This is a genomic window from Phocaeicola abscessus CCUG 55929 (genome assembly GCF_000312445.1).
Classification (GTDB): domain Bacteria; phylum Bacteroidota; class Bacteroidia; order Bacteroidales; family Bacteroidaceae; genus Phocaeicola; species Phocaeicola abscessus.
This window is the reverse complement of the sequence record NZ_HE997184.1, coordinates 9,346-67,016: the sequence shown is the minus strand read 5'-3', so window position 1 is coordinate 67,016 and position 57,671 is coordinate 9,346. Positions and strand designations below refer to the sequence as shown.

43 protein-coding genes and 1 tRNA gene (1 of these 44 running past the window's edge) are annotated in these 57,671 nt (G+C 51.2%); 22 read left to right on the top strand and 22 right to left on the bottom strand.

The genetic code is table 11. The annotated features are described in order from the left end of the window. Together BN102_RS06750 and BN102_RS06740 are read right to left on the bottom strand one after the other, a co-directional pair. Nucleotides 1–1,193, bottom strand: partial view of a TolC family protein gene (locus BN102_RS06750; protein ID WP_036787571.1) — the 5' portion only. The gene continues 274 nt to the left of window position 1, outside the view; only the first 1,193 of its 1,467 coding nucleotides appear in the window; the start codon lies at nt 1,191–1,193; its stop codon lies off the left edge, out of view. A gap of 352 nt (nt 1,194–1,545) precedes the next feature. Further along, nucleotides 1,546–2,415, bottom strand: coding sequence for a DUF8429 coiled-coil domain-containing protein (locus BN102_RS06740; RefSeq protein WP_019208354.1), 870 nt, complete (start codon nt 2,413–2,415; stop codon nt 1,546–1,548). Between the two features lie 238 nt (nt 2,416–2,653). On the opposite strand from BN102_RS06740, the gene BN102_RS06735 reads away from it, so the two are divergent. From BN102_RS06735 to BN102_RS06725, 3 genes are all read left to right on the top strand, one after another. Next, the gene (locus BN102_RS06735) at nt 2,654–4,546 is read left to right on the top strand and encodes an amidophosphoribosyltransferase (protein WP_019208353.1); all 1,893 of its coding nucleotides are present in this window, start codon (nt 2,654–2,656) and stop codon (nt 4,544–4,546) included. Between the two features lie 250 nt (nt 4,547–4,796). Next, nucleotides 4,797–7,829 (top strand): SusC/RagA family TonB-linked outer membrane protein, encoded by a 3,033-nt coding sequence (locus BN102_RS06730; protein WP_019208352.1) that lies wholly within the window; start codon nt 4,797–4,799, stop codon nt 7,827–7,829. 15 nt (nt 7,830–7,844) lie between these two features. Then, nucleotides 7,845–9,710, top strand: coding sequence for a RagB/SusD family nutrient uptake outer membrane protein (locus BN102_RS06725; RefSeq protein WP_019208351.1), 1,866 nt, complete (start codon nt 7,845–7,847; stop codon nt 9,708–9,710). A gap of 257 nt (nt 9,711–9,967) precedes the next feature. Here BN102_RS06725 and BN102_RS06720 read toward each other — a convergent pair whose 3' ends face one another. From BN102_RS06720 to BN102_RS06710, 3 genes are read right to left on the bottom strand one after another with little or no spacing between them, the layout of a single operon-like run. Beyond that, the gene (locus BN102_RS06720) at nt 9,968–10,789 is read right to left on the bottom strand and encodes a class I SAM-dependent methyltransferase (protein ID WP_019208350.1); all 822 of its coding nucleotides are present in this window, start codon (nt 10,787–10,789) and stop codon (nt 9,968–9,970) included. A 56-nt stretch (nt 10,790–10,845) separates the two neighbouring features. Next, nucleotides 10,846–12,579, bottom strand: coding sequence for an ABC transporter ATP-binding protein (locus tag BN102_RS06715; protein WP_019208349.1), 1,734 nt, complete (start codon nt 12,577–12,579; stop codon nt 10,846–10,848). An 18-nt stretch (nt 12,580–12,597) separates the two neighbouring features. After that, entirely contained in the window at nt 12,598–14,376 is a 1,779-nt protein-coding gene (locus BN102_RS06710; protein ID WP_019208348.1) for an ABC transporter ATP-binding protein, read from the bottom strand. 455 nt (nt 14,377–14,831) lie between these two features. Between BN102_RS06710 and BN102_RS06705 the strand changes: the two genes are divergently transcribed. The 3 genes from BN102_RS06705 (at nt 14,832) to BN102_RS06695 (ending at nt 18,913) form a co-directional block, all read left to right on the top strand. Continuing rightward, nucleotides 14,832–15,272: an HU family DNA-binding protein gene (locus BN102_RS06705; protein WP_021311233.1), complete on the top strand. Its 441-nt coding sequence runs from the start codon at nt 14,832–14,834 to the stop codon at nt 15,270–15,272. A gap of 199 nt (nt 15,273–15,471) precedes the next feature. Then, the gene (locus BN102_RS06700; RefSeq protein WP_021311275.1) at nt 15,472–16,734 is read left to right on the top strand and encodes a carboxypeptidase-like regulatory domain-containing protein; all 1,263 of its coding nucleotides are present in this window, start codon (nt 15,472–15,474) and stop codon (nt 16,732–16,734) included. Nucleotides 16,735–16,783: 49 nt separating this feature from the next. Continuing rightward, the gene (locus tag BN102_RS06695) at nt 16,784–18,913 is read left to right on the top strand and encodes a DNA topoisomerase 3 (RefSeq protein ID WP_019208345.1); all 2,130 of its coding nucleotides are present in this window, start codon (nt 16,784–16,786) and stop codon (nt 18,911–18,913) included. Between the two features lie 17 nt (nt 18,914–18,930). Here the strand turns inward: BN102_RS06695 and BN102_RS06690 are convergent, their stop codons facing one another. Further along, on the bottom strand, nt 18,931–20,337 hold the full coding sequence (locus BN102_RS06690) for a methyltransferase RsmF C-terminal domain-like protein (protein WP_019208344.1): 1,407 nt from the start codon (nt 20,335–20,337) through the stop codon (nt 18,931–18,933). Nucleotides 20,338–20,713: 376 nt separating this feature from the next. Between BN102_RS06690 and BN102_RS06685 the strand changes: the two genes are divergently transcribed. The 3 genes from BN102_RS06685 to BN102_RS06675 are packed head-to-tail and all read left to right on the top strand — an operon-like array spanning nt 20,714 to nt 23,405. Further along, nucleotides 20,714–22,042 (top strand): alpha-L-fucosidase, encoded by a 1,329-nt coding sequence (locus tag BN102_RS06685; protein ID WP_036787650.1) that lies wholly within the window; start codon nt 20,714–20,716, stop codon nt 22,040–22,042. A gap of 34 nt (nt 22,043–22,076) precedes the next feature. Next, nucleotides 22,077–22,871: a thymidylate synthase gene (locus BN102_RS06680; RefSeq protein WP_019208341.1), complete on the top strand. Its 795-nt coding sequence runs from the start codon at nt 22,077–22,079 to the stop codon at nt 22,869–22,871. Between the two features lie 21 nt (nt 22,872–22,892). Further along, the gene (locus BN102_RS06675) at nt 22,893–23,405 is read left to right on the top strand and encodes a dihydrofolate reductase (RefSeq protein WP_019208340.1); all 513 of its coding nucleotides are present in this window, start codon (nt 22,893–22,895) and stop codon (nt 23,403–23,405) included. A 39-nt stretch (nt 23,406–23,444) separates the two neighbouring features. On the opposite strand, the gene BN102_RS06670 is transcribed toward BN102_RS06675, so the two are convergent. Further along, nucleotides 23,445–23,921: an Lrp/AsnC family transcriptional regulator gene (locus BN102_RS06670; RefSeq protein ID WP_019208339.1), complete on the bottom strand. Its 477-nt coding sequence runs from the start codon at nt 23,919–23,921 to the stop codon at nt 23,445–23,447. 252 nt (nt 23,922–24,173) lie between these two features. Here BN102_RS06670 and BN102_RS06665 point away from each other — a divergent pair, with 252 nt between their 5' ends. Next, nucleotides 24,174–25,463 (top strand): IgA Peptidase M64, encoded by a 1,290-nt coding sequence (locus BN102_RS06665; protein WP_019208338.1) that lies wholly within the window; start codon nt 24,174–24,176, stop codon nt 25,461–25,463. Then, entirely contained in the window at nt 25,464–26,009 is a 546-nt protein-coding gene (locus BN102_RS06660; protein ID WP_019208337.1) for a GNAT family N-acetyltransferase, read from the top strand. 50 nt (nt 26,010–26,059) lie between these two features. On the opposite strand, the gene BN102_RS06655 is transcribed toward BN102_RS06660, so the two are convergent. The 8 genes from BN102_RS06655 to BN102_RS06620 form a co-directional block, all read right to left on the bottom strand. After that, nucleotides 26,060–26,521 carry an ExbD/TolR family protein gene (locus BN102_RS06655; protein WP_019208336.1) on the bottom strand — a complete coding sequence of 154 codons (462 nt, stop codon included), beginning with the start codon at nt 26,519–26,521 and terminating at the stop codon, nt 26,060–26,062. Between the two features lie 2 nt (nt 26,522–26,523). Continuing rightward, entirely contained in the window at nt 26,524–27,117 is a 594-nt protein-coding gene (locus BN102_RS06650) for an ExbD/TolR family protein (RefSeq protein WP_019208335.1), read from the bottom strand. Nucleotides 27,118–27,157: 40 nt separating this feature from the next. Continuing rightward, nucleotides 27,158–27,625 carry a hypothetical protein gene (locus BN102_RS06645; protein WP_019208334.1) on the bottom strand — a complete coding sequence of 156 codons (468 nt, stop codon included), beginning with the start codon at nt 27,623–27,625 and terminating at the stop codon, nt 27,158–27,160. Between the two features lie 8 nt (nt 27,626–27,633). Next, the gene (locus BN102_RS06640; protein WP_021311255.1) at nt 27,634–28,419 is read right to left on the bottom strand and encodes a MotA/TolQ/ExbB proton channel family protein; all 786 of its coding nucleotides are present in this window, start codon (nt 28,417–28,419) and stop codon (nt 27,634–27,636) included. A 69-nt stretch (nt 28,420–28,488) separates the two neighbouring features. Then, nucleotides 28,489–28,576: transfer RNA gene (locus BN102_RS06635), tRNA-Ser, on the bottom strand. A 157-nt stretch (nt 28,577–28,733) separates the two neighbouring features. Further along, on the bottom strand, nt 28,734–29,522 hold the full coding sequence (locus BN102_RS06630; RefSeq protein ID WP_019208332.1) for a TatD family hydrolase: 789 nt from the start codon (nt 29,520–29,522) through the stop codon (nt 28,734–28,736). After that, a complete protein-coding gene (locus tag BN102_RS06625) occupies nt 29,522–30,499 on the bottom strand; it encodes a polyprenyl synthetase family protein (RefSeq protein WP_083867220.1) in 978 nt (325 codons plus the stop codon). Before BN102_RS06625 ends, BN102_RS06630 begins: the two co-directional genes overlap by 1 nt. A gap of 254 nt (nt 30,500–30,753) precedes the next feature. Beyond that, a complete protein-coding gene (locus tag BN102_RS06620; protein WP_021311248.1) occupies nt 30,754–31,443 on the bottom strand; it encodes an energy transducer TonB in 690 nt (229 codons plus the stop codon). Between the two features lie 178 nt (nt 31,444–31,621). On the opposite strand from BN102_RS06620, the gene cmk reads away from it, so the two are divergent. Both cmk and BN102_RS06610 read left to right on the top strand, forming a co-directional pair. Beyond that, nucleotides 31,622–32,317 (top strand): (d)CMP kinase, encoded by a 696-nt coding sequence (cmk, locus tag BN102_RS06615; RefSeq protein ID WP_019208329.1) that lies wholly within the window; start codon nt 31,622–31,624, stop codon nt 32,315–32,317. Further along, entirely contained in the window at nt 32,307–33,209 is a 903-nt protein-coding gene (locus tag BN102_RS06610; protein WP_019208328.1) for a 4-hydroxy-3-methylbut-2-enyl diphosphate reductase, read from the top strand. The genes cmk and BN102_RS06610 overlap by 11 nt, the downstream gene beginning before the upstream one ends. Before the next feature lie 212 nt (nt 33,210–33,421). Here the strand turns inward: BN102_RS06610 and meaB are convergent, their stop codons facing one another. Together meaB and BN102_RS06600 are read right to left on the bottom strand one after the other, a co-directional pair. Then, a complete protein-coding gene (gene meaB, locus BN102_RS06605) occupies nt 33,422–34,519 on the bottom strand; it encodes a methylmalonyl Co-A mutase-associated GTPase MeaB (protein WP_021311236.1) in 1,098 nt (365 codons plus the stop codon). Nucleotides 34,520–34,524: 5 nt separating this feature from the next. Then, nucleotides 34,525–35,619: a DUF1573 domain-containing protein gene (locus BN102_RS06600; protein WP_083867219.1), complete on the bottom strand. Its 1,095-nt coding sequence runs from the start codon at nt 35,617–35,619 to the stop codon at nt 34,525–34,527. Between the two features lie 238 nt (nt 35,620–35,857). Between BN102_RS06600 and BN102_RS06595 the strand changes: the two genes are divergently transcribed. The 8 genes from BN102_RS06595 to BN102_RS06560 all read left to right on the top strand — a co-directional run bounded on the left by BN102_RS06595 (nt 35,858) and on the right by BN102_RS06560 (nt 44,990). Further along, nucleotides 35,858–37,030: a Gfo/Idh/MocA family protein gene (locus BN102_RS06595; protein ID WP_035455777.1), complete on the top strand. Its 1,173-nt coding sequence runs from the start codon at nt 35,858–35,860 to the stop codon at nt 37,028–37,030. Between the two features lie 155 nt (nt 37,031–37,185). Continuing rightward, nucleotides 37,186–38,727 (top strand): SUMF1/EgtB/PvdO family nonheme iron enzyme, encoded by a 1,542-nt coding sequence (locus BN102_RS06590; RefSeq protein ID WP_036787643.1) that lies wholly within the window; start codon nt 37,186–37,188, stop codon nt 38,725–38,727. A gap of 21 nt (nt 38,728–38,748) precedes the next feature. Next, the gene (locus BN102_RS06585) at nt 38,749–40,125 is read left to right on the top strand and encodes a Gfo/Idh/MocA family protein (protein ID WP_156810953.1); all 1,377 of its coding nucleotides are present in this window, start codon (nt 38,749–38,751) and stop codon (nt 40,123–40,125) included. Nucleotides 40,126–40,146: 21 nt separating this feature from the next. Continuing rightward, nucleotides 40,147–41,076, top strand: a complete 930-nt coding sequence (locus tag BN102_RS06580; protein WP_021311246.1) for a sugar phosphate isomerase/epimerase family protein — start codon at nt 40,147–40,149, stop codon at nt 41,074–41,076. A gap of 25 nt (nt 41,077–41,101) precedes the next feature. Next, nucleotides 41,102–42,292, top strand: coding sequence for a cytochrome c biogenesis ResB family protein (locus BN102_RS06575; RefSeq protein WP_019208320.1), 1,191 nt, complete (start codon nt 41,102–41,104; stop codon nt 42,290–42,292). Continuing rightward, complete coding sequence (locus BN102_RS06570; RefSeq protein ID WP_019208319.1) at nt 42,289–43,068, top strand: cytochrome c biogenesis protein; 780 nt, start codon at nt 42,289–42,291, stop codon at nt 43,066–43,068. Before BN102_RS06575 ends, BN102_RS06570 begins: the two co-directional genes overlap by 4 nt. Nucleotides 43,069–43,753: 685 nt before the next feature. Further along, nucleotides 43,754–43,903: a hypothetical protein gene (locus BN102_RS10925; RefSeq protein WP_156810952.1), complete on the top strand. Its 150-nt coding sequence runs from the start codon at nt 43,754–43,756 to the stop codon at nt 43,901–43,903. Nucleotides 43,904–43,931: 28 nt separating this feature from the next. After that, the gene (locus BN102_RS06560) at nt 43,932–44,990 is read left to right on the top strand and encodes a hypothetical protein (protein WP_019208316.1); all 1,059 of its coding nucleotides are present in this window, start codon (nt 43,932–43,934) and stop codon (nt 44,988–44,990) included. Nucleotides 44,991–45,220: 230 nt separating this feature from the next. Here the strand turns inward: BN102_RS06560 and scpA are convergent, their stop codons facing one another. Next, a complete protein-coding gene (scpA, locus tag BN102_RS06555; protein ID WP_019208315.1) occupies nt 45,221–47,383 on the bottom strand; it encodes a methylmalonyl-CoA mutase in 2,163 nt (720 codons plus the stop codon). Nucleotides 47,384–47,410: 27 nt separating this feature from the next. Then, a complete protein-coding gene (gene mutA, locus BN102_RS06550; protein ID WP_019208314.1) occupies nt 47,411–49,261 on the bottom strand; it encodes a methylmalonyl-CoA mutase small subunit in 1,851 nt (616 codons plus the stop codon). Between the two features lie 240 nt (nt 49,262–49,501). On the opposite strand from mutA, the gene BN102_RS06545 reads away from it, so the two are divergent. After that, nucleotides 49,502–51,169 carry a putative transporter gene (locus BN102_RS06545; RefSeq protein ID WP_021312021.1) on the top strand — a complete coding sequence of 556 codons (1,668 nt, stop codon included), beginning with the start codon at nt 49,502–49,504 and terminating at the stop codon, nt 51,167–51,169. Between the two features lie 190 nt (nt 51,170–51,359). On the opposite strand, the gene BN102_RS06540 is transcribed toward BN102_RS06545, so the two are convergent. The 3 genes from BN102_RS06540 to BN102_RS06530 all read right to left on the bottom strand — a co-directional run bounded on the left by BN102_RS06540 (nt 51,360) and on the right by BN102_RS06530 (nt 57,368). After that, entirely contained in the window at nt 51,360–52,538 is a 1,179-nt protein-coding gene (locus BN102_RS06540) for a purple acid phosphatase family protein (RefSeq protein WP_036787640.1), read from the bottom strand. Between the two features lie 71 nt (nt 52,539–52,609). After that, a complete protein-coding gene (locus tag BN102_RS06535) occupies nt 52,610–54,268 on the bottom strand; it encodes a RagB/SusD family nutrient uptake outer membrane protein (protein WP_019208311.1) in 1,659 nt (552 codons plus the stop codon). 13 nt (nt 54,269–54,281) lie between these two features. Next, nucleotides 54,282–57,368 (bottom strand): SusC/RagA family TonB-linked outer membrane protein, encoded by a 3,087-nt coding sequence (locus BN102_RS06530; protein ID WP_019208310.1) that lies wholly within the window; start codon nt 57,366–57,368, stop codon nt 54,282–54,284. Nucleotides 57,369–57,671: the final 303 nt, after the last annotated feature.

Here is a 57,671-nt window from a genome sequence, read left to right as displayed (position 1 = left end):
ACGTCGGCTAATTGATAACGGGTAATGCGGGCGTCGGCTTTAGCGGCTTTCACCTTGTAATAACCTTCTCCCCAATTCCAAATGGGTATTTTTACGACGAGGCCCAGGGCCCACGTCCCCCTGAATTTCTTCTCAAAGCCATTCCACAGGGACGGATTGGTGACGAGGTAATTGGCCGACAGGGCAACGGACGGCAGGAAATCGGCGCGGGTGACGTTTACCTTTTGATCGTAGATGCGGGTAGCCAGTTCCAGGCTCTTGAGTTCGCTCCGCCGGCTCCATGCCGTGGAAACGTCGGCTGTCGCCGTGACGGGAGAGAGCGGTAATGTTTCCTCGTGTTCGTCGGTTAGTTGGATTTCTGCGTCCAAAGGGATACCGCAGAGTTGACAGAGGACCATTCTCGAAAGGCTCAGTCCGTCGGATACCTTGGTCAGCGTCATTTCCGCTTCGTTCACTTTTACTTTCACCGTCAGTCCGTCGGCTTTCGTGGCGAGGCCTTCGGCTATCATTTTATCCACGTCGCCGTCCAGGTGTTTGACTAATTCCAGATAGCTGACCGCCAAGTTTTTCTTATGGGCTAACGAGACCACTTGCCAATAGGCTTGGTCGGTGCTTAAAATCAGTTCTTCCGCCCCCGTTTCGTATTGTGTCTTCGTCAGTTGTTCGACGTATTTGGTGATTTTGTGGTAAGCTGCGATCTTGCCTCCCATAAAGATGGGTTGGGTGAGCGAAACGGCTCCGGCATAGCTGTTTCTGGTATCGGTACGGAATGCCTCTGCGAGGCCTTGTCCGATTCTGTTGAGCGAAGTCCCTATGCCGGGCAACAGGGATGATAAGGGTTGGAGCAATTGCGCAATCGCCGGATTCGTTTCGGCCATTTGCCGGAGGGTTTCTTGCAATTTGGTTTGGGTGGCAGTTCCCCATTGACCGAGTGCGTTTTTCTGCTCGTCACTCAAGATAGAAAGTTCTTTATTGGTACGCATGTAGGTGCCGTAGGCGTCGAGCTTGGGGAGGAAATGGGTAAATGCCGCTTTTTTCTGGTAATGAGCGGACGTGATCTTTTCGCCCGCGATGAGCAGATCTTTGTTGTTCTTCATGGCCAACGCCCGACAGCTGTCTAAGTTGAGCACTCTTTGTGCAAAAAGGCCGGTAGAGAGATGGAGGAATAGAACAACAGGCAGAATCTTCTTCATGTCTTGAATGCTATTTGGTGGTTTATTATGGGTTTTGATTGCAAAGATAATACTATTTTGCTTATTCCGCATGCGAACGAAATCAAAAGAAAAGGTAAAACCGACTTTTGGGAAAGAAAAAAGGATAGTCGGAACGGCTCTTCGTCCGCCTCATCGGCATGGAAACCGATTGCGAGCGTTTCGGCTCCTCCGTTTCATGCTTATAAAAAATTGTTAACGTAGGCACGTTAACAATTTTTTTATGCCTACGAAACGGAGGCTTCGTGCCTGCGAAATTTTCGACGCGTGCCTACGCATTATCTTTTCTGCCGTGTACTTCGCCCCGAGGGCGGAGCCCGGAATCCGAACGGGGCTATTGCATGGCAAACGATTGCTGGCCGATCAGGGTTCCTTCCGTAAAGATATAGACCTGGTAGGTTCCTGCCGGCAAATATTCCTCTACGTTCCAGTACACGGTGACGGTCTGTTCTTCGCCCGTGTATTCGATGTATTTTTTGATGGAATAAGCGAGGTTTTTGTTTTCGTAGGGGAACGTTCCCGAATCTTTGGTCAGTACTTCGCGGTCGGGTTTGGTCAGTTGAATATAAACGGTTCGCTCTCCCGTCTTGGCGGTGATGTTCTTGACGATGGTAAAGCTGATGGCGATGCTTTTCACCCTGCTCACTTTCGGCTCGGTTTTCCCCCTTTTATTTTTAGGGGTGACCACGATGGCGGTGGCATCCAGTTGGGAAGCCAGATTTACTTTTTCGTTCAGGTGCTTCTTCTCTTGCGCCAGCGTGCTGATCTGTCGGGTCGCTTCGTGGTATTGGCGTTTTACCTGTTTATTCTCCGTAGTGAGCGCCTCGTTGATCTTGTTCAGAGAATCGATTTGTACGATATAGCTGCGCAGGACGGCGCGTACGGTCTTCAACTCTTTCTTCAATCGCATGATCTCGTTGGCGTCGCTAGTCTTCACCTGCCGAAGTTCTTCGAGCAGTCGCTGGGTTTTCAGTTTTTCTTCTTCTAATTTCTGGCGGATGGAGTCGTTGTTTATCTGCACTTGCAATTCGTCGTATTGGGTGGCGAACGAACTGTACTCGTTCTCCATTTCTTCCTTTTCCACGTCGTAGAGTTGTTGCATCGCTGTGTTGGCTCGCTTTTGGCGGAACGCGTAATAGGATACGCCTCCGAGGATGAGCAGCAGCCATAGGATGACACCGGTCAATTTCTTACTTTTATCCATCGTTTTCTTTCGTTTGACAAGGCAAAATTACAACTTTTCCGATGGAAAAAGCGTGATAATCCTTTTGTTTTTCATAATTCAAGTTAAAGGGAGATCGATGGGCGGGAGTGCTTTTCCCTCGGGTGGCTGTAAATCTGCTCACAGCCGCTGATCTTTATTCCTTGCTAAAAAATCTGGTCGACGATGACGATTGTTTTCTCGATCTGTCGTATCTTTACGCAGAAAAATAGCAAGATCGATGGAACCTTTAAAGCATGAATGCGGCGTAGCGCTTATTCGCCTGCTGAAACCCTTGGAGCATTACCAGGAGAAGTACGGCACCTGGATGTACGGACTCAACAAGCTGTATCTGTTGATGGAAAAGCAGCACAACCGCGGGCAGGAAGGAGCCGGCCTCGCCTGCGTGAAGATGAACGCGACGCCTGGAGAAGAATTCATGTTTCGGGAACGCGCGCCGGGTTCCGACGCCATTACCGAGATTTTCAACAGGGTGAACGATGCTTTGAAGGAGCCGACCGGCGAAGCGATTCGGGATGCCGCGTACGCCGGGCGCTGCCTGCCCTTTGCCGGAGAGCTTTATCTGGGGCATCTGCGCTATTCGACCACGGGAAAGAAAGGGAATTCGTATCTGCATCCGTTATTGCGTCGCGACAGTTGGCTGGCGAAGAACATCGCTTTGTGCGGTAACTTCAATCTGACCAATGTGGACGAAATCTTCGAAAAAATAACCTCGCAAGGCATGAGCCCGCGCATCTGTTCCGATACGTACCTGATGCTGGAGCAGGTGAGCCATCGGTTGGACATGGAGTCCGAACGGCTTTTCAGGGAAAGCAAGGAGAACGGACTCGCGGGAACGGCGGTTACAAGGTATATCGAAGATCACATCGATATGGCCAACGTACTTAAGACGAGCAGCAAGGATTGGGACGGCGGTTATGTGGTCTGCGGAATCACCGGCAGCGGAGAGGCTTTTGCCGTACGCGATCCCTGGGGCATTCGCCCGGCGTTTTGGTACATGGACGACGAGCTGATGGTGGTGGCCAGCGAGAGACCCGTCATTCAAACGGCCCTCAATGTATCGTTCGAACGGGTGAACGAACTGCGGCCGGGCGAGTCGATCCTGATCAACAAGGCGGGGAAGATGCGTCTGGTGCAGATCAATCGGCCCGAAGAACGAAGAGCCTGCTCTTTCGAACGGATCTACTTCAGTCGAGGCAGCGATATCGATATTTATCGCGAACGGAAAAAATTGGGCGAGAAATTAGTCGAACCGGTGCTGAAAGCCATCGATTACGATATTCGGCATACGGTATTCTCGTTCATCCCGAATACGGCCGAAGTGGCTTTCTACGGTATGCTGGAAGGTTTCGACAACTATCTTAACCGATTGAAGATACGACAGATCGAAACGCTCTCGCGAGAGCAGCGCCTGTTCGAGCACGAAACGCTGGAACAGATTCTCTCCCTGCGTATCCGAAGCGAAAAGGTGGCCATCAAGGATATCAAATTGCGCACGTTCATTGCGGAAGGAAAAAGCCGGAACGACTTGGCCGCACACGTTTACGACATCACTTACGGAAGCCTGGTTCCCTACGTAGACAATTTGGTGATCATCGACGACAGCATCGTGCGCGGTACCACCCTGAAGCAGAGCATTATTCGTATCCTCGACCGATTGCATCCGAAAAAGATCGTGATCGTTTCTTCCTCCCCGCAAGTCCGTTACCCCGACTATTACGGCATCGATATGTCGAGCATGGATCAGTTCATCGCCTTTAAAGCCGCTATCGAACTGTTGAAGGAACGCGAGATGAAGGACGTAATTTCGCGGACTTATGAAAAAGCTAAAATGCAAGACGCTTCGAAAGACGCCGCGAGAGTGAACCATGTGAAAGAGATCTATGCGCCTTTTACGCCCGAAGAGATATCGGAAAAAATGGTGGAACTGCTCGCTGCCGATCAGATTCAGGCGAAAGTGGAGATCGTGTTTCAAACTTTGGAAGGACTTCGCGAAGCTTGTCCGAATCATTCGGGCGACTGGTATTTCAGCGGAGATTATCCCACTCCCGGAGGCGTCAGATTGGTCAACAGCGCCTTCATCGAGTATGTGGAGCGATATTATCAGTTCTGACTGCCAAACAACTTAATCGTATCCTTTTCCCTCGTTTACCGTCTTGGAATAACAGACGGCTTTTGATCGTGCCGCTTTAATCAATACGTAATTTTTATGCCTATGGAAAAGTGAAGAAAATGAAGTGTTAGCTTAGCCGACCAAAGTCTTTCGATTCGGCTGGTCAGCGTTCTCCCGCCGGGAGATGCCTTGTCCCTCTCATCCGAGAGGTTCGAAAATGTAAATCAATAACTATTAAATCTGTAAAAGTATGAAGAAAACAAAAAACAGCGTGTTTCATTTGAATCCTTCCCATTTGAAAGGAAGTTTCCTCGTGGCGAAGTTCATGTTCTTTCTGATGACGGGAGGAAGCGTACAGGCCTTTGGTAACGGGAATTATGCAGATGGGAAGAATGTACCCGTCGAGATGCTCCAACAACAGGAGAGGCGCGTTACCGGTAAAGTCGTCGATGCGTCGGGCGAACCCGTTATCGGCGCAAATGTTGTCGTTAAAGGTACTGCCACCGGCACTATTACAGATATGGACGGAAACTTTGTGCTCGACCATGTTCTCCCCAATGCGGTGATACAAATATCTTACATCGGTTATAAGTCGCAGGACATTGCATGGAAAGGGCAAACTACCCTTCGCGTGACGATGGCCGAAGATTCGGAGAGCCTGCAGGAAGTCATCGTGGTAGGTTACGGTACTTCCGTGAAGAAGGATTTAACTACGGCCGTAACCAATGTAAAGAACAAAGATTTCCTGCAAGGCGCATCCAATGATCCCATGCAGATGATTGACGGGAAGGTGGCCGGCGTGACGATCAACAGCACTGCCGCTGCCGACCCGAACTCCGATTCGAATATTCAGGTGCGGGGAGCAGGTTCGTTGAATGCGGGCAATAAACCGTTGATCGTCATCGACGGCATGCCGGGCGGCGACCTTCGCAACCTTACGCAACAGGATATCGAATCCATTACGGTATTGAAGGACGGTTCTGCCGCTGCGATTTACGGCTCGCGCGGAGCGAACGGCGTCATCCTCGTCACTACGAAATCGGGAAAACCGGGCAGAACTTCTATCACGTACGACGGTTATGCCGAACATGACTTTATCGCCAGTCGTCCGGACATCTTGGATGCCAAGACCTATATGGAAAAAGTGAATGGGGCTGTCGATCACGGTTCGGTCACCGACTGGTACGATGCCCTATTGAACAAGGATAATTTCGGACATAATCATCATGTTTCCGTTTCGGGCGGCAGTGAGACATCCGTTTTCCGCATCTCGACCAACTATCGGAAGAAAGAATCCATGGACATCGTGACAGATCGCGAAGAATACGGCATCCGTGCGAACTTTAAGCATACTACGTTGGAAGGTTTGCTGGAGTTCGGAGGAAATTTGAATTACCGCATTGCCGATACGAACGAGAATCCTGATTATCGTGCCTTCCAAATGGCTCTTCAGCAGAATCCGACGTATGCGGTCGATTCGGAAGAAATGGGATACGATCATTATAACTTCAATCCGGTAACCAGTCTGAGAAATCATTCCAAGTCGAGCCGGCACGAATATTCGATCGTCGATTTGAACATCAAACTGAACCTCTTGGATCGGTTGAATACGGAATTGAAGTTAGGGCGTCAGTATCATGGGCAAAAGCAAAAAGAATATTACAATAAGTATTCGCGCGATTGTATCGTAAATAAATACAACGGCCGGGCGATAATCAAACAAGTTGACGATGTCGATTGGACGCTGGAATGGACCGGTAACTATAACTTCAGGATCGACAGACACGATTTCAAGCTCATGGCGGGATATTCCTATCAGGAATTCGATCACGAAGAGTTCAGTGCAGAGAATCGCAACTTCCCCACAGATGTATTCGAGACGAATAACCTGGATGCCGGCGATTACATGAAAGTACAAGGACGTAACGGAATGAATTCGGATAAAAGCCAGGAAAAGACGATTGCGTTCCTCGGTCGATTGAATTACAATTTCGACGATCTCGTTCTGTTTACCGGTTCTTTGCGATATGAAGGGAATTCCAAGTTCGGAGAAGATAATAAATGGGGATTCTTTCCGGCTGCTTCCGCCGCGTTCCGTCTTTCCAGACTTTCCGCCTTCGAAGACAGCCGTACTGTAAACGATTTGAAAGTCCGCTTCTCCTACGGCGTTACCGGTCGTTCCGGTTTCAATAGATATACTTCTTTGGCCAAGTATACAGGATATGGAATGTATTGGAGCGATATTTTCGGGAAGTTCATCATGGGCTACGGTCCGGGGAATAATCCGAATGTCGATTTGAAATGGGAAAAACAGATCTCCTATAACGTAGGGCTCGATTATACGCTGTTCGGTTCCCGCTTGTCGGGAAGTGCGGACTTCTTCGTTCGCGAAGGGCGCGATTTGATCAGCGATTATGCCGTTCCTTTGCCGCCCTATTTGCATTCTTCCATCACGACGAACGTAGGCACTACGCAGTCTAAAGGTTTCGAGCTGTCTTTGAATTGGGATGCGGTCAAGACGCGCGATTTCGCTTATTCCACCAATTTGGTTTTATCCTATATGAAGACCAAACTGAAATCGTTCTCGAACGATAAGTACAAACTGTCGTATATCGAAGGCAGCGGCTTCCCCTCTCCCGGAAATCCCGGTTCGGCGCAGCGTTTGCAGGACGGTTCTGAGATCGGGATATTCTATATGGCCCGCTATGCAGGCGTGGACGAGAACGGCAACATCCTGGTCTGGGAGAAGGGAGAAGTAGGTGGGACGAAGAAACTCGGTTCGGATATCAATGAGAATGACAAGGTGTATTTAAAGCATTCCGGTGTCCCAAAGTGGGAGCTTGCATGGGGTAATACCTTTACGTATAAAGCTTTCGACCTGTCTTTGTTCTTCCGCGGGAGATTCGATTATAAAATTATGAACCAGTATGAAATGTACTACGGCTTACAGGTCATTTCGGGCGATAATAAGTTGAAGTCGGCCTATGGGAAGAACAATCACATAAAAGGAGCTAAGGTGATTTGCGATTATGACGGTTTCCTGCAGAATGGCGATTATATTCGTTTAGACAATATCACGCTGGGTTGGAACCCCAAGCTTAGCACCCGATGGATTTCGAACCTGAGGATATACGCTTCGATGAAGAATGTATTTACGATCACGGATTATACGGGGCTCGACGTGACGAATGTCAATACGAACGGTATTTGGCCGGGTATCGGCGGTATGGAGGTTTATCCTGTCGCAAGGAATTTGACGTTGGGCGTACAAATTACTTATTAACTAAAATATGAACGTATGAAAAGAATGAATATATTATCGACGGCCTTGGGGATGATGATCGTGGCACTGTCTGCCTGTACCGATCTGGACGAAACCTTGTATTCTCAATTGGCGAAGAGCAATTACTATGTAGATCAGCAATCGGTCGAAGCGGCCGTGCTGCGTGCTCATGAGCACGGGGACAACGTCACGTGGCGTGGCTCTATCATGCTGTTGGAAGAATTGACGGCCGACCAGTTCGTTTGGACTCAAAAAGGGCGTCACGGTTACGATGACGGTCAGTGGGACCGTTTGCACAGACATACATGGAACTATATTCAAGGAGATGTGAACGGCGCATGGGAAGGCGCTTTTCAGGGGCTTTCGCAGGCAAACGTCGTGTTGCGCGATTTCAATAACGTAGACTTTAAGGCTATCGGCGTCTCGGAAGCGCAGGAGAAAGGGTATAAGGCCGAGTTGCGTGTCTTGCGGGCATGGTATTACATCTTCCTGCTCAACGATTTCCGTCATGTGCCCATCGCTACCGAGCGAACCGGTGAAACGGAATTGGTTCCGCAGGCGACGGGAAAGGAAGTGTTCGATTTCATCGAATCGGAACTGAAAGCCGCCATTCCCGATTTACCGAAGGAGAAACGTTTGTCGCGATGGACACAAGGTCCTGCGGCGGGACTGCTCGTGCGACTCTATCTGAATGCGAAAACGTGGATCGGCGAAGACCGGTATGCCGATTGCAAGCGGGTATGTGAGGATATCCTCGGTGGCGTCTACGGAGCCTATCACTTGGATCCCGATTATCGCGGCCCTTTCTCTTCGGGTATCGACGGGTATGAATCTCCTGAGAATTTGTTTGAGTTTAAACATCAGTATGGGCAATTGCAGCAATATACGTGGTGGAATCATGCTTCGCATTATGCCGCTAATAAATACATCGGCGCCAGCGGTGGCGGATGGAACGGCATCTTGTTGCAACCCTCGCGCGACTTGCAGGGCAACGTTTACCACTTTGAAAGCGGATTGGGCACGCCGTACGAGAATTACGCCGAGAGCGATTATCGCCGTCAGCCCTTCCGCGTCCATGCTCCGGATGCTAAAGGTTTCCGTTACGACGGGTATTTCATAAAGGGGCTGATGCGTTCGGTCAACGGTTCGGGCGACGGGTATATCGACTATAGGAAGGACGATTTGAACAGTGCCTCGAATGTCAATGGACAGGAGGAGTGGAGCGGTTCTCCGTTGGTCTTTGTCGACCAAGTGGGGCGGTTTTCCGAAGATCCGGCTGTCAAGGCCATGAGTCAGGCTCAACGGGCGGATTTGTTGATGGAGGTGGCCGATCGTGGTTGTTTTATCACCCATGCTCCGGAGGTAACGGGGAAGGGAGAAGATCATCCCGAGGATAAAGGTTCTAACGTGTTCTTGGGGGAGGAAAACTCCGGAATCCGCCTCAATAAATTCCCTTATCTGCCCGAGGTGACAGGGCAATTCCGTTCACAATGCACTCCTGAAATTCGTTTGGCTGAAATTTATTATTCGTTGGCCGAATGTTATTATCGCGAAGGAAATATTGCGAAGGCGGCAGCATTGCTCGATGCCGTGCGCAAGCGGAATTTCCCCGAGTCGGACTGGGTGAACCAGAGTTATGCGCAGCATTCGGAAAGGCTGACGGATATCGAGTTCATTAAGGAGTGGGGACGTGAATTTATCGGCGAACGGCGTCGACGTACCGACCTCGTACGTTGGGGGATGTTCGGCAAGGCTTGGTGGGCTAAACAGGATGATGCCAACTTGACGGACGGTAAGGAAAGAACTTATTTCCCCATCCCGCAACGACAGTTGAATGCCAATCCCGAGTTAAAGCAAACCACTCCCGGATGGGAAAACTGATGAATAAGGCCTTTCAACACCCGTTGCCGGAGTGAAGGTTTGAAGTTTACCAAGTTCTGCCGAGTTATAGTTTCCTAATTTAGGTTTACTTCTCGAGTCTTATCCCTTTCAGGGGTCGACCGAAGGGCGTAGCCCGGAAGGAGACCCCTGAAAAAGGGTAGGAGTAAACTGTTTTTAGTGATATCCGGTTTCCGGTAATTGCTTATGATTTCCTTGGAGAGTTTGATCTTTTATTCCTATTCCGTGATGCGGTTGCGTCACCCGATGCGCAGTCTGACCACCCGCTGGTTGAAACGCCGGTAGAACCAGGGAATATGATAGAATATTCTGAAGAGGAACGGAAAACGACCTTTGTCGTAATCGCTCAAATAGTATTCTTTTTCGACGCGCAGCTTGGGATTCCAGATCTCCATTTCTTTCGTGTCGAGCAGCGACCACTTGAATTCCGCCTTCCCGTCGACTTTCGACAGCGAGTCGTGCCGTTTGGAACGGCCAACTGCGATGTAGACGAGCATGTCGAAAAGCACGGTCGCATTGTCGAAACGCCTGCAGATCTCGTTGAAAAAAGCCTTTATCTGCTCCGGCTCGAAATACATCAATACGCCCTCGATGATAATGAGTACGGGCTTTCCGTGCGATTTCACGGTATCGGTCCACCCGTAATCGAACATCGACGAAGCGATGTAAGAGTTGCGCCCGCTCTCGGACAAGAGTTTCCGCCTCAAGGCGATCGCTTCCTCCAAATCCAGGTCGTACCAATGGGTTATCTCCGGCCGCTGCAACCGCTCGTAGCGGGCATCGATGCCGGCTCCCAACTGGATGGCCACGGCATCGGGATGCTCGGCGAAGAACGCTTTGATTTCGCTGTCGATAAGGCTTGCCCTGACGCAGCAACCCGACTGTGAAAAAGATGCTTTCTTAAACTTGGAGAAATCGTAATCGATTTTCCGTATAATTTCCTGTGCCTTTTCGTCCCGGAGCAAAGCGTCCGAGCGCTTCGTCTCCTCCGCCCTCGCCCATAACGTAATCAGCATCGTCTCGGGCACATCGGTCAGTTTGTTTTTAATTTTATCGTTCATTATGTTATATAAGTGCTTAAATGCTCATTATAGTTTGCTTGATGGAGCAGCGTGTATTAGTTCGCCGACCTCTCCAACATCTTTCGATAGACTTCTGAGCTCTCTTGCAACTCTTTGTCCGTCCCGATCGCTTCCACCCGGCCTTCGTTGAGGAGCACGATTTTGTCGGTTCCCCTTATCGTGCGCATCCGGTGAGCGATGATGACGACCGTTTTCTCTCTGATCAGAGCGGAGAGCGCTTCTTGTATCAGGCTCTCGTTTTCCACGTCGAGCGAAGCGGTGGCTTCGTCCATCAGAATGACGGGAGCGTCTTTCAGTATGGCGCGAGCGATGGAGATGCGCTGACGCTCGCCGCCCGACAGCCGTTCGCCGTTCTCGCCGATAACGGTATCCATACCTTCCGGCATACGGGAGATGAATTCGTCGCAACGGGCAATGTGGGCGGCGCGGGCGATCTCTTCGTCGGTCGCCCCCATCTTGCCGATGCGGATGTTGTCTCGGACAGTGGCGTTGAAGAGTACCACGTCCTGAAAGACGATGGCGTAGTTCTTCAAGAGCGTTTCAGGATCTATCCGACCGATGTCCTCGCCACCGAGCAGGATACGCCCTTTCCGGACGTCCCAGAACCGTGCCGCCAGTTTGGCCAGCGTGGTCTTCCCGCTGCCCGAAGGTCCGATCAGCGCGGTGACCTCGCCCTGCTTGGCCGTGAAGCTCACGTCTCGGAGCACCTGCTTGCCGGTTTCGTAGGCAAAGTCCACATGCTCGAACACGATGTCGTAGCCATCATTATTGCATTCCTCTCTCCCTTGTTGGGCGGGCATCTCTTCCATTTCGCGCATACGACCGATGCGCACGTCGAGGATAGTGAGCGCAGCGATGTTGTTAAACACGTCCATAATAGGGTTGTAGATGCTTGCCGCCACCATCAGGAAGATCAGGTAGGTGAACATCGTTGTGCTGCCCGTGGAGAGCAGATACGCCCCGGCGAGGATTACCGTCGCTAGGCCGAGTTTCAGGATGGAGTAGGAACTGCCTATGAGCCTCGCTCCGAGTAACTCCCCGTATCGCAGGCTCTCTTCGTAGACGTCGAGTTGTTCGTCCAACTGTTCGTTGTACTTATCCTCGCCGTTGTACGCCTTTATCTCCTGTATGCATTCCAGGCCCTCCTGTATCCGTTCGGTGACACCTCTCTTCACGTAGTAAAAGTCCCGGTTCGCCTTATCCAGCAGTTGCTTCGCATAAAGCACCACCGCCGCAGCTACCGGCACCACCCAGAACAGCGCCAAGGAGAGTCTCCAATCGTAGAGGAACAGACCCGCGGCCACCAACACGATGCTGCCGACGGAGGCGAACAGTTGGGGCACGGCGTGCGAGAAAAGCATCTCTATCATATTGTTGTCTTCCATCACGGTAGACGTGAGATCCGACAGGTTTTTCTCGCCGAAGAACGACAGGGGGAGCCTGCGCAGCTTCTCCGCGAGGGCTATGCGGCGGTTGGCGCTCTCCACGTACACGTTGGTATAGGTGTTCTTGTACTGGAACATGGCAACGACATAGATAATCGCCATGAACGCCGCGGCCGTCAATGCATAAAACCAAAACCCGTTGGCGGGGATGCTCCCGGGGCGAACGACCGGCTGCAAGTAATCCGTGAGGAACAGGAAAATAAACATCACGGGCAGCATCAAGGTCAGGTTCAGCAAGAGCGAGGCGAAGATTCCGCCGACGAATGACTGCGCCCCCTTTTCCGACAGCGCGAAACGTTTCTGAAAATATTTACAGCTATTCATAGATTCATTCCTTTCTTACTACACCGTCCAAGTCACGGCCTTTCTATACTCTTCCCACATAGACTTGTACAGGCCGCCGAGGGCAAGCAGCTCCTCGTGCGTCCCCTGCTCAGCAATCCTGCCCTTGTCGACGACGAGGATGCGATCCACGTCGCGGACGCTCGTCAGGCGGTGGGCGATCATCAGCGACGTCTTGCCTCTCATCAGTTCGCGCAAGGCCCGCTGTATCAAGTGTTCGTTCTCCGGGTCGGCGAAAGCGGTGGCTTCGTCGAGCACCACGATCGGGGCATCTTTCAGAAAGGCGCGCGCCAGTGCGATGCGTTGCTGTTCGCCGCCCGACAGATAGGTTCCGCCAGCTCCGATCTTCGTGTCCAAGCCTCGGGGCAGTCGGTCGATAATCTCGCGACTCTGCGAGCGATCCACGGCCCTTTGCACCTCTTCGTCGCTCGCTTCCGGACGACCGTAACGGATATTGTCCCGAATGGACATTCCGAACAGTCGGGTATGCTGGAATCCGAAGGCGATGCGATTCATCAGTTCTTCCTTGGCGATGCTTCTCACGTCCGCCCCTCCGATTCTCACGCAGCCTTCCCCTACATCCCAAAAACGGGGAATCAGGCGAGCGATGGTCGTCTTGCCTCCGCCCGAGGCGCCCACCAACGCATAGGTCTTTCCTTCGGGAATGGAGAAACTCACGTCGGCTACGACCTGCTGCGCGGCACCGGGATAGGCGAACGAGACATGCTCGAATGCGATGCCGTTGCCGGTCATTTTCTCCGTGCGACTTACCGGCAAGGGCTCTGCGCCGTCGGTCAGATGCTCCACCCTGTCCACGGCTTGACTCGCCAGGAACAGGTCGTGTTGCATATACATCACCTTCATCACCCCCGTGGCCATCACGGGCGTAATCAGTACGTAGAGGAACAGGTCGGAGACGACGCCCGCATGATCGCCCGACCGGCCGATCATCAGTACGGCGGCGGGAACGAGGAAGAAAGCGAAGCCGTGTATCATCGCGATGTAGACCGACATCGGCCTTTGCATGCCTAAGGTATATTTCGTGACGAGATCTCGATAGGTGATGATGCTGTCGTAGAACCGCTTGAACGAAAAGACCGTCTGCTGAAATACTTTCACTACGGGTATGCCGCGGACGTATTCCACCGCTTCGCCGGCCATTCGCTCCTGTGCATCCAAATAGGTGCGCTGGAAGTTTCGCTGCTTAGGGCTTGCAGTCAGTCCCATCATCGTGAAGGCCGCTGCGAGCGGTATCATACACGCCAGCCCGAGCTGCCAATTGAAGACGAAGGCGAGCACGGCGACCGCGACGGGCGAAACGATGCTCCCGGCCAGGTCGGGCAGGAGATGAGCCACGAATGTATGCGTCTCCGATGCGTTCTCGTCGATGATCTTGCGCATGTTCCCGCTTTCGTTTCGCTCGAAGAATCCGAGCGGTAGCCGCATCAGCTTCTTCATCGCCTCCCTCCGCATGTTGGTCTCCACGCTGAAGGCGGCAAGGTGGGAGAGCATGCTCGCCCCGAAATAAATCGCGACGCCGGCCACGGCCGTACCTGCCGCCCACCACGCATAAGCATTCACCGGCGTCCCCGCAGCGATACCTCCCGTGCTCAACAGTGTCCTGACGATCAGCCAGACGAAAACGAAAGGCAGGAGGAGCAGCAAAGCGCTCGCCCCCGATAAGGTCATCGCTATCGGCAGCAGCAGCCTGCGTCTTCCCATATACGCCTGAAGCCGTCTCAGCACGGACTCCTTTTTCTTCTTTTTCGGATTGCTCATATCTTTCTTCGTTTAATCGTTCGAACCGGTTATTTTTCGGTTTTGCAAAGATATCTGCATCTCTGCCCGCGCGCAATCCCTAAAAATAGTGATTTTTAGTGGTAATTATCCCGTTTTTCAATCCTATCGCGACTCTTGTCTGATACGTCGTGAAGACAGTCTCTGGCGCAACAGAAAAAAGATGCTAATCTTTTAGTCAAAAGATTAGGAACTTTCCTGAGAAAGATTAGTATCTTTTCCCAGAAAGGTCAGTTGCTTTTCCCCAAAAGATTAATTTGTTAGTCGATAGGAGGCTATTTCTTTTCCAAAATTAAGTTGAAAGTTTTTTCCGAGAATTTGTTGTCTTTTCGGAATGAGTTTATTATCTTTGCGGTTGAGACATGAAAACAACCTTTCGTGAGTCAACTCCTCCGGCTCCGGAAGGCGCACACAAGGGGGAACTAAATTTAACGACTATGGCGAATAAACCGTTGCAGTACGTTCTGATTGAACGTAAATTGAATGTCGGCGCAAATGCCGGCAAAATCGTGCAGATTGCCCACCCGACGGGGCGACACCGTGTGAATTTCCGCAATTTTTGTGAACGCGTGGCGAAGTCCACCACCTTCAACCGACAGGAAGTGGAGGCGGTTATCAACTACGCTACCGAGATCGCCAAGGACATCGTAGCGAACGGCGACATTGTGGAGTTTGGCGATCTGGGCTCGCTGACTCCGTCGTTCAAGAGCAAGGCCGTGCCCAAGGACGAGAAGTTTCTTGTCAACGTACACATCGAAAAGCCTGTGGTGCGTCTCAACCCGTCGCGGAAGTATTTCACGCTCACCGATGTGACGTATGAACAGGTAGAGCCCAAGCCGAAGAAAGGAACGCAGCCGGAGCCCGGACCGCAACCTTGATCCAGGGGGATTTACAACCGGACGGCGGGGCGGAGGCTCCGCCGTTTTTAATTCTACGTCATCTTGATTCTACGCCATCATGGAAAGCTCACCCTCCTTCGAAAAATAATCGGGAAGGCATTGTTTTTTATCGACTCATTGATTATTTTTGTGGAGAAGAGATATTACTTAACGCGTCCAATCTTTAAATCAGTGAGTTATGAAAGCAATTAAATTCCTAATCGTTTGTTTATTTGTTAGCTGGCTGCCTTCCTTGGATACCTCTGCCCAGTCGGAGGATGAAAAGTATATTACCGTTAGCGGTGTGGTCAAAGACCGTTCGAATAAAAGAGAATTATCACATGCAAGTGTCACGGTCGTCGGTCAAGAGACGGCGACCGTAACCAATGCGGACGGCGAATTCATCCTGAAAATCCCTTCCTATCATAAGGAAATGAGCATCGACATTTCTCACATGGGATATCTCAGCTCCCGTATCAAAATCGATAACCGGGACATGCTCGGCCAAACTTTCTGGCTGACTCCCTCGAGCAACCTTATCGGAGAAATCGTCGTCGAAGGTTATGAACCGCGTTCCTTAGTAAAAAAGGCTGTGGAGAAAATAGCCCACAACTACGACCCTCAAAATAGGTTGCTTACCGGTTTCTATAGAGAGACGGCCAAGAAGAAACGCCACTTCATCAATATTTCCGAAGCTATCGTCAATATCTATAAAACGAGTTACAAGGAAGATCATTCGCGCGATAAAACCGCTATCGAAAAAGGACGTAAGTTGGTCAGCACGAAATTAAGCGATACGTTAGCCGTAAAACTTATCGGCGGACCGAATATCGCCGTCAATCTCGACATCGTAAAGAATATCGATTTGCTTTTCAGCCCCGGTGAGATGGAAAACTACGATTATCACATGGAAGATATCACCGACCTCAACGGTAGGCTGCAATATGTCGTCTGCTTTGCGCCTCGTCGTATCGTACCCTATGCTTTGTATGTGGGCAAAATCTACATCGACAAGGAGCGTCTTTCCGTTACCCGTATAGATTTCTCGCTCGACTTAAGCGATCGATTGAAAGCTGTTCAGGCCATCCTGAAGAAGAAACCGGGAGGATTGATCTTCAAGCCCCAAGAAGTAGCGATTCATGTGGATTACACCGAACACGACGGCGTCAGTTATCTCAGCTACATTCAAGACGTGATACGTTTCAAGTGCGACTGGAAAAAGAAACTGTTCCATACTAACTATACCGTCACCGCCGAGATGGTGATAACCGATCGAAAGTCGGGACAGTCGGCAGATATTCCGAGAAAGATGAGATTCAACGAACACCAGGTGCTCTCGGATAACGTCACTACGTTCTATGACGAGAATTTTTGGGGGCCCTATAATATCATCCAGCCGGACGAGTCGTTGGACAAGGCGATAGAAAGGCTCAAGAAACAACATAAACCGCAAAACGGCTGAGCGTATCGCCTGTTTTTCGTACCTTTGCTCCGTATTTAGCATTTGGATTATGATCGTATGTATTGCCGAAAAGCCGTCAGTGGCTCGCGACATTGCCGAAGTACTGGGAGCGAAAAATAGGAAAGACGGATATATCGAAGGAAACGGATATCAAGTTACGTGGACTTTCGGTCACCTCTGTACGCTTAAAGAGCCCGACGATTACACTCCTGCATGGAAAACCTGGAGTCTGTCCAATCTGCCGATGATCCCGCCGCGCTTCGGCATCAAGTTGATCGACAATGATGGCATAGCGAAGCAATTCCACATCATAGAGGGGTTGATGCAAAAGGCGGATGAGATCGTCAACTGTGGTGATGCCGGGCAGGAAGGCGAGCTCATCCAACGCTGGGTGATGCAAAAGGCGAAAGCTACCTGTCCGGTAAAACGGCTGTGGATCTCTTCGCTTACCGAAGAGGCTATTCGCGAAGGATTCAACCGACTGCAAGACCAGTCGGAATTCAAATCCTTGTACGAAGCGGGGTTAAGTCGCGCTATCGGCGATTGGTTGCTCGGGATGAACGCTACCCGCCTGTATACCTTAAAGTACGGACAGAACCGACAAATCCTTTCCGTCGGACGCGTACAGACGCCTACCCTCGCACTGATCGTCAACCGCCAACAGGAAATAGAACACTTCGTGCCGCAACAGTATTGGGTGCTCTCTACGATGTATCGCGAAATCTTATTCCATGCGCTCATCCAAAAGAACGACGAGGAAACGACACCGGCGGAAGACGATGCCGAGGAAGACGATAAAGGAACGAAAAAGCCGGTCGAGAATCGGGGAATCCCGCCCATCATCGATCTTCGCAGAGGACAGGAACTGCTCGAAAGGATTCGAGAGGCTCTTTTCAATGTCGTCGAAATCACCAAGAAACGAGGCCGGGAGGCGCCTCCCCGGCTGTTCGACCTGACTTCCCTGCAAGTGGAATGCAACAAGAAGTTCGCCTACTCGGCCGATACGACTCTCAAGCTGATTCAGTCGCTCTATGAAAAGAAGGTGACTACCTATCCGCGTGTGGACACGACCTACCTCAGTGATGATATCTATCCCAAATGTGCAGGTATCCTCGCCGGTATCAAAGGATACGACAACCTGACAGCTCCCTTGATCGGAACGAAGCTGAATAAACCGAAGAAGGTGTTCGACAGCTCGAAAGTGACGGATCATCACGCTATTATCCCTACTGATCAGGCCGCTATCAACCTCACGGATGCGGAACGGAAGGTGTACGACATGGTTGTCCGCCGCTTCATCGCCGTATTCTACCCTGACTGTCTTTTCGATACGACAACCGTTATCGGAGAAGCAGATCAGATAGCGTTCAAAACGTCGGGCAAGATCATCAAGGAAGAAGGCTGGCGTGTCGTATTCCAACAGGATGAGAAACATCCGAACTTCACCGCCGACGCTTCCGATGACTCGACCGATAAGGAAGAAGAAACGCATCCTCTTCCTCAGTTCAAGAAAGGAGAGAGCGGTCCGCATGAGCCCCTGTTGACAGAGAAATGGACGCAACCGCCTCGCCCATATACGGAGGCGACTTTGCTCCGAGCCATGGAAACGGCAGGGAAACTGGTGAATAGCGACGAACTGCGGGATGCGCTCAAGGAGAACGGCATCGGGCGTCCTTCCACCCGCGCCGCCATCATCGAGACACTGTTCAAACGGCATTATATCCGTAAGGAACGCAAAAACTTAGTCGCCACCCCGACAGGCGTAGCGCTCATCGGACTGATTCGCGAAGAGCTGTTAAAGTCGGCCGAACTAACCGGTATTTGGGAAAAGAAACTGCGCGAGATCGAAAAGAAGAGCTATGACGCAGCTACCTTCTTGAACGAATTGAAGCAGATGGTGAACGAGATCGTGCAGAACGTGCTCAGTGACAACTCGAATAGGAGAATCGCCGTCGCCGAAGAGGCGGAAAAGAAAGCTGCTTCGAGGCGCTCTGAGGTATCGCGTAGGCCGGTCGATCGACCGACAAAGTCGGCAGTCCCGACCGTTCCCGAGAAATTAGACGATAGCTGGATCGGGCAGCCTTGTCCGCTGTGTAAGCAAGGACACATCATGAAGGGAAACGCTGCTTACGGATGTTCCGAATGGAAGAACGGATGCGACTTCCGCAAGCCGTTCTAAGCGCTCCCTCGCTCTGCTTACCAGCCCAGCGACAAGCCTTCGGGCGAGCGCCCGCTGCGGATTCGCCATTCAGTCGGGTACAGATTATTGGCACGATGCCCGAGGTTCTTCACAAACCCCAGAGGCATTCCCCTATAAACCAGCAGCACATAACCGCTATGTACCGACGGATCCAACGTTACGGTTTCCTTCCTCAGATAAGCTACAGCCTGCTCGTACGAGATCTCCGCACAAGCGAAAGCCTCCGCATTCAGAGCCGTGCTCATGGCTAAGGAGTGATTCGGAACGAGGTCCTTGCCCTTTGTTTCGCCGATGAGGAGGCCCGATTGCAAGACGTGCAGATAGCGTTGCACCCAAGCAATATCATCGACCAGACTCTTATGAGTGGCGCAAATCGTGTGACCCTGCACGGCAAACGCATACGAATCCGCGTCTTCCACCCACCGAAAGGCGTCGTTCGGCACGATTCCGCCACAAGGTTTACCGCTTTTCTGTTTCTTCGGAAGCATCGTTCCTCTCTTCTCTTCTCCGGTTTTCCGAAGAATGGCCAGGAACAATCCTTCTCCCTTCGTCTGATAAGGCAGGAAACGATAGACGGGAAACGGCATCCCCGCCCTATTCCCCGTAATATGCCACTCGGAGGAGACGGGCACGCCCAGTACTTCTGCGCCGAGTTCTTTGACGATCCACACCACGTTTTCCTCATTTTCTTCCTTATTGAAAGTACACGTGCTGTAAATAAGCAATCCACCGCACTTGAGCGCCGGCCACGCGTCCGCCAGAATCTTCCGTTGACGGCGCCAGCAGCTATTCACGTTCTCTACGCTCCAGTCCGTTATAGCTGCGGCATCCTTACGGAACATTCCTTCGCCCGAACAGGGCATATCGGTCAGCATCACATCGAAAAATGCGGGTAAGGCGGAGAAATCTGCCGGATCATTGCGGGTTATTACCGCATCGGGATGCCCCCATTTGATCAGATTCTCAACAAGCACGTGCGAACGGTTTCGCATTACCTCGTTAGCTATCAGCAGACTTCCCTCAGGCAAAACACTGCGCGCCAGCGTGGACTTCCCGCCAGGGGCGGCACAAAGGTCGAGCATTTTCACCGGTTCGCGCACCAGCGTACGCAAGACGTGCGCCAAGAACATCGACGAAGCCTCCTGAACATAATAAGCTCCGGCATGAAACAGCGGATCGAACGTAAAAGCCGGTCGTATCGGCAAATAAGAACCGTCTCGACACCAAGCAACCGGTTCGTACTGGACAAGAAAGGTCTCTCCTCCCTTCTGCCGACTCAGCTTAGCCTTGTTCAGGCGGATGCTGACAGGGGGCTCCTCTTGCAAGGCGGCGACCAGTCGCTCATAGTCATCGGCTCCGAGAAGCGCCGACGTGCGCTGTTTAAAATCCAGAGGCAATTTCATTGCGTTTCGCTAATTTTCAAACAAAAGTACAACAATATTTGCATTTTCTATCGGGAAAACCTTTCGAACTGCACGTCCTCTCGGCGACTTAGTCGATCGATACGCTTTCGTCCTAAAGAGTCGAGGAAGCTCTCCGAAGCTGATATCATATCCTGTAAATAAAGATCATTTGCCGGAATTGATGTCATATTTCGGGGAACTTCCGACGAAAGACGCTGCTCTCGGGCCGACGTCCTGCAAATTCGTTCCCTCCTTCTAACGGGAAGAGACGAGAAAGAATAAATGCAATAATTTGCCGGTTCCCGAAATTAACCTTATATTTGCCGTACCGGAACAAAGACGCCCTATGGGAATATCAATCCAATCAAAGAATATCATGAGAATACAAACATTAAGAAAAGGCCTGTTGGCAGTAATGCTCCTAACAGCAACGGTAATGGCGGCGACATCCTTCGCCCAGAGTTACACGACGCGGTATGAACCCACTCGGGAAAATTTAAAGGCACGAGAAGAATTTCAGGACGAGAAATTCGGTATCTTCCTGCATTGGGGAATATACAGTATGCCCGCCCAAGGCGAGTGGTACCAAAACAACAAGAACATCAAGTGTTCGGAATACGATCTGTTTGCCTCCGGCTTTTATCCTTCTAGGTTCAATGCTGCCGAATGGGTGTCGGCCATCAAAGCTTCGGGGGCCAAATATATCACCATCACCTCGCGCCATCACGACGGATTTTCCATGTTCGGCACCAAGCAATCCGATTTCAATATCGTAGATGCTACCCCCTTCCACCGCGATATCATCAAGGAATTAGCCGTAGCTTGCCAAAAGCAAGATATCAAGCTTCATTTCTATTATTCGCACTTGGATTGGCATCGCCCCGATTATCCGTTGGGCAGAACGGGACACTATACCGGTCGACCCGCCGATCAGCAAAATTACGATAGCTACTTCCGTTTCATGAACAATCAGTTGACGGAATTGTTGACGAACTACGGGCCTATCGGCGCGATCTGGTTTGACGGTTTGTGGGATCACAACAAGGATTTCGACTGGCGCCTCGATGAACAATATGCATTGATTCACAAACTTCAGCCGGCTTGCCTGATCGGGAACAACCACCATCGCAATCCCTATTCGGGCGAAGACTTCCAGATGTTTGAAAAAGATCTCCCCGGACAGAACACGACCGGTTTCTCGGAAGGAGCAACCATCAGTCGACTGCCGTTGGAAACCTGCGAGACGATGAACGGCATGTGGGGATATAAAATCGAAGACCAAAACTACAAGACCACCGAAGAACTGATTCGGTACATCGTCAAAACCGCCGGCATGAACGCCAACTTATTGATGAATATCGGACCTCAGGCCAACGGTGAACTGCCCGCCGTAGCCGTCCAACGGCTTAAAGAAATGGGCGAATGGATGAGCCAGTACGGCGAAACCATTTACGGTACGCGCGGCGGAGATGTGCCTCCGCACCACTGGGGAGTTTCCACACGCAAAGGCGACAAACTCTATCTTCACATCACAGACCTCAAAGACCGGGTATTGTATATCCCATTGGCGGCAAAAGTGAAGAGCGCCGTGCAGTTCATCGACAAGAAAACCGTCCCGTTCAAACCGCAGGAAGGGGGTATCCTGCTCCTCTTGCCGAAAGTTCCGACGGAGGTAGACTACGTGATCGAGCTGACGCTTAAATAAATCGAACAGCCAGCTTGTTCCGAAAAAAAACGAAATGAAACAGTATTTAGATCTCCTCCATCGCATCCTGAGCGAAGGTATCCGTAAAGCTGACCGTACCGGTACCGGTACGGTCAGCATCTTCGGCAATCAAATGCGGTTCGACGTAGGCGAAGGTTTTCCGCTGCTCACGACGAAAAAACTTCACCTGAAGTCCATCATTTACGAACTGTTGTGGTTCCTGAAAGGTGATACCAACATTGCATATCTCCAAGAACACGGCGTGCGAATATGGAACGAGTGGGCCGACGAGCACGGTGACTTGGGGCCGGTTTACGGCCATCAGTGGCGCGCGTGGCCGGACTATCGAGGAGGCGCTATCGATCAAATCCGGAATGCGGTCGAAATGATTAAACATCATCCCGACTCTCGGCGGATTATCGTCAGCGCTTGGAATCCGGCGGAAGTAGACGAGATGGCGCTGCCTCCCTGCCATTGTCTGTTCCAGTTTTATGTCGCCCAGGGAAGGCTGAGCCTGCAATTATATCAGCGCAGCGCCGACACCTTCCTCGGTATACCGTTCAATATCGCTTCCTATGCGTTGTTATTGATGATGGTCGCTCAGGTGACGGGATTGAAACCGGGCGATTTCATTCACACTACGGGCGATACCCATCTCTATGCGAACCATATCGAACAAGTGAAACTCCAATTGACGCGAACTCCCCGTCCGTTGCCGACGATGCAACTCAACCCCGAGGTGAAAAATATCTTCGACTTTCGGTACGAAGACTTCAAACTGAAAAATTATGATCCCTGGCCGCACATCGCTGGAAAGGTAGCCGTATAACCCGCAAAAACAAAAAACAAGATGCCGCATATCGCCCTCATCGCAGCCATTGATAAGCATAATGCTATCGGGAAAGACAACGAGCTGCTGTATCGTCTTCCCAACGATCTGAAGCGATTTAAAACATTGACCACCGGCAATACGATCATCATGGGACGACGGACTTTCGAATCGTTGCCCCAAGGTGCCTTACCCCATCGAAGAAATATCGTCCTGAGTCGGCGATGCGACGTGGATTTTCGAGGAGCTGAACGTTATGCCTCTCTGCAGGAAGCATTGACGCATTGTCGTACGGACGAAAAGGCGTTCGTCATCGGCGGAGCTTCGGTATATCGGGCGGCACTTCCTCTGGCGGACGAACTCCTGTTGACGTTTGTCCATGACGAAGCTCCAGAAGCGGATGCCTACTTCCCGTCCGTCGAATGGGAGGAATGGGAAAAGATCAGCGAAGAGATGCATCCTGCCGACGATAGACACGCACATCCGTACAGCTTCGTCGATTACATAAGAAGAGAGAAGGCGGAGAAAAAATAACTGTTCAACTCCTTATTGTACGTATCATACGCATTTCGGTCAGTATTGGTCGTCCACCTTAGGAAGAGGCATCTGTCGCTTGATGGCCTCATTAAATGAAATGAGCGTCTCAGAGCGAGCTACGTTCAATTTCTGCAAACGGTCATGAATGATGCTTAACAAATGGTGATTGTTCTTCGCATAGATCTTGATGAAGATATCGTATTGCCCCGTCGTATAATGACATTCTACGACTTCGGGGACCTTCATCAGTTCTTTGGTCACCTCTTCGTATTGGGAAGGATCTTGCAAATAAAGTCCGATATAAGCACAAGTCTCATACCCGATGCTCTCCGGATCAAGAACATATTGCGATCCCTTTATTACACCCATCTCTTGCAACTTCTGAACATGCTGATGAATGGCAGCTCCGGAAACGTTACAAGCGCGGGCAACTTCCAAGAAAGGAATACGTGCATCGTTGGCAATCATATCCAATATCTTTCTGTCCAACTTATCCAAACGATATCGTGCCATATAATAAACAATTAATTCACTGGAACAAAGATAATATATATATCGTACATATCCATATTTGCCGAAAATATTTGTTAAGTGTTGTGGATAAAAATTACGGAAATGGCGTTGACTTCCGACGTAGCCAGGCAACACGACAAATATTACATGCAATGATTCAGTAACGCCATTTCGTTTTTTTTAAATTAAGTTGTATCTTTGCCGTATGCAACATGCTTGCCGAATTTTTTGTATTATTCAAAATCTCATTGTATGAAAAGACTTGTTTTATTCCTCGTTGTCCTGACGGTTTACAGCCGGCTTCGGGCACAAGACTTCGATACCTACTTCGAAGACCGTACGCTGCGTATCGATTACCTGTTCTCGGGAAGCGTCGATAAGCAATACATCAGCATGGACGAGTTAATCTCCTTGCCGGGATGGGCGGGTAGACGGCATCGCTTATCGGAGGTGCTGTTGGAAGGAAACGGCGAAGCGATCATGACGGATAAGGCTACCGGAGCAGTGATTTACCGGCATACTTTCTCGTGTCTGTTTTTAGAATGGTTGGGCGAAGCAGAAGCAAAACAATTGAGCAAGTCGTTCCAACACACCGTTTTACTTCCTTTCCCGAAGCGGGAGACGGAAGTGAATATTTGCATCAAGAACGCACGGCGCGAAGTAACGGCGTCGATGACCCATCGAGTGAAACCCGACGACATCTTGATCCATCGGATGGGAGAAGACCGGATCACGCCGCACAAATATTTATTACGAAACGGCGACCCGGCTGATTGCATCGACATCGCCATCATGGCCGAAGGTTATACGCGTGAAGAGATGGATACATTCGAGAAAGATGCGCGAAGAGCCGTCGACGCATTGTTCGATCACGAGCCTTTTAAGAAGATGAAAGAGAACTTTAATGTTGTCCTCGTACAAAGCATCTCCGAGGATAGTGGAGTAAGCATTCCGAGGAAGGGAGAATGGAGACGGACGGCCGTCGACTCCCACTTCGACACATTCTATTCAGACCGATATCTGACCTCCAATCGAGTGAAGAAAATAAACAACTGGCTCGCAGGTATCCCTTATGAACATATCATTATTCTGGCCAATTCGGATACGTATGGCGGCGGCGGCGTTTACAACGCTTTCACGTTGACTACTGCTCACCACAAGATGTTTGAACCCGTCGTGGTTCATGAATTCGGTCACAGTTTCGGCGGGCTGGCCGACGAGTATGCCTATGCAGATGCACCGAGTCCGCTCTATCCGAAGGATATCGAACCGTGGGAACCGAATATCACTACCTTGGTCGACTTTGCAAGCAAGTGGAAAGACATGGTTCCGGCGGGAACGCCTATTCCTACTCCGCCTCAGGCTGAAGAGCCGGAAATATATACCGTCGTCGGCGCTTATGAAGGAGCCGGGTATACGAGAAAAGGTGGCGTATATCGTCCCGTTACGGCATGCCGAATGCGAATCAACGAGGCGCCGGCTTTCTGTCCGGTCTGCCAGCGCGCTATCGAACGACTGATCGAATTCTATATCCGAAAATAAATGGATATCCGACCGATCACTACCGCTGAGGAAGAATCGTACCGGTTCGTAGAGAACTTATTGACCGAGGCGTTTCCTGCCCACGAGAGGCGGGATTTGTCTCAACAGCGGTTTCATACCGATTGCCATCCGTTGTTCAAGTGCCACGTCATCGAAGAGGCAGGTATCCCCATCGGGCTGCTGACTTTTTGGGACTTTGCGGAGTTCGGTTATATCGAGCATTTCGCCATCAAGTCGGAGTTGCGCAATCACAGATATGGCGAGAGGGCACTGAAGCTGTTGCAGTGGCGAATAAAGAAACCGATCGTCGTGGAAGTCGAACATCCCGATGATGAGACAGCCGAACGTCGTATCCGCTTTTATGAACGGGCAGGGTTTCGGCTCTGTCCGTTCGATTATTCGCAACCGCCTTATCGAGAAGGAGACGCGCCCTATCCCATGCGCCTCATGGGATATGGAGACATCGCCATGGAAACACGCTACGAGGCGATAAAGAAACGATTATATAAAGAGGTATATTACGTGGAGATTCCTCCGCAAGAATAAAAACAGAGGCTGGTCGGAATGACCAGCCTCTTGTTTCATGTTAACCCTTTTTATTGCCGTTGGACGGCGGAATAGTTGATATTTAAAGCGTACGCTTTACGAAGCGCTTGTTTCACCTCTGTGATGATACCCATCTTCGTATCCTTATCGGCTTTGATGGATACCGTCATAAACGGTTGATCGGCTTCGTTCATGTTCTCGCGTTCCTGATAGATGTAATCTTGCACTTCATTCGGTTCTGCAAACTTATCGTTCAGCTGAATGCGGCTCTCGGATCCCATCTTCTTTACGAATTCAGCCAATGGTTTGCCGATATAGATAAAGGAAACCAATGACTTCTTCTCCAATTTTTCCAGCTCGGTGGCGACGGGCGCTCTGAACTCGACCCTCAAAGTCACCTCGCGCATACTTGTTACGATCATAAAGAAGAACAACATGGTGAAGATCAGGTCAGGAAGCGAAGAAGTATTCAAGGCGGGCATCCCGCGTTTCTTTTTATTAAATTTACTCATACTTACTTTCCTCCATATTTTCTTGGTTCAGCTTCCGAAATCTTTTGCGGATAGAATAGCTTGATCGCATTCTGCTGTGCTTCACTGCATTCTTTGAACTTTTTCCCGAACTTGGTCTTTGCCAGTTCGTCGCGAAGTTCGTTGTAAGCAGCCACCAGCTCATTCTGAACGCTGATATACGTTTGATAACTTGTACCCACGTCGTTCTGTACGGAGATGACATGGTTCTCCGTTATCCGACAGTCGCCTCCCAGCAAAGGAATGTTTTTCACATGCTTTTCCGGCAGGTTCGGTTCGTCATTGGGGTTCGCAATAAATTCTTTTGCTTTTTCTTTGAGTTGCTTAATGTCGATCCATTCGTTGGTACACATCAGTTGGTTATCCTTGTTCAAACGAACTTGGAGGACATTACGTTCCTTTACAATAATATTATCATCTTGTTTCTGAGAAGGATCGGCCGGTTGCGGCAAACGCCTGGCCAAGCCGCGGTCAGTGTCCATGGATGTTGTAATAAGGAAGAAGATAAGCAACATGAAAGCAATATCGGCCGTAGAGCTCGAATTTATCTGCGGAACCTCTTTTTTATTTCTTGCCATAATTACTTTCTTTATTAAGTATTAAAACGATCGGATAATATTACTTGATTTTCTTAAAGAGACCGCTCAAATTCAAAAAGGTACCGATAACAGCTACTGCCAACAAGAAGAAGAGCGAGTAGAGCATCATATCCGTCACCTTCAACCATAGCGAATCGGTGTAAACGGAGCCGTCGGTCAATGTCATCGGATTGCTGGAAGCGACTCCGTAAGTAATTATTAAGAGAGCTACCAATAGGACATCAAACGCCAAAAAGCGCAACCCGGTTTTCGGCTCATGCCTTAAGAGAGAAACCAAATGAATGAATTTTCCTACAAAGAACATGATAAAGGCTACGGTAACCATCGCGTACATCAGATAAATCAGTGCATCCGTATTTTCCGGGGCTTTCCGATCGCCGACCATATTGTTATATCCTACAAAATAGAACAATCCCAATACAACCAGAATGACCGCAAAGAGGACATAAAGAATCCGATAAGAAAATTTATAAGATAACTTTGCCATTATTCTACTTATTTATTGTATTTCAAGTTGTACTTCATAATCATATCGAGCAAGGTGATAGAAGAATCTTCCATATCGCTCGTGAGTTCTTCGATCTTGGAAAGGATATAGTTGTAGAATACCTGAAGAATCAAAGCTGCAATCAAACCGAAGATGGTTGTAATCAAGGCGACTTTCATACCGCCGGCCACAACAGTCGGAGAGATATCGCCAGCCTGCTGGATCTGGTCGAACGCCATGACCATGCCGACCACTGTTCCCAAGAATCCCAACGACGGAGATATAGCGATGAACAAGGTGATCCACGAGCAACCTTTCTCCAGATAACCGGCCTGCACACCACCGTAAGAAGTAACCGAGCGTTCTACCACGTCAAGTCCTTGGTCTACTCTCATCAAGCCCTGATAGCAGATAGAAGCTACCGGTCCACGCGTGTCACGGCAAACGGACTTCGCACCTTCCAAATCGCCTTTTTCAAGATTTTCCTCAATGCTTCTCATCAAGTTCTTCGTGTTTACCTGAGCCAAGCTTAGGTAAACGATACGTTCGATACAGAAAGCAAGACCGATCACCAATGCGATGGCTACCAACGACATAAATCCGGCACTACCTTCGATAAACTTCGTCTTTAATTCTTTGTGGATGCCTCCACCACCTTCGGGAACGACAGCCGCTTCAGTTTGTTCTGTTTGAGCAGGTTCTGTAACCTGAACTTCATCCTGAGCCCCTACAGGTTGAACTGCACCTAACGTAAGAATTCCCATCACTGCAAGAATTGCAAATAACTTTTTCATTGTGTGTCTAATTTTTTAAGATTAAATAATTAATTATTGTTTAACATATTAATTTCACTGCTTACGGTGCGGAGAAAGCGGGATTCGAACCCGCGATACCCTTTAGGGGTATACACGCTTTCCAGGCGTGCCTCTTCAACCACTCGAGCATCTCTCCCTCGTTCTCCACGCGACAAACATGTCAGTTTTTCATTAAAACGGGTGCAAATTACAAAGAAATTTGATAATTGCAAGCGAATTGTCCAACAAATGTATTGTTTTTTTTTAATCTGTCGTCGTCTCGGGGGGAACAATATCCGATTAGCGGGCCAAAATTAATAAACTTTATAGACTTCTTCCAACCTTTTGAAAACTTTTAATGCATTTTTAGTCGTGATCCGGTCTATTTCCTCCAAATTTCGCCCGTAAACGGCAGACAGCTTCCGCGCAATATCTTTTACAAAGCTGCTTTCGTTTCGTCGGCCTCGATGAGGAACCGGCGCCAGATAGGGAGCATCGGTTTCCAAAACGATTCGATCCAAAGGAACTGTAGCGGATAACACTGGGGCAAGCGTACTGTTCTTGAAAGTCAGTATGCCGTTTACGCCCAACATGAAACCGTTGTAATCCAATAAGGCATCAGCTTCTTCCGCCGTTCCCGAAAAACTATGAAAAACGCCGTTCAGCCGATTCTTATAAGGTTGCAATACGTCGAACAATTCGGAGAAAGCCGACCTGCAATGGATCACCAAAGGCAAGTCGTATTCCATCGCCCATTGCGCTTGCATGTCTAAGGCTTCTTGTTGTTCTTTCAAGTATGTTTTGTTCCAATAGAGGTCTATTCCCACTTCTCCTACGGCGATAAAGCGCTGCTCTTTTAAGAAGTTCTTCAGGAGTGTTAGACGCCGTCTGTAATCCTTGTCGATACACTCGGGGTGGAAGCCGAGCATCGGATAGCAGAAATCGCGATACGCTTCGCAAACGTTCAAGAGCGCATGGATCGTAGTCTCGTCTTCGTTGGGAAGAAAAATTTTCTCCACGCCGGCCTCTTTCGCCCGTCGCATCACTGCTGCTCGGTCCTCGTCAAAAGCCTTGTCGTATAAGTGAGAATGCGTATCGATCATTACAAATTCCTTTTCATCAAGGTATTCACAAAATTTTCCAATTCTCTTTTATATTCCGACCGACCGCTCACTTGGTCCAACATTGTCAATCCTTCTGCATAAAGCGAATCGATCTTTTGCAAACATCTAGTTCCGATGTCGAGCTGATCGTAGATAGAAGTCATCGCTCGTATCTTTTCCTCCGGGCGATAGTCCGTCGTACGAAGCCAACACAAAATCCGTTCATATTGTTCTGCGTTTGAAAGCCGACAGGCCGAGATCAGCAGGAAGGTTTTCTTGTTCGCTATGATATCTCCTCCGATCGGCTTTCCGAAAATTTCCGGATCGCCGTAGACATCCAGATAATCGTCCTGCAATTGGAAGGCCAGACCTATTTTGATGCCGAAATCGTACAGCTTTTGTACATCTTCTGCCGAAGCGTCTCCCAGGATCGCGCCGATTTTCAATGCGCCGGCCAAAAGAGTCGAAGTCTTAAGACGGATCATTTCGAGGTACTCTTCGACGGTTACGTCATCCCGTGCTTCGAAGTCCATATCCCGTTGCTGTCCTTCGCATACTTCGAGGGCGGCTTGTCCGAAGGCATCGAGTACTTGTTTTACATAGAGTGAATCGCAATCCGCCATCAGCCGATAGGCCAGCACGGTCATCGCGTCCCCCGACAGGATGGCGGTATGCTCATTCCATGCCTTATGTACGGTCGGTCTTCCGCGCCGCATGTCGGATCGATCCATTACGTCATCGTGAAGCAGCGTAAAATTGTGATAGATTTCGATGCCGACAGCTTGCGGAAGGACGGTATCGACTTTCTCCTTATATAATAAGTAGGATAGTGTCAGCAATATCGGGCGCAATCTTTTTCCTCTCAGAGAAAGCTCGTAATTGATCGGGGCGTACAATCCTTTCGGCTCCCGATTCAGCGGCAATTCCCGGAGATATGCATCGATCTTTTTGCCTAACAGAGAAGAAGAATAAATCATCATGCGAAGATAAAACGGTTCGATAAAAAGGGGAGAATTTGAGTGCAATGGGAAACAGCTCTTAAGGTTATCGGCTCCTCCCTTGCGATAGGGGAGGTGGTCGGAGAGCCCGGAAGGGTATGAAAAGAGGGGCGCAGGCGGTAACCTGCATACCCCTCTCAGTGTTTCCTGTGCGGTTTTCCTAACTCAGGCGCTTGAGGTAATCCGCTCCTCTATACTTTTGTTTTGACATACCTCCCTATCGGGTACTCGTTCTACTGTAACCGGAATATGACGGGTACGGTATATTTCACACGCACCGGTTTACCGCGCTGTTTGCCAGGTTTCCACTTGGGCATGGACTGCACCACGCGCAACGCTTCTTTATCCAGGTAAGGGTCGACTCCGCGTGCCACTTCGGGGTCTACGATCGAGCCGTCGCGATTGACGACGAACTGGATGACTACGCGTCCCTGCACGCCGTTCTCAGCCGAGATGGTCGGATAATGAATGTTCTTGCTCAAGAATTTCAGACATTCTCCCATACCGCCCGGGAACTCCGGCATTTCCTCTACGACTTGGAAGATTTGTTCTTCTTCCGGTTCTTCTTCCACTACGGCTTGAACGGGCGTGTATTTTACTTCTACCGCTTTTTTCGTATCATCCGATGCCTGGATGGTCGACTCTTGCACATCGGCATCATTTTTCACGATTTCCAAGACTTCTTCCACCTTGGGTATTTCTGCGGGAGGGGGAGCTTGTTTGGGTTGTTCCTGTTCGGTGATAGGAATAATTTCTTCTTCAAAATCCACAGCGGTTATACCTGTATCCGTGTTGACCTTTTTGTCGCGATCACTCCATTCGAACGCGACAAACGTGACAGCCAGGATAAACACATAACCGATCAGCAGCCAGGTACTTCTTTTACCTTCGAGATCTGCTTTGGGAGATTTTTTAACTTCCATAATAATGTGTTTAAAGGTTGCGTGCACCATTGCACGCCACAAATATAGTTTTTCCCTTCAAAAAGAAAAAATAATAGCTGGATAAAATATGCTAAATCTTTTTATTTTCTTTCCCGGCAAGTGTTTATCATCAACTTTTCTTATCTTTGTTTCGTATAAACATTCCTCTTCTTTCAGTATGAAAAAGATTGTCATTGCGATAGACGGCTATTCTTCGTGCGGTAAAAGCACGATGGCCAAAGAATTGGCGCGGAGGACGGGTTATCTCTATATAGACAGTGGGGCGATGTACCGCTGTGTGGCGCTCTTTTGTTTGGAAAACGGTTTGTTCCACGGCGAGCACATCGATACGCAGGCGCTGAAGCAGGCGCTTCCCGCATTGAAGATCACCTTCGGGCTCGATCCTGAAACGAAGCAACCCGTTACCTGCCTGAACGGAACGAATGTAGAAAATAAAATCCGTACGTTGGACGTTTCGAATCGGGTGAGTCGGGTAGCGGCATTGCCGTTCGTGCGCGAATCGCTGGTCGGTCAGCAACAGGCTATGGGCAAAGGGAAAGGTATCGTGATGGACGGTCGGGATATTCAAACCGTTGTATTCCCGGAGGCAGAACTCAAGATTTTCGTCACGGCCTCGCCCGAAGTCCGCGCCCGACGACGTTACGACGAATTACGAGGGAAAGGGCAGCACGTTTCGTTCGAGAACGTACTGCAGAATGTAAGAGAACGGGACTATATCGACGAACACCGGAAAGTGAGCCCGCTGCGGAAAGCCGACGATGCCGTCGTACTCGACAACAGCGATCTGACCGTCGACCAGCAAAACGAATGGCTGATGGAACAATACAGAAGGGCGGTTGAGGATGAAGGTTGAGATAGACGAAGGGTCCGGTTTCTGCTTCGGGGTGACCCGCGCCATCCGATTGGCGGAAGAGGAGTTGGCCAAAGGGGACGCTTTGTACTGCTTGGGTGACATCGTCCACAACGACCAGGAATGCGAACGACTGAAAAAACTCGGCCTCATCACTATCGACCACGCGCAATTAGCCGAGCTCCGCCATGTAAAAGTTTTGTTTCGGGCGCACGGCGAACCTCCCGAGACTTACCAATTGGCCCAAAGGAACGACGTTCAACTGATCGATGCCACCTGCCCGGTGGTATTACGATTGCAAAAGCGGATCAAGTCGCAACACGACCGCTCGACGTCTGCCGGCAAGCAAATTGTCATCTACGGGAAAAACGGCCATGCCGAAGTGTTGGGACTGGTGGGACAGACGGAAGGAGAAGCGATCGTTCTGGAACACCCCGAAGAAGTGAAAAAGCTCGATTTCGACAGGGATATCCGACTTTATTCCCAAACGACCAAGTCGCTGGAGGAATACTGGCAAATCATCGATTATATCCAGACGCATATCTCGCCTGCGGCGACGTTCGAATACCACGATACCATTTGCCGACAGGTAGCCAACCGCATGCCTCGCCTGCGGGCCTTCGCACGGAACCACGAACTCCTCATCTTCGTCAGCGGCGAAAAAAGCTCCAACGGCCGAATCCTTTACCAGGAATGCAAAAATGTGAACCCCAACACCCATCTGATCTCGCAACCCGAAGAAATCGGCAGCGAGTTATTAGAAGGCATTGCTACCGTAGGTATCTGCGGCGCCACGTCTACGCCTGCTTGGCTGATGGAGGCTTGCCGAAACCGCATCCTCGAGTTGGATGCCGCATCTTCTTTAAGTGCTGCTGATCCACTCGGCGGGAGCTAAAATTCGTTTTAGGCGCTGCTGATCCACTCGGCGGGAGCTAAAATTCGTTTTAGGCGCTGCTGATCCACTCGGCGGGAGCTAAAATTCGTTTTAGGCGCTGCTGATCCACTCGGCGGGAGTTAAAATTCGTTTTAGGCGCTGCTGATCCGCTCGGCGGGAGCTAAAATTCGTTTTAGGTGCTGCTGATTCGCTCAGCGGAAATGGAACGGGGATTACTTTGACAGCTTCCCGAAATATTCGTCCAAGAGTTTGTTGGCAGCGACGAAAGAAGTCATTTTCCCCATTTGCACATCGCGTTCTGCTTGTTTCAAACTGTCTGCAATGTGTTCGTTCCGGTAAAAACTGTTTTTCAACTGCTCGTTGATGGTTTCGTACATCCAATATTTCGCCTGTTCGTTGCGGCGGTACTCGAAGTAGCCGTTCTGCTTCACAAAGGCGATGTACTCGTCGATCATGTTCCAAATTTCTTTGATACCCAATCCGTAGAAGCCTGAATAGGTCAAGACTTTCGGTGTCCATCCCGAATCGGGGACAGGGAAGAAATGCAGGGCGTTGCGGAAATGCGTCGCCGCCATCCGGGCTTTATCCACATTATTGCCGTCGGCCTTGTTGATCACGATGCCGTCGGCCATCTCCATGATGCCGCGTTTGATGCCCTGCAGCTCGTCGCCCGTGCCCGCCAATTGGATGAGCAGGAAGAAATCGACCATGCTGTGGCAAGCGGTTTCGCTCTGCCCTACTCCCACCGTTTCGACAAAGATCTTATCGAATCCGGCGGCCTCGCAGAGGATGATGGTCTCGCGCGTTTTTCGCGCTACGCCGCCCAACGATCCGGCCGACGGGCTGGGTCGGATAAAGGCGTTCGGATGCGTAGCCAGATGGTCCATGCGGGTTTTATCGCCTAAAATGCTCCCGTGCGACCGTTCGCTGCTCGGGTCGATAGCCAGCACGGCCAGCTTGCCTCCTTTTTCCAGTTCGTGCAGGCCGAATACGTCGATAGAGGTGCTCTTGCCTGCTCCGGGCACTCCGCTGATGCCTACGCGGACGGAATGTCCCGAATAAGGCAGGCATTTTTCGATGACTTCCTGGGCGATGGCCTGGTGTTCGGGGCGGAGGCTTTCGATCAGCGTCACGGCCTGACTGAGTACCGTTACGCTTCCTTTGAGAATGCCTTCTACGTAATCGGCCGCCGAGTATTTGCGGCGCGCTTTCCGCTGCGTTTTCAAATAAGGATTCACGATGGCCGGCTGCGGTACGCCGTCGTTCACTTTCAGTCCTTTATATCGTCGATCGTTTTCGGGATGTTCCATCTCACTCATTCGTTTAATGCTACTTTTACTTTAATAATCACTTTGGGTTGGTTCGGATCGTTGGTGATCATCAGTACGCGAGGGGTATTCTTGATCTTACGCAAATGATTTCCGTAGACCGTAATCTTCAGCTTGGCTTTCTTTCCGGGAGGCAGGATGCGCCTGTTCAACTGCACGCCGAGGGCGGAATTAAACACCTGCAAGTCTTGGATCTCCAGCTTCGATTTTCCCGTATTCGTAATTGTTATCCGGGCATTCCTCTCTTCCGTCTCCATCATCGTGCCGATCTCCAATTCTTTCGTCGAGAGCGTGACCACGGGCGGATGCTCTTGCCGGTCTACATCCAGATGCGAGAAATCGGGCAGATTGACTACCGAAATCGGGATTTCGTTCTCTTCGCCCACCATGTCGCCGGGATAACGCGCCAGATAGACCGAGGCCGTAGTAAGTCCCAACTTGGGCAATTTCTCGCTGTCCAGCATCACTTTGATCTTACCCACCCGATTCTTTTCGATCTTTTCCGGAGTCACCTCCGCAGAGAGATAAGGAGGCAAATGCATCAGTACCGGGGAATAGATGCCGTCGGAGCCGTTCATCACCTTCAGCTCGACCGAGGGCCGATCTCCCTTGTTCACTTCGTCGAACTCGATCGAAGCCCGATCCAAGCGGATAGGCCCGATCTGGTTGGGGAACGAAGAGATATCCTCCGTCCATTCCGTCGCCACCTCCCCACGGAAAGTCAGATACACGGGCTGCCTGTCGGCATTCGTATATACCGCCGCGTATTTATGGAAATGTCCTAACTGCTTAGCATCGTACGTCACATTGATTTCAGCCGATTTCCTGGGAGCAATCGTCGTCTTCGGCCAGTCCGCCACCGCGCAAGCGCAAGAGGTTTCTATTTTCCGAACGACGAGCGCCTCGTTTCCCGCATTGACCAACTTGTAGCTCACCGTCACAGGCGCTTTCCACAAGATGATACCCAGGTTTTTGTCCGGCGTTTCCACCTTTACTGCCGGTTGAGCGAGAAAAGAACCCGTCGAACCGATTAAAACGACGAATAAACAGCCGATATGTTTTATCTTTCCGATCGATTTCATGAGGTGCAAGAGTCTTGGTTCGTCCAAACTAATTCCATGCAAAGATAGCAAAAAACCTCCCGCAGCGATTAATTTTCGCCATTATTTATTTTTAGTTCGAATTCGATCGCATGCCCTTTTCGTCTCGCCAATCACTTTGACCGGTCGAAGAGAAAAAATAAATCTGTTCCTCCACGAGAATCAAAAAAATAATGACTATTTTTGGGTCGAATATCAATATTTAAATCTAAAAGATAAAATGGAAAACAGAAAACTTAGAATGGGTATGGTAGGCGGAGGCAGCGATGCTTTTATCGGCGCCATCCATCGCCGCGCCGCCCTCATGGAGAATCAAATAGAACTCGTTTGCGGCTGTTTCAGCATCGATCCGGAAATTTCACGGAGTTCCGGCCGCTCTTACTTCATCCCCGATAACCGAATCTACCCGACTTGGCAGGAAATGATAGAAAAAGAGGCCGCCCTTCCACACGAAGAGCGCATCGATTTCATCACTATCGTCACCCCTAACAAGTTTCATTATGAACCGGCGATGAAAGCACTCGAAGCCGGATTCAACGTCGTGATAGACAAACCGATGACTTACTCGCTGGAAGAAGCCTTGAGGCTGCGCGACAAAGTCCGCGCGACAGGCTTGACATTCGCTCTGACCCACGTCTATAGCGCCTATCCGGCAGTAAAAGAAGCGAAGAAACGCATTGCACGCGGAGACATCGGCAAAGTGCGCCGCCTCTTCGTGGAATATTCGCAAGGCTGGCTCACCCAACGCATCGAACTGAAAGGAGGGAACAATGCCGTATGGCGCAACGATCCCAAAGCAGCCGGAAAAGGAGGTTGCGTAGGCGATATCGGCACGCACGCCTGGCACCTGGCCGAGTATGTGACCGGTGCAAAGGTGACAGAGGTCTGCGCCGAACTTCAACATATCGCCGACGGACGCCCCCTGGACGACGATGCATGTGCTTTCATGCACTTCGACCAGGGGTTCTCCGGCCTACTGCAGGCCACGCAAATCGCTGCGGGCGAAGAAAACAATATCCGCTTGCGCGTTTACGGCGAAAACGGCGGAATGGAATGGCGACAGCTGGAACCCAATACTTTATATATGAAATGGATCGACCGCCCGACAGAGGAAATCCGAATCGGTAACGGCTACGCTTCATTGACCGACTTCACCAAGTGGAATACGCGCATTCCCGGCGGACACCCCGAAGGTTTCATCGAAGCGTTTGCAAACATCTACCGCAACTTTGCATGGACGGTTCGTGCCAAAGCGAATAATGAAACACCTACCGAAGAGATGCTGGACTTCCCTACCGTCGAAGACGGCGTGCGCGGTATGCAGTTCATCGAAACCATGGTGAGAGCCGGCTATCACAAGGAGGTAAAATGGCAAAAATGGATCGAGAAATAATAAAAAAATACACCCATCATTTGCCGATATATAAAAAATCACTAAATTTGGCATCTTGAAGAGGATAGGCTCGCGGCGCATTTTCAATGGAACCTTCCCTCAGCGAAGGATGGGATATATGCAGCATACCACCGCAGGATCGTTTTAATTCTATTATGGCAAATTCAAGTAATAAAAAGAAGAGATCTTTACTTGTAGGTTTAGGAGGACTTGTTATCGGAATAGCAGCAATGATCGCATTCGATTGGATGTGGGAGGCCACCTCGACCAACGAATCTTGCATGATGTGTCATTACCATGAGAAAGCAGATGCTGCATGGAAGCAATCCGTACATTATAACAATAACAAAAGCGGTGTAAAAACTGATTGTGCAGCTTGTCACCTTCCGCCTCGCGGCACTTTCAAACACTTTACCGCAAAAGCGAAGATGGGTATCAAAGATATTTGGTCGTATATGACTAAAAAGAAAGAAGACATCAATTGGGACCGCAAAGGCGAATTGGATTATGCGCAAAAGATCGTGTATAACGAATCTTGCAAAGCGTGCCATGCCAATCTTTTCCCGAAAGGTATCTCTGACGACGGTATCAAGGCTCACCTCTATTACGAAGAGAACGAAAAGAAATTCGATCTGCAATGCATCAGCTGCCACTTGGACGCGGGACATTACAATCCGAATTACAAACACAGCAAGATGGAAGGAAAGGCCCTGACGAACAACAGAACGAAATATGAGGCCGCCGCCATCGTTACCGACTTCAAAAATTACAAGGAAACGGTTCCCGGAACCGCTGCATCCATCGATATGATCGCTATTCCCGGAGGCTCATTCACTATCGGAAGTCCCGATGATGAACCGTTCCACCAGACAGACGAGGCGCCTCAGCGCCGGATCGCCGTTTCACCGTTCTTTATGGCTGAAGTGGAAGTGACGTGGGATCAGTTCTGGGCGTTCTACAACGAAACGATGTCGGAAGGACGCACCTCGCCGGAGACTATCTACGCGAACAATTCGCGCGATGATCTCGACGCCGTTTCCGGCCCCACACCTCCGTTCGGCTTCCCGGATCAAGGCTGGGGAATGGGCAGTCGACCGGCAATTACCATGACTCATTACGCCGCAGAAACATTCTGCCAATGGTTGTCGCTGAAGACGGGCAAGCGCTATCGCTTGCCGACAGAGGCCGAATGGGAATACGCTGCTCGCGGGGGAACAACTACGCCGTACTTCTTCGAAGGAAATCCGAAGAAGTACACCAACGAAGGATTTTGGAACAAACTGTTCGGCGTCGACACCACGAATATCAACGGCTACGTCGTCTATGCCAACAACAGCATGGATAAGACGCAAGAACCGTCGAAGGTCAGAGCCAATCCTTTCGGACTGAAGAATATGTTGGGCAACGTGATGGAATATTGCGCCGACAAGTACGATGCGGAAGCATACAAGCACTGGAAAGACGGCGATAAAGATCCCCTTAACGAAAAAGGTCAGGAATACGTCGTGCGCGGAGGGAGCTATCGGGACGACGCGTCCGCACTTCGTTGCGCAACGCGGGGACATACCGAAAACGACGCTTGGCTGAAGACCGATCCGCAAAATCCGAAGAGCATCTGGTGGTATTCGGATATCAAAGGCATCGGCTTTCGTGTCGTTTGTGAAATACCGGAAGGAATCCATATAAAACAACAATAATTTTAACCCTAAAAAATTAATATCATGGGAAAGAATAAAATTAGCCGTAGGTCGTTTTTTTCATACTCAGCTATGCTCGGAGCATCGGGTATGATCAGTTCGTCATCCATTCTCTCATCGTGCACAGGCAAGGAGAGAGGTTCTGCAAACACTCCGTTGAAACAACCGGGTGAATATTACGTACCGGAACTTCCGGACAAAGCCGTCGAGGGCAAAGCGTTGAAAGTCGGTTTGGTCGGATGCGGCGGTCGAGGTTCGGGTGCGGTCGAAAACTTACTAGAAGCGGCCGACGGCATTACCGTAGTCGCTTTGGGCGACGTGTTCTCCGATCGGTTGGAGAGCGTAAAGAAAATGTTGGCCGAAAAATACGATCAAAAGGTTCCCGACGAAGGGTGTTTTGTTGGATTCGACGCCTATCAGAAAGTGATCGATGCGGGTATCGACATGGTCATTTTAACGACCCCTCCGGTGTTCCGCCCGGCTCACTTCCAATACGCAGTCGAAAAAGGCGTACATGCGTTCCTGGAGAAACCCATAGCTGTCGACTCGAAAGGATATCGTACCATCATGGCCACGTCGAAACAGGCCGTCGCCAAAGGGCTCAGCGTAGTAACCGGCACGCAGCGCCATCATCAGCGTCCGTACGTCGAAGCTTTCCAAAAGATTCAGGAAGGCCTGATCGGCGAAATCACCGGCGGTAACGTTTACTGGAATCAGGGCATGCTGTGGTACCGTACGCGCCAACAGGGATGGAGCGATATGGAATGGATGATCCGCGACTGGGTGAACTGGAAATGGTTATCCGGCGACCATATCGTGGAACAGCACGTGCATAACATTGACATCTTCCTCTGGATGACCGGATTGCATCCCGTTAAAGCAACGGCGGTAGGAAGTCGGCAACGCCGCATTACAGGCGATCAGTACGATAACTTCAGCGTCGATTTCGAATTCGGAAACGGCATACATCTACATAGTATGTGCCGGCAGATAGACGGTTGCAGCACGAATGTCAGCGAATTCATCCAAGGCACGAAAGGATCCTGGAACAGTGAAACGCATGAAATTAAAGACTTGGCAGGCAACGTGATCTGGAAATTCGACGAAGAAGCCTCTAAAGCCCAGTTCAAGCAACAGAATCCGTACGTGCTGGAGCACGTCGATTGGGTGAACCATATCCGCAAGGGCGAAGGCCACGACGAATCGGAAGAAACAGGCATTTCTACCCTGGCGGGCGTGATGGGACGCGAAGCCGCCTACACGGGGCAAACCATTACGTGGGACGATATCACGGCATCCGAAATGGATTACTTGCCGAAGAAATTGGAATTCGGATCGATGGATATGTCTACGTATACGGTTCCGGTTCCCGGAAATGCAGAAATGGAAAAGAAATAATCATCTCTTAAAGACACGATCATGAATAGAAAACAATTTATACAGCGGTCATTGGCCGGCATGGCCACATTGGCCGCCGCATCCTCTCCTTTCGGACTTTCATCCTGCGCAAAGAAAGTGCAGGAAAAAGCAGTAACGAAAGGGACGAAAACTGGCGAAGTCCTTTTGAATCTGTCTTTTCAAGAAAACACGGCCCCCTTCGAAAGCCTGAATGAAAAGCTCGATTATATGGAGAAGATGGGAATTGTCGGCTTCGAACCTTGGGGACGAGGATTAGCGGGGAGAGTGCAAGAGATTCAAGACGCATTGAAGAACCGCAGTATCAAGGTGTCGGCGATATGTGCAGGGTTCGACGGCTTTATCTTGGCCGAAGATCCCAAGGTGAAAGCGCAGTTCGATGCAAGCATGCGCGAGATCGTTGCCGCTGCAGGCGAACTCGGATCCACCGGCGTGATCATGGTGCCGGCTTTCAACTCGCAGAAACCCTGCAAACCCCATACCTTGGAAACGCGCGACTACTTGTGCGAACAGCTGCACGAGTTAGGCGAGTATGCCGTTAAATGCGGAACGAATGTAATCTTGGAACCCCTCAACAGAGAAGAAGCATTCTATATGCGCCTCGTAGCCGACGCCGCAGCCATTGCACGCGACGCTCAAAGCGAAGGGGTGAAATGCATGGGCGACTTTTGGCACATGAGAGAAGAAACTTCGGATTACGGCGCCCTATGGTCGGGAGGAAAGTACTTGCAACATATTCACATAGCTAGCCGAGGCCATCGCATCATGCCCGGCGAAGACGGAGACTTGGATAACTACGTCGACGGATTCCGTGCATTGAAAGAAATGGGCTATTCCAAGTACGTCAGCTTCGAATGCGGATCGAAAGGCGACAAGAACGTGACGTTGCCGGCCGCTGTTGAACTGCTGAGAACTCAGTGGGAACAAGCCTGATCGAACATCTTTCTATCACCATGCAATGGGATATAAAAAAGCTTTCATATATTGTGCCTGCCTGTTTTCGGCAGGCATAATTTTTCAATTCATCGCAGGCGACCTCGACCCTTCGTTCCTACGTTATCCCTGGGGGGCGATAGGGGCTGCGCTCTACGTTTATCTGCTATTTGTCTTCAACTATTCGGCGGACAGGTACCCCCGCCTGCACAAGTTCTACGATCGTTACGCTTGCGTCGCTTCCTTAGCTTCGATGGTAATGATAACCGTCCTCTTCGGTCTTGTCCGGCAAGATGTCCATCGAACCGGTCTGTTAAGCGCCTTGGGCTTTACCCGGATGACCGCTTCGTGGCCGTTCAACATCCTGCTGATATACTTTACTACGACTTTAGGACTCAACCTCGTCGAGGATCTGTATCATTTCCGTCAAAGGAAACCCGTCCTCATGCTTTTGCACTCGTGCGTTTTCGTCGTACTGCTCGCCGGAATATTCGGGAGCGGCGACAAGGTAAGAGTACGCGTCTCGGCACAACAAAACGAACCGACCGACACCGGAATCCACGAAGGCAAACCCTATTTGCTTCCTTTCACCATTACCCTGCATGCATTCTCCATGGAGGAGTATCCCGCCAAGATCCATATGGTCGACACCCTAAGCGGCTCGACTTCCGAAGCGCATATTATGTTGGAACGGGCAGGAGAGAGAGGTAATTTAGGCGAATGGGAGATAAAAGCCGAGCGATGCTACGAGACGGCCGTCCCCGACAGCGCCGGCTTCCGCGAATTGGAACACATAGGGGCTGCGCCGGCTCTTCGTCTCCATGCCCTCAACCGGCGGACAAAGCGGCAAGCTTCCGGATGGGTCAGCTGCGGGAGCTTCCTCTTCGATCCTTCCTATCTGATGGTGGATGACCGGTACGCGCTCTTCATGCCGCCTCGTACGGCGAAACATTATCTGTCCGATATATCGGTAAGAGACGAACGCGGGAAAATACATCCTTTCCGGATAACGGTCAACCACCCCGCCCGGATGGGAAGTTGGTACATCTATCAAGCCGGTTACGATACTCGAAGGGGGCGATGGAGCACAAGCAGCGTGTTCGAATGTGTTCACGACAGTTGGTACCAGGCCGTCCGCATCGCACTATGGCTATTGTTGCTAACGGGCGCGTGGATACTTTTTGCCGCAGGCGACAGAAGGGGGAACGCCCGATGAGTTGGGACTATTTAATCTGTTACGCTTCGATAGCCACCCTCTGTTGGACAATCGGCGCGATATTCGCTTTCCACAGGAAGGTATGGAAAGCCGTCACGGCATCGAGTATCGGTTCTGCTGTCTTTTTCATCTTCATCCTCGGCCTGTGGATATCGTTGGAGAGGCCGCCCATGCGAACCTTAGGCGAGACGAGGCTTTGGTATTCCCTTTTCTTGTCGGTGGCCGGCATAGCGATGTATGCCAGATACCGATATTCCTGGCTGTTGACCTTCAGTACGATCGTGGCTACCGTCTTCATCTGCGTTAACCTGTTCAAGCCGGAGATTCACGATCGGACGCTGATGCCGGCTTTGCAAAGCGCCTGGTTCGTCCCCCACGTGATCGTCTATATGATGGCCTATGCTTTATTGGGAGCGGCCGCCGTTTTCGCCCTGTATCTGTGGCTCCGTCCCTCACATCGTGAAGTGACCGAAAGTGAGATGAAGATCTGCGACAACCTCGTTCGCATCGGATGGGTCTTCCTTAGCTTGGGTATGGTGATGGGAGCCCTCTGGGCGAAGCAAGCTTGGGGCGATTACTGGTCGTGGGACCCGAAAGAGACCTGGGCGGCCGCTACGTGGTTCGCCTATGCGCTTTATTTGCATCTGCGTCCGCAATTAAAGGATCCCTACACGGCCTTTGCCCTGATCTTGTTTTCCTTCCTGCTGTTGCAGATGTGTTGGTACGGTATCAATTATTTACCTTCGGCGCAAGGAGTAAGTATCCATAATTACTGACCGGCTGGCGGTATAAGGTGCGGCTGCGCCGGGATAGTTTATTCTTCCGCCTCAAGAACGTTCTGAAGCAATAATATTTGCCGGTGTCTCAATTTGTCTTTAGGTTTTGGCGAAATGTTCGCTCGTCGGTCGAAGCCTTCCATCTGTTTTTTCTGTCCTTGCGGGACGTTCCGTCGCCCTGTCGATGGTTCGTCGGGGGGGCGTCGCGCTCGAACCGCTCGCTGCCGTAGCCGCAGAGCCGTCTTTCGGTGGCGCATTTCTCCGTATCGCGTGGAGGTTGTCCGATAAATGGGGGCGAAAAAGAAGAGGTACGGCAATATTTTCGATGCAAAAAAGCCTTGAAATTTTGTTTATTTTAAAAAATATAGTTATCATTGCCCCGTCATTAACCGAAAAACGCAGATGAGCCACGCCGTTCTCACGATATCCGCTTCCCTTTCTCCTCGCCGGGCTTCCCAGGTCGAGGCGGTGAGAAGACGTGTCGCTCCGTTTACCCCCTCCCGTTAATATTTTTAACTTTATATATTTCCTGCGGGCCCTCGGCCCCTGGAGGTTCTGCTTCCCGCCTGCGCCATCGCGTGCGGGGATGGGTCGTTCCGTCGTTGCTGAGACGCCAATGTCCGGCGGGGTAGACCGTATTCATCGAGTTCAATTACAACTGTTTTTATAATTTAATTTTTATTTTATGGAAAAGAAGGACAAATCCCTCCATCTCTGCAGAGCCGCCGAAGGCCAGTACGCGTCTCCTCAAATCGAAGTCATCGAAGTAGAAACCTCCCAAGTGCTTTGCGGAAGCACCAACCCCCTGCCTGGACTGCCGGGAGAAGACTGGTAATGTAAAATCCATTAAATGAACAAATAGTATGAAAGTAAAATTGACCCTCGCAGCCCTTGCCCTGATAGCGGCCGGCTGCTCCAACCAAGACCTGCCAGAGGCTGTGCAAGACAGCCAAGACAGTAACGCACGTGTCATCACCCTGCAAGCCACCATGCCCCAGTTCACCGATGACGCCGCCACCCGTGCCACGTACGAGCCTGACGGTGCCTCCGTTTCGGGCGTCGTGATGAAGTGGACGGCCGACGACAAGCTGAAGCTCTGCTTCAAGAAGGGTGTTGCCTATTACCACAAAGACGCAACCATCGTGCCGGGCAGCATCAGCGCAGACGGCAAGACGGCGAAGTTCACGTGGGAGATGCCCACTGAAATAGGCGCCGGAGATACTTTCGACTTCTATGCCGTGTACCAAAGGCCTTACATGGATGAGACTTATGGTGGCGTATTCGAAGCCGGCACGGCGAACTACAAGCTTGTTTCGGAGGATTATTTTGGTGTCACATTGGATAAGGGAGGAGAACGGGGAAACGGCATCATTAACCCCATGCTGCTCTTCTCACGCACGGGGATTACAAAAGCCGGGCTGAACACACTCACCCTCGACCTTGCGCACACCGGCTGGATCATGGCGCTTCACCTGAAGAACAGCACCGGCATGGAGAGGCAATTGCCGACGTATATAAGATTCCAGTATCCGTCGGAGTCTGCTTCCTCTTTTATCAGGAACGGATTGCATGGCTCTCAGTCACTGACAATGGATGTAACCACCGGAGAGATTACTACCGATTACCCCCGTTGGCGGTACAAGCAGTGCGTCAGTTTTTCTATTAATGACCAAAGTTTTCTTCCTCTCTACGGTCAGAAGTTAGCAGCCGGTGCCGAGCTAGTTCTCTACCGCTGGTTGGTCAGCACCGACCAAGTCAATCAAATGGGGGCGAGAATGCTACAGAAAGACGCTGGCTCTTATGATTACTCCACCAACAACCTCCCCGGCAGGACGGTACAAAAAGGCAAGGTGTATCACACCTTCCTGAATTGGGACGGCACTAACCTGAAGATTACCAATAGGGCGGGCACCGCGTATTAACAGCCTCTTCCCCAAAGCCTCTTTCCCGGCCCCTCCCCCATAGGGAGGGGAGAGGGAATAGACAAGACGGCGGCACCCCGGTTATGCGGGGCGCCGCCGTTTGTTTTCAGGATTCCCGGAGACGGCTGCCGACGCACGGGCGTTTCGCCGCCCGCTGCCGTATGCCATAAGAAGAAAGTGCACCGTGTGAACGGCGCACTTTCTTCTTTTTTAAAACTGTTAGGAGGAAACTATTCTTCCAAGAGAATTTCCATGATTTTACAAGCCGCTTTGGCTACGGATGTTCCGGGGCCGAAGACGGCTGCTACGCCTGCCTTGTACAGGAAGTCGTAATCCTGTGCAGGGATTACGCCGCCGGCAATGACCATGATATCTTCGCGTCCGAGTTTCTTCAGCTCCTGAATCAATTGAGGAATCAAGGTTTTATGACCTGCAGCCAGCGAAGAAGCGCCTACCACATGCACGTCGTTCTCGACAGCCTCGCGGGCGGCTTCCGCTGGGGTCTGGAACAAGGGTCCCATATCCACATCGAAGCCGCAGTCGGCATAACCGGTTGCCACGACTTTCGCACCGCGGTCGTGCCCGTCCTGTCCCATCTTGGCGATGAAGATACGCGGCCGTCGACCTTCTTTTTTTGCGAACTCATCGGTCAGCTTGCAAGCCACGTCAAAGTCCTTATCGTTTTTACTTTCTGATGAATACACGCCTGAAATTGTTCTGATGATAGCTTTATATCGGCCTACGATACTTTCGCAGGCGTCGCTGATTTCTCCGAGCGTACAGCGGAGTTGAGCCGCTTTGACGGCCAGTGCAAGCAAGTTATCCTTGCTCTTCTTTCCTTCGTGGAATTCGCGGACACATTCGGTGATCTCTTTCAACGCTTCCTCGCATGCGGCTTCGTCCCGATGGGCGCGCACCTCTACGAGCACGTCTTCCTGCTGCTTGCGTACGGCGGTATTGTCGACTTCGAGGATGTCGATGGGATCTTCGTGTTCCAATCGATATTTATTGGTGCCGACAATGGTCTGGGCGCCGGAGTCGATACGAGCTTGAGTCCGGGCGGCGGCTTCTTCGATACGCATTTTCGGCAGACCAGTCTCGATGGCTTTGGCCATCCCGCCGAGTTTCTCGATTTCCTGAATATGTTCCCATGCCTTGTGAACTAACTCGTTAGTCAGTGTCTCTACGTAGTAGGAACCTGCCCACGGGTCGATCTCTTTGCAGACTTTCGTCTCGTTCTGAATGTAAATCTGCGTATTGCGGGCGATGCGTGCGGAGAAGTCCGTCGGCAATGCAATCGCCTCGTCCAAGGCATTGGTATGCAAGGACTGCGTATGGCCGAGCACGGCGGCCATCGCTTCGATACAGGTACGGCCGACGTTGTTGAACGGATCTTGTTCCGTCAAAGACCAGCCCGATGTCTGGCTGTGCGTACGGAGGGCGAGCGACTTCGGATCTTGTGCGCCGAAGCTTTTCACGATCTTGGCCCATAGCAAACGTCCGGCGCGCATCTTGGCTATTTCCATGAAATGGTTCATGCCGATCGCCCAGAAGAACGACAGGCGAGGCGCAAATTTATCCACCGGAATACCGGCATTGACGCCGGTACGGAGGTAGTCGATGCCGTCGGCAAGGGTATAGGCCAGCTCGATATCGGCTGTCGCTCCGGCTTCCTGCATGTGATATCCGGAGATAGAGATGGAGTTGAATTTGGGCATGTTCTGCGACGTGTATTCGAAGATATCGGCGATGATCTTCATGGAGAACGACGGCGGATAGATGTAAGTATTACGCACCATGAACTCTTTCAAGATATCGTTCTGAATGGTGCCTGCCATTTCTTCCTGCTTGGCGCCCTGTTCCAGACCGGCTACGATGTAGAAGGCGAGGATAGGGAGCACGGCCCCGTTCATGGTCATGGATACGGACATCTTGTTCAGCGGAATGCCTGCGAACAGCACCTTCATATTATCTTCGCAGCAAATGGAGACGCCGGCTTTTCCCACATCGCCTACGACGCGCGCATTGTCGGGGTCGTAACCGCGGTGGGTGGGAAGGTCGAATGCGACCGACAGCCCTTTTTGCCCCGATGCCAGGTTACGGCGGTAGAAGGCATTGGATTCTTCCGCCGTAGAGAATCCGGCGTACTGGCGGATCGTCCACGGGCGAAACGGGTACATCATGGAATACGGACCGCGGAGGAAAGGCGGAATACCGGCAGCAAAGTCCAGGTGTTCCATCCCTTCCAGGTCTTCTTTCGTGTACACGGGGCGAACCTCGATGTGTTCAGGCGTCTTCCAGTTCGGCTTAATGTCGTTGGCTTTCAGCCATTCCGAACCGTTCTCGGCCTTGATACCTGCATAAATGTCTATGTCTTTAAAATTCTTTCTCATGACTTCTGTGTGTATAACCGAATCCCATTAAATTCCTAATTTTTGATTGTATTCTTTCAGTGTGTCGAGCACATTGCATTTGATATGAACGAAGTTCTCGATGCCTGCAGCTTTCAGATCTTCCATGCAGGCGGGAGCTCCGGCCACGACGAACATGGCGCGGCCATTCAGATACTTGAATGCCGGAATGGCATATTCAGCGTATTCGTCGTCGCTCGAACAGAGCACCACGATATCGGCTCCGGCGGCCAATGCCGCGTCGACGCCTTCTTCCACGGTCTTGAAACCGAGGTTGTCGATCACGTGATAACCGCCGCAGGCCAGAAAGTTACAGGAGAACTGTGCTCGGGCCTGACGCATGGCCAGGTTGCCGATGGTCAGCATGAATGCTGTCGGAACCTTCCTGTTTTCCGTGTGGATGCGGAGATCTTCGAAGTCGGCGGCCAAGCGGGTACTCTTGATCGATTTGAACGGAGGTTCTTCCTCCTTGCCACAGCCGCATTGGCTGGCGGTGGCTTGCTTGCCTTCCGATTTTTCTTTGAAGTTCGGGAACTGGTTGGTGCCGAGGATGAATTCTTTGCGTTTGGCTGCATCGCCATGTCGTTTCGCGTTCGTAGCGTTGATATCGTCCTGCACTGTTCCGGCTTTTACGGCTGCGAGGAATCCGCCTTCCTCTTCGATCTTGAGGAAGAGGTCCCAACCCACTTTTGCCAGGCTGTCGGTCAATTCTTCGATATAGTAAGAGCCTGCTCCCGGATCGACGATCTGTCCGAAGTGACTTTCTTCTTTCAGCAGCAGCTGTTGATTGCGGGCGATGCGTTCCGAGAAATCGGTCGGGCTCTCGTAGCAAGAGTCGAACGGCGTAACGACCATGGAGTGGACGCCTCCTAAAGCGGCGCTCATCGCTTCCGTCTGCGAGCGGAGCAGGTTGACGTAGCTGTCGAAGAGTGTCTGATTATACTTGGAAGTCGTCGCATTGACGATCATCTGGCACGACTCGTCGTGCTTCGGAGCATATTCTCTGACGATTTGCGCCCAAAGCATTCTGGCCGTACGGAACTTGGCCAGTTCCATGAAGTAGTTTTCCGATACGCCCATGTTGAACTTGATCTTCGTAGCGGCGAGGTCTGCGTTTACGCCGGCATCGGTCAGTTCCTGCAAGTATTCGTTACCCCACGAGAGGGCATAGCCCAATTCCTGTGCGATGTAAGCGCCGGCATTGTTGAGCGATTCGCTGTTGACCGTGATGCAACGGAAGTGAGGATAATCTTTCCATACTTCGATCAGTTTCGGGGCTATGCCGAGCGACGGGGTGGCATCCTTCCCCTCCATGACCATCTTTTTGATCGGGTCGAAATCGACGGAACCTACCAGTTGCTTCTTGTCGCAACCTTTCTGTTCGAAGTAAGCCGTCAGGATTCGCGACAGTTCAAGGACATGTTTGGGACACGTCGTGAAGTTGAGTTCCACCGCTTCGCATGCGATGCCTTGCAATAGTGCATCGATGAATTCGACGCTCACCTCGTTTCCGCAAATGTGGAAGCCCAAGGAGTCGATGCCTTTGTTCAGCACGTCGAGGGCTTTGGCGTTGGCTGTGGCCGCTTCGTCTGCATAGATGTTCTGTCGGATGTACCATACGTTGCTGTCTTTCTTGTTGCCGCGCACATAGGGAAATTCGCCCGGTAGAGCGTCGGGCGTTTTGAGTTTCAACACGTCTTCCCTTCGGTAAAAGGGTTGCACGTTAAAACCTTCGTTGGTTCTCCAAACCAATTTCTTCCCGAAGTCAGCGCCTTTCAAGTCGACTGTAATTTTATCCAGCCACTCTTGGGTAGAGGTGGGGATAAAATCCGAAAAGAGTTTTTCTTTACTATCTGCCATAGTTTCAATTGGTATTAAAATTTAAATATTCTCGATGTGCAAAGATAACTAAAACCTTTTTCATTCGTTATTTTTTAGCTTGATTTTTTACCGTATCGATTCGAAGCGGACACTTGTCGGCAGGCGGAAGGGACCTCGACTTCCGTCGGAGCAAATATATTTCCGATATTGTTGGGGCATACCGGAATTAATACCTACTTTTGTGATCTCTTAATTAAACAAACAAAACACTGGTAAGTTATGAATTGGTTACAAACACTATTCACGGACACGGCATCGATCGCCCATATCGTTCTTCTCTATGCATTCGTCATTGCGGTAGGGATGTTACTGGGCAAAGTTAAATTCTTCGGTATTTCGCTGGGAGTTACTTTCGTACTCTTCACAGGCATCGTCTGCGGGCATTTCGGTTTTACCGGAGCTCCTCAAATATTGAACTTCCTGCAGGATTTCGGCCTGATCCTGTTCGTCTTCTGTATCGGTCTGCAAGTGGGGCCGTCTTTCTTTACTTCGTTCAAGAAAGGGGGCATTTCCATGAACCTTGTCGCCGGCGGTATTGTGCTGTTGAATATCGTCGTGGCTCTGGCACTTTACTACGCTTTGCGGGGGAGAGTCGAACTGCCCATGATGGTGGGCGTACTTTGCGGAGCCGTGACGAATACGCCCGGACTTGGCGCGGCCAACGAGGCTTTGTCGCAACTCAGCTATAACGGGCCGCAGATCGCTATGGGGTATGCCTGTGCTTATCCGTTGGGCGTGTTGGGTATTATCGGATCCATCCTTGCGGTGAGGTATTTCTGTCGTATCGATTTGAAACGGGAATCCGACGAGATCGACGTGCAGGAGGCCGCCAATCCGCATCTCACTCCGTTGAAGATGCACCTCGAAGTGCATAACGAGGCCCTGGTGGGAAGGAACCTCATGCAGATCAAGAATTTGGTGGGGCGCGATTTCGTGGTGTCGCGCATTTTGCAGAATGGCCATGTGAGCATTCCTTCGCGCGAGACCGTATTTCATCTGGGCGACCAGTTGTTCGTGGTTTGTGCGCAGGAGGATGCGGACGGCATCAGTGCCTTTATTGGCCCGAGAATTCAGGTGGACTGGGAGAAGCAGGATACCCCGATGGTCTCGCGCCGTATTTTGGTTACTCAATCGAAGATGAACGGGAAGGAATTGGGAGAGCTGCATTTCCGCAGCATGTACGGGGTGAATGTCACGCGAATCAACCGTTCGGGGACGGACATCTTCGCCTCCCGTAATTTGAAGATTCAGGTGGGCGATCGCGTGATGGTCGTCGGCCCGCAGGATGCGGTGGAACGTGTGGCCTGCATGATGGGCAATTCCTTGAAACGTTTGGAAACGCCCAATATCGTAACCATCTTCGTGGGAATCTTCGTCGGCATCATCTTCGGGAGTCTCCCCTTCACCTTGCCGGGAATGCCTACTCCCATGAAATTGGGTTTGGCGGGCGGCCCGTTGATCATCGCCATTCTGATGGGGCGTTTCGGTTATAAAGTGAAGCTGGTTACCTACACCACCACCAGCGCTAACCTGATGCTTCGCGAGATAGGAATCGCCCTGTTCCTTGCCAGCGTGGGGATCAAGGCAGGGGCGAACTTCTTTCAGACCGTCGTCGAGGGCGACGGATTGTTGTACGTGGCGTGCGGTTTCCTGATCACCGTCTTGCCGTTATTGATCATGGGCGTCTTCACCCGTCTGTATTACAAGACGAATTACTTTATGCTGATGGGTGTGATGTCAGGCAGTTATACAGATCCCCCCGCTTTGGCTTATTCCAATCAGACGGCGAATAACAATGCGCCTGCGGTAGGCTATTCCACCGTCTATCCGCTGTCCATGTTCCTGCGTATTGTCACCGCGCAGTTGTTGATTCTGTTCTTGGCATAGTCGGGAGTACGACGGGCAAGGAGCTGCATACTGACCGCTGCCGTCCGTTTAGGTCGGAGGGATATGAAGAGAGGGGGATCACCTGCATCCCCTCTCTTACTTCGTGACATTCCTGCTCACTTAGGGGAGCTGCTGAAGATCCGCTCCTTCAAACTTTTATTTTGGCACCTCCTCTCCGAATCGAGGGTTGCTATTTCGTTTGAGCGGTATACGTCTTGTCGAACGAAACTTTGCCATCCAGTTCGTACACTCTTACACGCAACTGATTCCCTTCGGTCTCTGCCGAGATGCACGAGTTGTTCGAGTTGACCAAGACGGGGAACCGAATGGTTTCCGAAGGCTCTTCGTAGACATACCGGTGCAGGTGAGCGCAGCACATGAGGTCTATGTGCGCCTGATTCAGAATAGGAACGAATTTATTCAGCACCTCGTGTTGGCCGTGCCAGGCGTTTTTTATCGGTACGGGAGGGATGTGTGCCACGACGATCTTGAACTTGGCCTGTTTGAATGCTTCCGAAGCGACGACCTCTTTCAACCATTCGGCCTGCTGTGTGCGGTAACGGTCATAATCCGTAATGCCGGCATATTCCAAGTCGTTGTCGGGTTTGTCCTCGCCGGTGTCCAAGAAGATGAAGAAAGCCGGTCCTTGCCGGACGGTAAAATACAAATTCGGCTCGCGAGGACAGAAATAATCCTGGAAGTGCGTGGCGAATTCGCCTCGCGTCTCATGGTTGCCGCGAATGTAATAGAAAGGCTGCTCTTTAGCGAACAGTGTTATACTTTCGTTCATGAAACCGGTGAAAATCGTATCTCTGTCGGTGAATTCCGATACCATATCGCCGTTGTAGATCACCATGTCTTTTTCTTTGAAGCCTGCGTGATTCAACAAAGGCGTGATGAGGTTCGGTCTTGCATGGACATCGTTCAGGATGACGAACGAGGTCTCCGCCTTGTTCGCATCGTTCGTTTTGAACGTCAGCGGTTTGGCCGTATATACGTTTGTCGCTGCCACGTCGCCGTAATGGACGCGGATGCTTTCGTGGGACAATACTTCCTGGGCGTAGATCCGATAGCGGTAAACGGTGTTCGGCTTCAAACCGGTCAACTTCACGGCATGAAGTTTTGAAGTAGTCTTTATCCCAATCTTCGTATCGAAGTACTTGGGGCGTTCTGAGGCATAGAAATTGGTTCCGTCGTCCGGAGCCAATTCGACCCATCCTACGGATTCGTTGTTTACCTCCCACACGATAGTCGCTTCCGTTTCGCCGACGTTCTGAAGATAAGGTCCGTGAAGGATCCTGATCCGTTCAGCATGAGTCAGCGCAGGGAGACAGAGCAGAAGCAGGAAAATGAAATAAAGTTTTTTCATCATATAATAATTAATGGTTAAAAGCGATCCGTTGGGAGGAAAGATCCTTCCGACGGATCCTCGAACAGTGATTAATCGTATCCCGGCGTTTGAGTCAGTTTTTTGTTCTTATCCATGTCCGCTTGCGGGATGGGCAAGTAGCGCTGGTAATCGGCGAAGGTGCGAGGTTCGATCAGTCGGTCGGCTTTGTTAGCGTCCGTCGGCAAAGTTTGGACGAAACGTCGGGTCGGGTCGTTTTGCGAGTAATCGATCGTTCCGATCATCCGATACAAATCTTTCATCACGTCGTTCGCTACCAATCGACCCTTGTCGTTCTTCCAGCGCACGATATCCTGACGGCGGAAACCTTCACCGGCCAATTCGATGGTACGTTCGCGGCGGACCAACGCACGGATTTTCTCTTGCGTATCATACTTGTTGCGGTCGACTTTGATCTGTCCGCCGCGTACGCGCAATCGGTCGATCAGATCGAGCGCTTCGTCCAAGTGCTGGTTCAGCTCGACATCGCATTCCGCAATGGTCAACAGCACTTCGGCATAGCGGAAGAGGATGGGGCAGAGGTTGTCGTTGTTCAAGGCGGCTGCATATTGAGAGATAGGGGCCGCGTACTTGGCGAAGATCAGGCCGGTTTTGGAAGCGTTGTCGGCAGCCAGGTAGTAATCGTAGTTCTTTTGCCCGTCGACGATATGGTCCACCGTGTTGACGATGCGTTGCTTGCCGTCCGCTCCGACCCAGTCCATCCCCGGATAGACGATTTCGAGCGCCAGGCGGGGATCGCGGTTGGCGTAGGGGTGTACGGGGTCGTAGCCGGAGCCTTCCTCTTCCGGCATCAGGCCGTTGTTCATTTCGAACATGTCCACCAAGTTCATCGTCGGCACCCAGGAGGCCCATCCGCCGTCCTGATTATTGAATATTCGGATGGCGTTGCTGAACTTATACGTATCCTTTACGTGCTGGTAGGCGTAAATGATTTCCTTGGACCCTTGGCCGGCGATGTTGAACATCTGGAGGAAGTTCGGATCCAATTCGTATTGGTTCAAGGCTACGATTTGACGGGCGGTGTTCGACGCCTGCGCGTAATCGCCCCAGTAGAGGTGGGCTCGCATCTTGATGGCCAGGGCCGTCCCCTTTGCGATGCGACCTCGCTGTGCGGGCTTTTCGTTGATGTCGGCGATCGCCTTGTCCAACTCGTCCAAGACGAACTTCTGGACGTCCGATTCGGAATTTCTCGGAATCCGTGCTTCTTCTGCCGTTTGCGGGGTCGTCGTAATCAACGGCACGCCGCCATACCAGAAGCAAAGGCGGAAATAATACCAGGCACGGATAGCGCGTACCTGTGCGATCAGGTCTTTTTTCGCCGCCTCGCTGGTGAAGGGTACTTGTTCGATGTGCTCGAGGAAGAGGTTGCAACGGTTAATGGTCACGTACTTGTAATACTGTACGGCGTGGGCGGCTGTGGACGTGCCGTTGCCCACGTACGCGTAGTTTTTGGTGCGGGTGTAGTTGTAGGCGATGTCCGACATGATATCTTCGAAGAAGACGATGGACGATCCTTGGGCGTTGTCTACCCATTCGTTATAGCAGGCCGTAGCCGCTTGTTCGGCGTCGGTTTCCGTTTTCCAGAAGGTGCTCGGCGTCAGCTGATCTTTCGGAGCCGTATCGAAGAAGTCGTTGCAGGCCGTCAGGAGGATGGTTCCCCCGAGTATGGCGATGATTTTATTCGGTTTCATGATTCGATTCGTTTTAGAAGGTTAATTGGATGCCCAACGAACTGGTCTTCAGGTTGGGATAGATGTACGTATTGCCGTCCGGCGTTTCCGGGTCGATGTTCAGATCGAGGTTGTCGAAAGTGAAAAGGTTTTCGCCGGAGTAGAAGATGCGCGCTTTCGAGATACCGAGTTTGCCGATAAGGTGTTTCGGCAGGTTGTAGCCTATCTGCAGGTTCTTCACGCGGATATAGTTGGTATTGACGCACCAGAAGCTGGAGTAGATGCCCGGGTGGCTGGCGGAGGACTTCCCTTCGGAGGCGCGCGGCCATTTGGCGTTCGGATTGTTTTCCGTCCACGACTTCAGCCAAACGGTTGCCGGCTGCGAGGTGTCGCCGGTAAAGTCGCCCGTCGTCGTTTCCGTGAAATAACGGCTGACATGGGCGACGCCCTGCAGCAGAACGGACAGATCGAGGTCTTTCCATGCGGCGAAGAGCTTGCCGCCGAACGTGAATTTCGGGAAGCGCGAGCCGATGATGTCACGGTCGGCGGATGTCAGCTTGCCGTCGCCGTTGACATCCCTGAACTTCAGGTCGCCGGCCATGAATTTGCGTCCGAACGGGTTACCGTATCGGGCGGTATAGTCGTCGGCTTCCTGTTGGTTGCGGAACAGGCCGTCGCAGACGTAACCGTAATAGGCGTGATACGGTTCGCCCACACGGTTGATGAAATAACTGTCGAGCATTTCGTTCACGTCGCCGAGGTTACGGATTTCGTTCTGGTTGTAGGCGAAGTTGGCATCGATGCCGAAACTCCAGTCACCGAAACTCCGCTGCCATCCCGCCATGACCTCGAACCCGCTATTGCGGACGCTGCCGATATTGTCTTTGTACGGATCGGCGCCGAAAGTGGAAGGAACGGGGACGTCCATGATAATGTCCTTCGTAGTGCGGACGTAGTAATCGATGGTCAGGTTGAAGTGCGTCAAGAACGATATGTCGAGCCCCACGCCGACGTTCGTCGAAGTTTCCCAGCTGATGGACGCCAGTTTCTGCGCGGTCTTGGTCACGCCGGTGTTGACGACGCCGTCGAACGGATAATTCTTCCCGATGGAGTAAGTGACCAGCCAGGGATAATAGTCTCTCAATGCTTCTTGATTGCCGTTCAATGCATCCTGGTTACCCAACTGCCCCCACGAGGCTCTGATCTTCAACGATTGGAGCCAACTTCCGGCGCCTGCCATAAAACGTTCTTCCGAGAGGCGCCAGCCGACCGAGAAGGAGGGAAAATACCCCCAGCGATTGTCTTTGGAGAAACGCGAAGAAGCATCCGCGCGGAAGTTAGCCTCGAAGAGGTATCTGCCCTTGTAGTCGTAGTTCAATCGGCCGAAGTACGACATGAGTGCGAGCTCGCGAGAATATCCGCCGTTGGTTTGCGTAGAGGCGGCGCCGGCGTTCATGTCGGTCAGCTCGTTGTTGGGGAAGGTAGTCCTCGTGCCGTTCAGCGTTTTGTAGTTGTATTTCTCCGCTTTGTAGCCTGCCAACACCTTGAAGCGGTGCTTGCCGAACGACTTCTCGTAGTTGCCCAGTCCGTCGAACGAGGCTCTGTTCCAGAGCGTGGTATATTCGTACAGTTCGTTCGGGCCGTGCATTCCGACGCGGTAGTGTACTTCTTTCATAAAACGCTTGACGTCTCTCACGTTGGAAACATAGGCCGCCTGAGCGGTCAGTTTCAACCCGGGCAACACCTGCCAGTCGACAGCCACAATACCGTCGAAATGCTGCGTTTGGTAGCGGATGCGTTCGTCGACGTCCAGCCAGGCGATGGGGTTGCCATCGCCGATAGAACCGTACGTGCCGTCTTCGTATTTGTAAGGAATCCAGGGGGCGATGCGGCTCACCTGATGCATGATGCCGCCCGAGAGGTCGCTGACGCCGTACGACGGAATCGGTTCCGAATGGTCGTTGTGAATGTAGGACAGGTTCGTGCGGAGCGAAATGGCGTCGGAGAGTTTGATGTCCGTGTTGGAGCGCAGGTTGAATTGCTCGCGGTCGCTGTTCCGCAGGATGCCTTTTTGGCTCAGGTATCCGGCCGAGACCAGGTACTTGGCGTAGGTTGCACCGCCGTTCACGCTGACGTTGTGCTTCTGCAGGAAGCCGGTACGGAAAGCGAGGTCGTACCAGTCGGTGTTGGGGTAATTATACGGGTCGGAGCCGTCGCGGAACTTCTGGATTTCTTCGTCCGTGAACCGTTTGGATTTTCCGGCATTGACCAGCGCGTAATTATACATGGTGGCATAATCGGCCGAACTCATTTTGTCGATCAGGGCTGTGGGATGCTGAATGCCTGCGGAAGCGTTGTACGACAGCGTCGGTTTCCCTTCCTTTCCGCGTTTCGTCGTGATCAGGATGACGCCGTTGGCGGCTTTCGAACCGTAGATGGCGGCCGAGGCAGCGTCTTTCAGGATGGAGATGGACTCGATGTCGCTCGGGTCGATCTGGTCGATCGTACCTGTTTCGATCCCGTCGACGAGGATGTACGGATCGGAATTGTTCAGCGTGCCCTTTCCGCGAATCTGGAAAGAAGCGCCGTCGGCGCCGGGTTTACCTGAGGCGGTCAGCGCCGTGACGCCGGGTGCGAGCCCCTGAATGCCTGCCGATACGGAGGTGATGGGACGGGCGTTCAATTCTTTTTCCGACACGGCAACTACGGAGCCGGTCAGATTGACCTTCGCCTGCGTACCGTAACCGACGACGACGATTTCGCTCAACGATTGGGCATCTTCCTGCAGTGTTACGGCGATCGATCGTCGACCGTTCAGGGGGATCTCCTGCGACAGATAGCCGATATAAGAGATTTGAACCACCGAGTTGCCGTTTGCCTGTATGCTGAAATGGCCATCGAGGTCGGTCACCGTTCCGTTCGTCGTACCTTTCACCACGATATTGGCTCCGATGATGGGCTCGCCCGACGGATCCGAAACCTTTCCGGTGAGTTCGTAAGAGTCTCGCTGTCGAATTGCTTCGATATCCGCTTCGACAGCGGCGGACACCGTCGAAGTCGTCGACCATGCGGTCGCGAGGAAGGCGATTTTCCACAAAAAAGCAAAGTGTCTTTTTTTCATAACATATTTTCGATTTATAGATGAATAAAATGCGTGAAAAACGGTCGTTGCAGTTCGGTTAACGATATGTTCGCCCCTTGCAGTCGACAAGGCTGTTGAGGGTTTTCGTTTGGTCGGCGTCAAAATTAGGTATTATTTTTTGTAATGCGAAATCTTTTTTTACACTTTTTTGCGAGCAGGCGGCCTTCTTCGTCTGCGCAGCGAGTCGTATCGTCGGCAGGCGGCCTTCTTCGTCTGCGCAGCGAGTCGTATCGTCGGCAGGCGGCCTTCTTCGTCTGCGCAGCGAGTCGCATCGTCGGCAGG

Coding starts and splice junctions, on each gene's coding strand:
- BN102_RS06680 (WP_019208341.1), top strand. CDS start 22,077: ATGAAACAGTATTTAGATCTCCTCCATCGCATCCTGAGCGAAGGTATC.
- BN102_RS10925 (WP_156810952.1), top strand. CDS start 43,754: ATGGAAAAGAAGGACAAATCCCTCCATCTCTGCAGAGCCGCCGAAGGC.
- BN102_RS06705 (WP_021311233.1), top strand. CDS start 14,832: ATGGCGAATAAACCGTTGCAGTACGTTCTGATTGAACGTAAATTGAAT.
- BN102_RS06645 (WP_019208334.1), bottom strand. CDS start 27,625: ATGGCAAAGTTATCTTATAAATTTTCTTATCGGATTCTTTATGTCCTC.
- BN102_RS06560 (WP_019208316.1), top strand. CDS start 43,932: ATGAAAGTAAAATTGACCCTCGCAGCCCTTGCCCTGATAGCGGCCGGC.
- meaB (WP_021311236.1), bottom strand. CDS start 34,519: ATGGAACATCCCGAAAACGATCGACGATATAAAGGACTGAAAGTGAAC.
- BN102_RS06665 (WP_019208338.1), top strand. CDS start 24,174: ATGAAAAGACTTGTTTTATTCCTCGTTGTCCTGACGGTTTACAGCCGG.
- scpA (WP_019208315.1), bottom strand. CDS start 47,383: ATGAGAAAGAATTTTAAAGACATAGACATTTATGCAGGTATCAAGGCC.
- BN102_RS06530 (WP_019208310.1), bottom strand. CDS start 57,368: ATGAAAAAAAGACACTTTGCTTTTTTGTGGAAAATCGCCTTCCTCGCG.
- BN102_RS06580 (WP_021311246.1), top strand. CDS start 40,147: ATGAATAGAAAACAATTTATACAGCGGTCATTGGCCGGCATGGCCACA.
- BN102_RS06640 (WP_021311255.1), bottom strand. CDS start 28,419: ATGAAAAAGTTATTTGCAATTCTTGCAGTGATGGGAATTCTTACGTTA.
- BN102_RS06590 (WP_036787643.1), top strand. CDS start 37,186: ATGGCAAATTCAAGTAATAAAAAGAAGAGATCTTTACTTGTAGGTTTA.
- BN102_RS06740 (WP_019208354.1), bottom strand. CDS start 2,415: ATGGATAAAAGTAAGAAATTGACCGGTGTCATCCTATGGCTGCTGCTC.
- BN102_RS06695 (WP_019208345.1), top strand. CDS start 16,784: ATGATCGTATGTATTGCCGAAAAGCCGTCAGTGGCTCGCGACATTGCC.
- BN102_RS06660 (WP_019208337.1), top strand. CDS start 25,464: ATGGATATCCGACCGATCACTACCGCTGAGGAAGAATCGTACCGGTTC.
- cmk (WP_019208329.1), top strand. CDS start 31,622: ATGAAAAAGATTGTCATTGCGATAGACGGCTATTCTTCGTGCGGTAAA.
- BN102_RS06730 (WP_019208352.1), top strand. CDS start 4,797: ATGAAGAAAACAAAAAACAGCGTGTTTCATTTGAATCCTTCCCATTTG.
- BN102_RS06685 (WP_036787650.1), top strand. CDS start 20,714: ATGAGAATACAAACATTAAGAAAAGGCCTGTTGGCAGTAATGCTCCTA.
- BN102_RS06625 (WP_083867220.1), bottom strand. CDS start 30,499: ATGATTTATTCTTCTTCTCTGTTAGGCAAAAAGATCGATGCATATCTC.
- BN102_RS06535 (WP_019208311.1), bottom strand. CDS start 54,268: ATGAAACCGAATAAAATCATCGCCATACTCGGGGGAACCATCCTCCTG.
- BN102_RS06570 (WP_019208319.1), top strand. CDS start 42,289: ATGAGTTGGGACTATTTAATCTGTTACGCTTCGATAGCCACCCTCTGT.
- BN102_RS06655 (WP_019208336.1), bottom strand. CDS start 26,521: ATGAGTAAATTTAATAAAAAGAAACGCGGGATGCCCGCCTTGAATACT.
- BN102_RS06595 (WP_035455777.1), top strand. CDS start 35,858: ATGGAAAACAGAAAACTTAGAATGGGTATGGTAGGCGGAGGCAGCGAT.
- BN102_RS06540 (WP_036787640.1), bottom strand. CDS start 52,538: ATGAAAAAACTTTATTTCATTTTCCTGCTTCTGCTCTGTCTCCCTGCG.
- BN102_RS06545 (WP_021312021.1), top strand. CDS start 49,502: ATGAATTGGTTACAAACACTATTCACGGACACGGCATCGATCGCCCAT.
- BN102_RS06690 (WP_019208344.1), bottom strand. CDS start 20,337: ATGAAATTGCCTCTGGATTTTAAACAGCGCACGTCGGCGCTTCTCGGA.
- BN102_RS06675 (WP_019208340.1), top strand. CDS start 22,893: ATGCCGCATATCGCCCTCATCGCAGCCATTGATAAGCATAATGCTATC.
- BN102_RS06670 (WP_019208339.1), bottom strand. CDS start 23,921: ATGGCACGATATCGTTTGGATAAGTTGGACAGAAAGATATTGGATATG.
- mutA (WP_019208314.1), bottom strand. CDS start 49,261: ATGGCAGATAGTAAAGAAAAACTCTTTTCGGATTTTATCCCCACCTCT.
- BN102_RS06600 (WP_083867219.1), bottom strand. CDS start 35,619: ATGAAATCGATCGGAAAGATAAAACATATCGGCTGTTTATTCGTCGTT.
- BN102_RS06700 (WP_021311275.1), top strand. CDS start 15,472: ATGAAAGCAATTAAATTCCTAATCGTTTGTTTATTTGTTAGCTGGCTG.
- BN102_RS06630 (WP_019208332.1), bottom strand. CDS start 29,522: ATGATCGATACGCATTCTCACTTATACGACAAGGCTTTTGACGAGGAC.
- BN102_RS06735 (WP_019208353.1), top strand. CDS start 2,654: ATGGAACCTTTAAAGCATGAATGCGGCGTAGCGCTTATTCGCCTGCTG.
- BN102_RS06720 (WP_019208350.1), bottom strand. CDS start 10,789: ATGAACGATAAAATTAAAAACAAACTGACCGATGTGCCCGAGACGATG.
- BN102_RS06650 (WP_019208335.1), bottom strand. CDS start 27,117: ATGGCAAGAAATAAAAAAGAGGTTCCGCAGATAAATTCGAGCTCTACG.
- BN102_RS06575 (WP_019208320.1), top strand. CDS start 41,102: ATGGGATATAAAAAAGCTTTCATATATTGTGCCTGCCTGTTTTCGGCA.
- BN102_RS06725 (WP_019208351.1), top strand. CDS start 7,845: ATGAAAAGAATGAATATATTATCGACGGCCTTGGGGATGATGATCGTG.
- BN102_RS06715 (WP_019208349.1), bottom strand. CDS start 12,579: ATGAATAGCTGTAAATATTTTCAGAAACGTTTCGCGCTGTCGGAAAAG.
- BN102_RS06610 (WP_019208328.1), top strand. CDS start 32,307: ATGAAGGTTGAGATAGACGAAGGGTCCGGTTTCTGCTTCGGGGTGACC.
- BN102_RS06710 (WP_019208348.1), bottom strand. CDS start 14,376: ATGAGCAATCCGAAAAAGAAGAAAAAGGAGTCCGTGCTGAGACGGCTT.
- BN102_RS06620 (WP_021311248.1), bottom strand. CDS start 31,443: ATGGAAGTTAAAAAATCTCCCAAAGCAGATCTCGAAGGTAAAAGAAGT.